Origin of the sequence: Plastoroseomonas arctica (assembly GCF_018128965.1) — a bacterium.
Taxonomy (GTDB): Bacteria; Pseudomonadota; Alphaproteobacteria; order Acetobacterales; family Acetobacteraceae; genus Plastoroseomonas; species Plastoroseomonas arctica.
The window spans coordinates 393,691-451,361 of record NZ_JAAEDH010000001.1; the positions used below are offsets into that span (position 1 = coordinate 393,691).

General features: G+C 69.2%; 49 protein-coding genes (2 of these 49 only partly in view). 28 read left to right on the forward strand and 21 right to left on the reverse strand.

Features of this window, described 5'->3' with window-relative positions; translation table 11 throughout:
- A protein-coding gene (gene cydD, locus GXW79_RS01885; RefSeq protein WP_211872501.1) for a thiol reductant ABC exporter subunit CydD crosses the window boundary here: on the reverse strand, window positions 1-370 show its 5' portion. Its footprint begins 1,247 nt before the window's first position; the window shows 370 of its 1,617 coding nt (coding positions 1-370); the start codon lies at window positions 368-370; its stop codon lies beyond the left edge, outside the window.
- Window positions 371-495: 125 nt separating this feature from the next.
- Here cydD and GXW79_RS01890 point away from each other — a divergent pair, with 125 nt between their 5' ends.
- Window positions 496-1,386 carry a polysaccharide deacetylase family protein gene (locus GXW79_RS01890; protein WP_211872502.1) on the forward strand — a complete coding sequence of 297 codons (891 nt, stop codon included), beginning with the start codon at window positions 496-498 and terminating at the stop codon, window positions 1,384-1,386.
- 111 nt (window positions 1,387-1,497) lie between these two features.
- Complete coding sequence (locus GXW79_RS01895; RefSeq protein WP_211872503.1) at window positions 1,498-2,439, forward strand: aspartate carbamoyltransferase catalytic subunit; 942 nt, start codon at window positions 1,498-1,500, stop codon at window positions 2,437-2,439.
- An 11-nt stretch (window positions 2,440-2,450) separates the two neighbouring features.
- Here the strand turns inward: GXW79_RS01895 and GXW79_RS01900 are convergent, their stop codons facing one another.
- Window positions 2,451-3,911, reverse strand: coding sequence for a hypothetical protein (locus GXW79_RS01900; protein WP_211872504.1), 1,461 nt, complete (start codon window positions 3,909-3,911; stop codon window positions 2,451-2,453).
- A 271-nt stretch (window positions 3,912-4,182) separates the two neighbouring features.
- On the opposite strand from GXW79_RS01900, the gene GXW79_RS01905 reads away from it, so the two are divergent.
- From GXW79_RS01905 to rpmG, 7 genes are all read left to right on the forward strand, one after another.
- The gene (locus tag GXW79_RS01905; RefSeq protein ID WP_211872505.1) at window positions 4,183-5,457 is read left to right on the forward strand and encodes a dihydroorotase; all 1,275 of its coding nucleotides are present in this window, start codon (window positions 4,183-4,185) and stop codon (window positions 5,455-5,457) included.
- Complete coding sequence (plsY, locus tag GXW79_RS01910; protein WP_211872506.1) at window positions 5,457-6,047, forward strand: glycerol-3-phosphate 1-O-acyltransferase PlsY; 591 nt, start codon at window positions 5,457-5,459, stop codon at window positions 6,045-6,047. Before GXW79_RS01905 ends, plsY begins: the two co-directional genes overlap by 1 nt.
- Window positions 6,044-7,132, forward strand: a complete 1,089-nt coding sequence (gene dprA / locus GXW79_RS01915) for a DNA-processing protein DprA (RefSeq protein ID WP_211872507.1) — start codon at window positions 6,044-6,046, stop codon at window positions 7,130-7,132. The genes plsY and dprA overlap by 4 nt, the downstream gene beginning before the upstream one ends.
- A 28-nt stretch (window positions 7,133-7,160) precedes the next feature.
- Entirely contained in the window at window positions 7,161-9,908 is a 2,748-nt protein-coding gene (topA, locus tag GXW79_RS01920; protein WP_211872508.1) for a type I DNA topoisomerase, read from the forward strand.
- A 96-nt stretch (window positions 9,909-10,004) separates the two neighbouring features.
- Window positions 10,005-12,176 carry a ribonuclease R family protein gene (locus GXW79_RS01925; protein ID WP_211872509.1) on the forward strand — a complete coding sequence of 724 codons (2,172 nt, stop codon included), beginning with the start codon at window positions 10,005-10,007 and terminating at the stop codon, window positions 12,174-12,176.
- Between the two features lie 95 nt (window positions 12,177-12,271).
- Window positions 12,272-13,675 (forward strand): S41 family peptidase, encoded by a 1,404-nt coding sequence (locus GXW79_RS01930; protein WP_211872510.1) that lies wholly within the window; start codon window positions 12,272-12,274, stop codon window positions 13,673-13,675.
- An 88-nt stretch (window positions 13,676-13,763) separates the two neighbouring features.
- Window positions 13,764-13,931, forward strand: a complete 168-nt coding sequence (gene rpmG / locus GXW79_RS01935; protein ID WP_211872511.1) for a 50S ribosomal protein L33 — start codon at window positions 13,764-13,766, stop codon at window positions 13,929-13,931.
- A gap of 29 nt (window positions 13,932-13,960) precedes the next feature.
- Here the strand turns inward: rpmG and GXW79_RS01940 are convergent, their stop codons facing one another.
- Together GXW79_RS01940 and GXW79_RS01945 are read right to left on the reverse strand one after the other, a co-directional pair.
- On the reverse strand, window positions 13,961-15,352 hold the full coding sequence (locus GXW79_RS01940) for a PleD family two-component system response regulator (protein WP_211872512.1): 1,392 nt from the start codon (window positions 15,350-15,352) through the stop codon (window positions 13,961-13,963).
- Between the two features lie 326 nt (window positions 15,353-15,678).
- Complete coding sequence (locus tag GXW79_RS01945) at window positions 15,679-16,863, reverse strand: pyridoxal-phosphate-dependent aminotransferase family protein (RefSeq protein WP_211872513.1); 1,185 nt, start codon at window positions 16,861-16,863, stop codon at window positions 15,679-15,681.
- Between the two features lie 73 nt (window positions 16,864-16,936).
- Here GXW79_RS01945 and GXW79_RS01950 point away from each other — a divergent pair, with 73 nt between their 5' ends.
- The 5 genes from GXW79_RS01950 to GXW79_RS01970 all read left to right on the forward strand — a co-directional run bounded on the left by GXW79_RS01950 (window position 16,937) and on the right by GXW79_RS01970 (window position 22,817).
- The gene (locus GXW79_RS01950; protein ID WP_246503607.1) at window positions 16,937-19,819 is read left to right on the forward strand and encodes an FAD-binding and (Fe-S)-binding domain-containing protein; all 2,883 of its coding nucleotides are present in this window, start codon (window positions 16,937-16,939) and stop codon (window positions 19,817-19,819) included.
- Window positions 19,816-20,385 carry a DUF924 family protein gene (locus tag GXW79_RS01955; RefSeq protein ID WP_211872515.1) on the forward strand — a complete coding sequence of 190 codons (570 nt, stop codon included), beginning with the start codon at window positions 19,816-19,818 and terminating at the stop codon, window positions 20,383-20,385. Before GXW79_RS01950 ends, GXW79_RS01955 begins: the two co-directional genes overlap by 4 nt.
- Window positions 20,386-20,510: 125 nt before the next feature.
- On the forward strand, window positions 20,511-21,215 hold the full coding sequence (locus tag GXW79_RS01960; RefSeq protein ID WP_211872516.1) for a hypothetical protein: 705 nt from the start codon (window positions 20,511-20,513) through the stop codon (window positions 21,213-21,215).
- A 65-nt stretch (window positions 21,216-21,280) separates the two neighbouring features.
- Window positions 21,281-21,886, forward strand: coding sequence for a glutathione S-transferase N-terminal domain-containing protein (locus tag GXW79_RS01965; protein WP_211872517.1), 606 nt, complete (start codon window positions 21,281-21,283; stop codon window positions 21,884-21,886).
- Between the two features lie 151 nt (window positions 21,887-22,037).
- A complete protein-coding gene (locus tag GXW79_RS01970) occupies window positions 22,038-22,817 on the forward strand; it encodes a DUF1194 domain-containing protein (RefSeq protein WP_246503608.1) in 780 nt (259 codons plus the stop codon).
- 30 nt (window positions 22,818-22,847) lie between these two features.
- On the opposite strand, the gene GXW79_RS01975 is transcribed toward GXW79_RS01970, so the two are convergent.
- Entirely contained in the window at window positions 22,848-23,540 is a 693-nt protein-coding gene (locus GXW79_RS01975; protein WP_211872518.1) for a class I SAM-dependent methyltransferase, read from the reverse strand.
- Between the two features lie 152 nt (window positions 23,541-23,692).
- Here GXW79_RS01975 and GXW79_RS01980 point away from each other — a divergent pair, with 152 nt between their 5' ends.
- The 7 genes from GXW79_RS01980 (at window position 23,693) to GXW79_RS02010 (ending at window position 37,793) form a co-directional block, all read left to right on the forward strand.
- Window positions 23,693-24,280 (forward strand): class I SAM-dependent methyltransferase, encoded by a 588-nt coding sequence (locus tag GXW79_RS01980; protein WP_211872519.1) that lies wholly within the window; start codon window positions 23,693-23,695, stop codon window positions 24,278-24,280.
- A gap of 41 nt (window positions 24,281-24,321) precedes the next feature.
- A complete protein-coding gene (locus tag GXW79_RS01985) occupies window positions 24,322-26,310 on the forward strand; it encodes an O-linked N-acetylglucosamine transferase, SPINDLY family protein (protein ID WP_211872520.1) in 1,989 nt (662 codons plus the stop codon).
- Window positions 26,310-28,166: an O-linked N-acetylglucosamine transferase, SPINDLY family protein gene (locus tag GXW79_RS01990; protein WP_211872521.1), complete on the forward strand. Its 1,857-nt coding sequence runs from the start codon at window positions 26,310-26,312 to the stop codon at window positions 28,164-28,166. Before GXW79_RS01985 ends, GXW79_RS01990 begins: the two co-directional genes overlap by 1 nt.
- A 162-nt stretch (window positions 28,167-28,328) precedes the next feature.
- A complete protein-coding gene (locus GXW79_RS01995; RefSeq protein WP_211872522.1) occupies window positions 28,329-32,774 on the forward strand; it encodes a beta strand repeat-containing protein in 4,446 nt (1,481 codons plus the stop codon).
- A gap of 291 nt (window positions 32,775-33,065) precedes the next feature.
- Window positions 33,066-35,177, forward strand: coding sequence for a peptidase domain-containing ABC transporter (locus tag GXW79_RS02000; protein ID WP_246503609.1), 2,112 nt, complete (start codon window positions 33,066-33,068; stop codon window positions 35,175-35,177).
- A complete protein-coding gene (locus GXW79_RS02005) occupies window positions 35,174-36,568 on the forward strand; it encodes an HlyD family type I secretion periplasmic adaptor subunit (protein ID WP_211872524.1) in 1,395 nt (464 codons plus the stop codon). Before GXW79_RS02000 ends, GXW79_RS02005 begins: the two co-directional genes overlap by 4 nt.
- A gap of 46 nt (window positions 36,569-36,614) precedes the next feature.
- Complete coding sequence (locus GXW79_RS02010; protein ID WP_211872525.1) at window positions 36,615-37,793, forward strand: MFS transporter; 1,179 nt, start codon at window positions 36,615-36,617, stop codon at window positions 37,791-37,793.
- Between the two features lie 66 nt (window positions 37,794-37,859).
- On the opposite strand, the gene GXW79_RS02015 is transcribed toward GXW79_RS02010, so the two are convergent.
- Together GXW79_RS02015 and hutH are read right to left on the reverse strand one after the other, a co-directional pair.
- Window positions 37,860-39,197, reverse strand: a complete 1,338-nt coding sequence (locus GXW79_RS02015; RefSeq protein ID WP_211872526.1) for a TIGR02594 family protein — start codon at window positions 39,195-39,197, stop codon at window positions 37,860-37,862.
- A 247-nt stretch (window positions 39,198-39,444) separates the two neighbouring features.
- A complete protein-coding gene (gene hutH / locus GXW79_RS02020) occupies window positions 39,445-40,911 on the reverse strand; it encodes a histidine ammonia-lyase (RefSeq protein WP_211872527.1) in 1,467 nt (488 codons plus the stop codon).
- Between the two features lie 92 nt (window positions 40,912-41,003).
- On the opposite strand from hutH, the gene GXW79_RS02025 reads away from it, so the two are divergent.
- Window positions 41,004-41,666: a hypothetical protein gene (locus GXW79_RS02025; RefSeq protein WP_211872528.1), complete on the forward strand. Its 663-nt coding sequence runs from the start codon at window positions 41,004-41,006 to the stop codon at window positions 41,664-41,666.
- Window positions 41,667-41,673: 7 nt separating this feature from the next.
- On the opposite strand, the gene GXW79_RS02030 is transcribed toward GXW79_RS02025, so the two are convergent.
- The 4 genes from GXW79_RS02030 to GXW79_RS02045 form a co-directional block, all read right to left on the reverse strand.
- On the reverse strand, window positions 41,674-42,024 hold the full coding sequence (locus GXW79_RS02030) for a hypothetical protein (protein WP_211872529.1): 351 nt from the start codon (window positions 42,022-42,024) through the stop codon (window positions 41,674-41,676).
- Window positions 42,025-42,085: 61 nt separating this feature from the next.
- Window positions 42,086-43,747: a urocanate hydratase gene (hutU, locus tag GXW79_RS02035; RefSeq protein WP_211872530.1), complete on the reverse strand. Its 1,662-nt coding sequence runs from the start codon at window positions 43,745-43,747 to the stop codon at window positions 42,086-42,088.
- A 60-nt stretch (window positions 43,748-43,807) separates the two neighbouring features.
- A complete protein-coding gene (locus tag GXW79_RS02040) occupies window positions 43,808-44,083 on the reverse strand; it encodes a hypothetical protein (RefSeq protein WP_211872531.1) in 276 nt (91 codons plus the stop codon).
- A 218-nt stretch (window positions 44,084-44,301) separates the two neighbouring features.
- A complete protein-coding gene (locus GXW79_RS02045) occupies window positions 44,302-44,526 on the reverse strand; it encodes a hypothetical protein (RefSeq protein ID WP_211872532.1) in 225 nt (74 codons plus the stop codon).
- A gap of 148 nt (window positions 44,527-44,674) precedes the next feature.
- Between GXW79_RS02045 and GXW79_RS02050 the strand changes: the two genes are divergently transcribed.
- A complete protein-coding gene (locus tag GXW79_RS02050; RefSeq protein WP_211872533.1) occupies window positions 44,675-45,085 on the forward strand; it encodes a PaaI family thioesterase in 411 nt (136 codons plus the stop codon).
- Here the strand turns inward: GXW79_RS02050 and cysQ are convergent.
- The 4 genes from cysQ to GXW79_RS02070 form a co-directional block, all read right to left on the reverse strand.
- Complete coding sequence (gene cysQ, locus GXW79_RS02055) at window positions 45,045-45,818, reverse strand: 3'(2'),5'-bisphosphate nucleotidase CysQ (RefSeq protein WP_246503610.1); 774 nt, start codon at window positions 45,816-45,818, stop codon at window positions 45,045-45,047. The genes GXW79_RS02050 and cysQ overlap by 41 nt on opposite strands.
- A gap of 16 nt (window positions 45,819-45,834) precedes the next feature.
- Entirely contained in the window at window positions 45,835-46,701 is an 867-nt protein-coding gene (locus GXW79_RS02060; RefSeq protein WP_211872534.1) for a DMT family transporter, read from the reverse strand.
- 81 nt (window positions 46,702-46,782) lie between these two features.
- Window positions 46,783-47,322 carry a hypothetical protein gene (locus tag GXW79_RS02065; RefSeq protein WP_211872535.1) on the reverse strand — a complete coding sequence of 180 codons (540 nt, stop codon included), beginning with the start codon at window positions 47,320-47,322 and terminating at the stop codon, window positions 46,783-46,785.
- Window positions 47,323-47,329: 7 nt separating this feature from the next.
- A complete protein-coding gene (locus GXW79_RS02070) occupies window positions 47,330-48,307 on the reverse strand; it encodes a Bug family tripartite tricarboxylate transporter substrate binding protein (protein ID WP_211872536.1) in 978 nt (325 codons plus the stop codon).
- Between the two features lie 57 nt (window positions 48,308-48,364).
- Here GXW79_RS02070 and GXW79_RS02075 point away from each other — a divergent pair, with 57 nt between their 5' ends.
- Window positions 48,365-49,096, forward strand: coding sequence for an aspartate/glutamate racemase family protein (locus GXW79_RS02075; RefSeq protein ID WP_211872537.1), 732 nt, complete (start codon window positions 48,365-48,367; stop codon window positions 49,094-49,096).
- 54 nt (window positions 49,097-49,150) lie between these two features.
- Here the strand turns inward: GXW79_RS02075 and GXW79_RS02080 are convergent, their stop codons facing one another.
- The 5 genes from GXW79_RS02080 to GXW79_RS02100 form a co-directional block, all read right to left on the reverse strand.
- Window positions 49,151-49,960: a cold-shock protein gene (locus tag GXW79_RS02080; RefSeq protein WP_211872538.1), complete on the reverse strand. Its 810-nt coding sequence runs from the start codon at window positions 49,958-49,960 to the stop codon at window positions 49,151-49,153.
- 139 nt (window positions 49,961-50,099) lie between these two features.
- Window positions 50,100-51,359, reverse strand: coding sequence for an NAD(P)/FAD-dependent oxidoreductase (locus tag GXW79_RS02085; RefSeq protein ID WP_367614777.1), 1,260 nt, complete (start codon window positions 51,357-51,359; stop codon window positions 50,100-50,102).
- On the reverse strand, window positions 51,356-52,009 hold the full coding sequence (locus GXW79_RS02090) for a 2-hydroxychromene-2-carboxylate isomerase (RefSeq protein WP_211872539.1): 654 nt from the start codon (window positions 52,007-52,009) through the stop codon (window positions 51,356-51,358). Before GXW79_RS02090 ends, GXW79_RS02085 begins: the two co-directional genes overlap by 4 nt.
- Window positions 52,010-52,033: 24 nt before the next feature.
- Window positions 52,034-52,438: an AtzH-like domain-containing protein gene (locus GXW79_RS02095; protein WP_211872540.1), complete on the reverse strand. Its 405-nt coding sequence runs from the start codon at window positions 52,436-52,438 to the stop codon at window positions 52,034-52,036.
- Entirely contained in the window at window positions 52,425-53,018 is a 594-nt protein-coding gene (locus tag GXW79_RS02100; protein WP_211872541.1) for a nucleoside 2-deoxyribosyltransferase, read from the reverse strand. Before GXW79_RS02100 ends, GXW79_RS02095 begins: the two co-directional genes overlap by 14 nt.
- 139 nt (window positions 53,019-53,157) lie before the next feature.
- Between GXW79_RS02100 and GXW79_RS02105 the strand changes: the two genes are divergently transcribed.
- Both GXW79_RS02105 and GXW79_RS02110 read left to right on the forward strand, forming a co-directional pair.
- Window positions 53,158-54,123, forward strand: a complete 966-nt coding sequence (locus GXW79_RS02105; protein ID WP_211872542.1) for a Bug family tripartite tricarboxylate transporter substrate binding protein — start codon at window positions 53,158-53,160, stop codon at window positions 54,121-54,123.
- Between the two features lie 6 nt (window positions 54,124-54,129).
- Complete coding sequence (locus GXW79_RS02110) at window positions 54,130-55,401, forward strand: M20 family metallopeptidase (protein WP_211872543.1); 1,272 nt, start codon at window positions 54,130-54,132, stop codon at window positions 55,399-55,401.
- On the opposite strand, the gene GXW79_RS02115 is transcribed toward GXW79_RS02110, so the two are convergent.
- Window positions 55,388-56,359 carry a Bug family tripartite tricarboxylate transporter substrate binding protein gene (locus tag GXW79_RS02115; protein ID WP_211872544.1) on the reverse strand — a complete coding sequence of 324 codons (972 nt, stop codon included), beginning with the start codon at window positions 56,357-56,359 and terminating at the stop codon, window positions 55,388-55,390. The genes GXW79_RS02110 and GXW79_RS02115 overlap by 14 nt on opposite strands.
- A gap of 144 nt (window positions 56,360-56,503) precedes the next feature.
- On the opposite strand from GXW79_RS02115, the gene GXW79_RS02120 reads away from it, so the two are divergent.
- Together GXW79_RS02120 and GXW79_RS02125 are read left to right on the forward strand one after the other, a co-directional pair.
- Window positions 56,504-57,475, forward strand: coding sequence for a Bug family tripartite tricarboxylate transporter substrate binding protein (locus GXW79_RS02120; protein WP_211872545.1), 972 nt, complete (start codon window positions 56,504-56,506; stop codon window positions 57,473-57,475).
- A gap of 159 nt (window positions 57,476-57,634) precedes the next feature.
- On the forward strand, window positions 57,635-57,671 hold the beginning of the coding sequence (locus GXW79_RS02125) for an amino acid ABC transporter substrate-binding protein (protein WP_211872546.1). It continues 980 nt past the right edge of the window; 37 of the gene's 1,017 nt are visible here — the first part of the coding sequence; it begins with the start codon at window positions 57,635-57,637; the stop codon falls past the right edge of the window.

Genomic DNA, 57,671 nt, shown 5'->3' on the forward strand with positions numbered 1-57,671 from the left:
CGAGCATCGCGGCCGGTACCCAGCGGGCGAAATAGCCTTCCATGGCATCGACCCGGTCGACCACCAGCGCGGTCCGTGCGCCGACCGGGCGGAGGTCCTGCACGCCCTTGTCCAACAGGCGCGAAAACGCCTGGGCACGAAGCCTGGCCTTGGCCGCCTCGCCCGCCGCCACCTGGGCCCGTTCCTGCGCGATGCCGAGGCCGGCGGCGATCAGCGCGAGCCCGCCGGCCAGCACCAGCGCCGGCCAGCCGGCATCACCGAAGCCCAGCAGCCGCGCGAGAAGGCCGGCGATCAGCCAGGCTTCCGCGATGCCCACCGCCACCAGCGCTACGCCGATTCCGACCGAGCGGATGACGAGGGGGCGCGCCATGCGCCGCTCCCGCGCCAACAGCGCCGCAGCTTCCCCCCGCTTTTCTCTCAACGCGTTGCTCTCGCCATGCCGAACCGTTTAACCAACCCTCACGCGCCCGTCACCTGTCCGAAGGTCCGCCAACGATGCTGCCCAGCCATGCCCGCTATGACGACCACCCACTGCCCGACCGGCCCCGCTACACTTGGCCGAACGGGGCGCGGCTCGCGGTCTATATCGGGCTCAATTTAGAGCAGTTCGCGTTCGGGGAAGGACTCGGTGCCGAACTTGCGCCGGGAGGGCCGCACCCCGACGTGCTGAACTACGCCTGGCGCGACTATGGCAACCGTATCGGCGCCTGGCGGCTGCTGACCCAGCTCGACCAGCTGGCGCTGCCAGCGACGCTGCTGGTCAACACCGCGATGTATGACGCGGCACCCTCCCTGCTCGCCGCCCACCGGTCGCGCGGGGATGAATTCGCCGGCCACGGCCGCACCAATTCCGAGCGCCAGTCCATACTGCCTCGCGACGAGGAACGCGCGCTGATCGCCCAATGCACCGCGCGCATGACGGCCGAGGAAGGCGTCGCACCCCGCGGTTGGCTCTCGCCCTGGATCGCGGAGAGCGTGGCCACGCCCGACATGCTGGTCGAGGCCGGCTACCGATACACGCTCAACTGGTGCAACGACGACCAGCCGATCTGGCACCGCACCGCGCATGGGCCGCTGCTCGCAATCCCCTACCCGCAGGAGGTGAACGACATCCCCTCGATCGCGGCGCGCAAGGATGGCGCGGCACAGTTCGCGGACATGATCATCGATGATTTCGACGAACGCCTGGAGCAATGCGCGGATGGAATTTCTCAGGTCATGGGCATCGCGTTGCACCCGTACATCATCGGACAGCCCTACAGGATGCGGCAGCTGCGGCGGGCGCTGACGCACATCCATGCCCGGCGCGAGGAGATCTGGATCACGACAGCGGGCGGAATCTTCGATCACGTTGCCGGTTTCCTGCCCGGGACCATCCCGGGGTGAAGCAAGGCCAGGAGGCGCTGCCTCCTGGACCTCCGCCGGGGACAGAGCCTGTCGCCGGACGCCGGCTCGAGATGGCTTCCACAGGGCGCGGGCAGACCCTACCCTGGGGGTATGCCCACTCCTCCTCGCCACCTGCTCGCCATCGAAGGGCTGGAGCCGCCCCATATCGCTGACATGCTGGACCTGGCGGAGAACTACGCCCTGCTCAACCGGTCCGGCAAAACCCAGCGCGACCTGCTCAAGGGACGCACGCTGATCAACCTGTTCTTCGAGGATTCCACCCGCACCCGCACCAGCTTCGAACTCGCGGGAAAACGCCTGGGCGCGGATGTCATCAACATGGCGGTGAGCACTTCTTCCGTGAACAAGGGCGAGACGCTGCTCGACACGGCCTCCACCCTCAACGCCATGCAATGCGACCTGCTGGTGATCCGCCACGCGCAATCCGGCGCGCCCGCGCTGCTCTCGCAGAAGGTGGAGGCCGCCGTCATCAACGCCGGCGACGGCACCCATGAGCACCCTACCCAGGCCCTGCTGGATGCGCTCACCATCCGCCGCCACAAGGGGCACCTGGACAATCTGGTCATCGCGATCTGCGGCGACGTGCTGCACTCCCGCGTGGCGCGATCCAACATCCACCTGCTGCTGACCATGGGTGCCCGTGTGCGGATCGTCGGACCGCCCACGCTGATCCCGGCGGAGGCGGCGCGACTCGGCGTCGAGATCTTTCACACGATGCGCGAAGGCTTGGCGGGCGCGGACGTGGTGATGATGCTGCGGCTGCAGAAGGAACGCATGGCGGGCGGGCTGGTCCCCTCCTCGCGTGAGTTCTTCCGATTCTTCGGGCTGGACGCAGAAAAGCTCGCCTATGCGAAGTCGGACGCCATCGTCATGCACCCGGGCCCGATGAACCGCGGCGTCGAGATCGACAGCGCCATCGCGGATGATCCGGTGCGTAGCGTGATCGGCGAGCAGGTAGAGATGGGGGTCGCCTGCCGGATGGCGGTGCTTGATTTGCTCGCGCGGAACCTGCGGCGGAACACACGAATATAACCTTCAACTCGCTACCTGGTCACAACTAGATTGCTGACCGGATATTGTATCATTATATCCCGCTGCTCACGAGTATTTTTCCAATGGCCACTTTCAATATATGTTGCAGCGCAATCCTCTACTAAATGAACGCGTACGTTATTTTCAAAAAACTCTGGGAAAAGTTCACGCCGAAAAAAATAAATATCCGTTAAATTCTGTCCCATAGCAGCCAGCAGCGGTGCAAACGTACCGAACCCGCAGATAAGGCGTTGAGAAGATTGAATTTCGCGAGCATCACTTTCCAAATCACTACTCAAAAACTTACTTTTAATTCCAATGCTATCAACCCAATCTTTGAATGTATTGACGCACGGGTTGTTAATATCTTCATAAACAATAATTATCTCGTCCACACCAAAATTAACAGCATGTTCGACGCATAACTTATAGTAAGCAAGAGGTGGCTGGACATAGCTGCTTGGTATTTTTCCAGCAGATGCAAATACGTCGCCTGAACGAAAGTGCACCGTTATTGATTTTGACGAACGGCCTTCGCTAGGCTGAAAAAAAACGACAGGAGGCATCAGATGCTTAAATATAAATGAATAACTTGCGTCTCGCAGTAATCTAAGGCCCATATTTTTATCGTCTTTTTTCGTTAGAAGATGGGGGAAAATTCGCAGCCGCCAAAATGAATATGAAAATACACACTCATTCTTCGGAAAATTTCGATCTGTTGTGTACAGTGCTACGCCAGCTTTCTGTTCGATTACTGTTGGGTAATATTTTTCGGTAAAAGAGCGATCTTGATCGATATAAACCTTTGGTATATTAAAAAATTGAGCGACCGCTACAGCGTTTGCTACACAGATAAGGAAATTTCCTAATCTTTGGCTTGTATTGACGTGCAACGCGTCAATTACAACTGAATCGGATGATCCTTGGTAGGTTTTTATGTTGTCATTCTTAATCAACTCCTTGTCAAATTTTGAAATTTGAAAGAATTTGGCGGCATTCCGTAAATTAAAATCTTGCTGCTCAACCAATATTTTAATATGGCGCAGGTGCAATGTAGTCTCTGAGCTTTCAATTCTGATCTTTTTGAAAGACCCGCCTCTTACTGGAACAATGACTTGCGATCCATCGCGATCATTCCCAAAAGGAAAATCAATGATACCAATTTTTGTAAATGTAAATTCTGCATCACTAGAACTTCCACAAATTACAAGGGGCAAACACCGATCTTCAAAGTTCGATCTATTGTAGATTACAATGTATTTTACTTCATAATCTTTACCGAGATCGATCTCCCAGAAAGGACGTTTCTCTGGCAAAGTATGTATCGCATATTCGACATCTAAGCCTTCATCAACTAAACTTGACGCTGAATATCGCCGTCCCCACTTTGGGTGTGATGAACTTACCCTGCATTGCTTGCCGGGAGCGATATTGACGAAATCCTCAGTCCGAAAATTATTCAAGCCTATCATGAAAATATTCCGAATCGGTCTACGAGGAAGCGGACCAAGCCTTGTAGGCAGTTCGCGGCAATTCATCATCCATTTCGCAAACTGGTCTCCAAAGCCTCGTCGCGCTGAACGTCACTAAAGCCCTTTTGACTGAAGGTAAACGCTGCTCATAACGCCATGTCGCCTTGAGGAAGCTCTCCGATCAACGAGCCCGACTACGCAACGCGTTTAGCCTCAACCATTAGTCGGAACGATGGCGGATTTCGCACACCTCCCCTATAAGCGCCAGCAGATGGCCGCCCTCCTCATCACCAACGCACGACTCATGGATGCAGGCGCCGGTCTAGATATCCTCGGTAGTCTCCTCATCAAATCCGGCCGTATCGCCGCGCACGGCCCGTCCCTCACCGCCCCCGAGTTGACTCCGACACTGGACGCCCAGGGCGCCATCCTCGCCCCCGGCTTGATCGACATGCGCGCCTCCCTCGGCGAGCCTGGATTCGAGCATCGCGAGACCATCGCCTCCGCCGCCCGCGCCGCGGCCGCCGGCGGCATTACCACCCTCTGCGCCCTGCCTGATACCGAGCCCGCACTCGACGACCCGGCCCTGCTGCAATTCCTTATCCGCCGCGGCGAGGCGACAGGCAGCCTCACCATCCTCCCCTACGGTGCGGCGACCATCGACTGCGCCGGCAAGGACATGGCCGAGTTCGGCCTGCTGCGCGAAGCGGGTGCCATCGCCTTCACCGACGGCCGGCGTGCCATCGCCAGCGCGCGGGCCATGCGCCTGGCCCTCTCCTACGCCCGTGGCTTCGGGTGCTTCATCGTCCAGCACCCCGAGGACCCCTCGCTGGCCGCCGGCGGTGCAGCAACGGAGGGCGAGCTCGCCACCCGCCTGGGCCTGCCGGGCATTCCGGCAGCGGCGGAGTCCATCCTGGTCGCGCGGGACATCGCGCTCGCCCGCCTGACCGGCGGGCATGTGCATTTTGCCCATGTCTCGACCGGTGCCGCGCTCGACCTCATCCGCGGTGCGAAGGCCGAGGGGCTGCACGTCACCTGCGACACCGCCCCCCCCTATTTCGACCTGAACGAGACCGCCATTGGAGACTACCGCACCTACGCCAAGCTCTCCCCGCCGTTGCGCGCCGATGCCGACCGGCTGGCCGTGGTCGCCGCGCTCGCGGACGGCACGATCGACGCCATCGCCTCCGACCACCAACCCCGCGACGCCGATGACAAGCGCCTGCCCTTCGCCCAGGCCGAGGCCGGAGGCGCCGGCCTCGCCACCCTGCTCGGCATCACACTCGCCCGCGTTCACGGCGGAGACCTCACCATGCTCCAGGCGCTGGCCCTCCTGACATCCAACCCAGCCAAACTGCTGAACCTCGAAACCGGCACGCTGGCCCCCGGCGCCCCGGCCGACCTGGTCCTGTTTGACCCCGAGCGGGGCTGGAAGGTCGAGGCCGGCAAACTTCCCGGGAAGGCCCAGAACTCCCCCTTCGACGGGCGGGCGCTGGAGGGCCGGGTGATCGCCACCTTCAAGGCTGGCCGCCGCGTCTTCGGTTGATGAATCCCTCACTCTACTTCCTCGCCGCGCTGGTCGTCGGCTACCTGCTGGGCTCGATCCCCTTTGGCTTCCTGCTGACCCGCGCGGCGGGGTTGGGCGATATCCGCACCATCGGGTCGGGAAATATCGGGGCGACCAATGTGCTGCGCACCGGCAACAAGAAGGTCGCCGCGGCAACGCTGTTTTGCGATGCCCTGAAGGGAGCGGTCGCGGTGTGGCTGTTTCCGGCCGATCCTCTGGCGGCCGGCACGGCCGTGGTACTGGGTCACATGTTCCCGGTCTGGCTGCGCTTTCGCGGCGGCAAGGGCGTGGCCACCGGCATCGGCGTGTACCTGGCCGCCATGTGGCCTGTCGGCGTCTTCATCTGCGCCACGTGGCTCGTGGGCGCGCTGCTGACGCGCATTTCTTCGGCCGGTGCGCTGTTGGCCTTTGCCCTCGCGCCGATCACCGCCTGGGCGCTGGTGGATGCCGAGCACGCGCTGCTGGCGCTGCTGGTGGGCGTGCTGATCTTCTGGCGGCATGAGGACAATATACGCCGCCTGATCGCCGGCACTGAGCCGCGTATCGGCAAGGCAGCCCGCAGCCCGTGACCCCGGGTGAGGCCATCGCCCGGCTGCGCCTGGCCCGCACCGATGGCATCGGGCCTGCGCAATTCGCCACGCTCCTCACCCGCTACGGCAGCGCGGAGGAGGCTTTGCCCCGCATCGCCGGACGCTTCGCCGTGCCTTCCCCCGGTATCATCGCGCGCGAGATGGACGAAACCCAGCGTCTCGGCGCCCGGTTCCTGCACCTCGGAACGCCAGACTACCCTGAGCTACTCGGCCATATCCCCGATGCGCCGCCGGTCCTCGCCTGTCTCGGCAACCCAGAGACATTGACCATCCGCGCGATCGCCATCGTCGGCGCGCGCAACGCCTCCGCCGCCGGCCGCCGCATCGCCGAGACAATCGCCGAGGCCGCAACCGAGGCCGGCTTGCTCGTCATCTCCGGACTAGCCCGCGGCATCGATGCCGCCGCGCATGCCGGCGCGCTCCGCCACGGCCCCACCGCGGCCGCCATCGCTGGTGGCCTCGACAAGCCCTACCCGCCCGAACACGCGGCGCTGCAGAACCAGATCGCGGAAACGGGCTGCATCCTCGCAGAAGCCCCGCTCGGCACCGCTCCCATCGCGAAGCACTTCCCCCGCCGCAATCGCATCGTCGCCGGCCTCGCTCTGGGCACCATCGTCATCGAGGCCGCCGCCCGCTCCGGCAGCCTCATCACCGCCCGGCTCACGCTCGAATACGGCCGCGAGCTCTTCGCGGTCCCCGGCTCGCCGCTCGATCTGCGCAACCAGGGGTCCAACGACCTCATCCGCCAGGGCGCGCACCTGACCGAGACCATCGCCGACATCCTCGCCAACCTCCCAGCAGAGCCTACGCCGGTCCTGCGACGGCGGACCCTGATACCGCTGGAAACTGCTCCCCAGTCGACCCTTTCCCTCGACGAAGACTCCCCCGAAGCCGCACAAGTGCTTGCTTTATTGGGTAATTCACCGGTGGCGGTTGACGATCTGCTTCGCCGCTGCCACCTCTCGCCCTCCGTCGTCCAGGCGATCCTGCTCGATCTTGAGCTCGCCGGACGGGTCGAGACCTCCCCCGGACAGAGGGTGGCGCTCCGCCCGCCCGGCCCCTGAGGCGGCAGCGGAGAGACCAGCGTCAATCATGACCGATGTCCTCGTCGTCGAATCGCCGGCCAAGGCCAAGACCATCGAGAAGTACCTCGGCGGCGGGACGGTCGTGCTCGCTTCCTTCGGCCATGTCCGCGACCTGATCGAGAAGGATGGCGCCGTCCTCCCCGACGAAAATTTTGCCATGGTCTGGGGCAAGGACCCGCGCGGCGAGGCCCAGGTCGCCAAGATTGCCACCGCCCTGAAATCCGCCACGCGCTTGTTCCTGGCCACCGACCCGGACCGCGAGGGCGAGGCCATCTCCTGGCACGTCAAGGACATGCTGGCCGAGCGCGGTGCGCTCAAGGGCAAGCAGGTGAGCCGCATCACCTTCAACGAGATCACCAAGCGCGCCGTGCAATACGCCGTGGCGCATCCGCGCGAGCTCGATGTCCCGCTGATCGACGCCTACCTGGCCCGCCGCGCGCTCGATTACCTGGTCGGCTACACCCTCTCCCCGGTCCTGTGGCGCAAGCTGCCGGGGTCCAAATCCGCCGGCCGCGTCCAATCCGTGGCCCTCCGCCTGGTGTGCGAGCGCGAAGCCGAGATCGAGGCCTTCAAGCCGCGCGAATACTGGTCGGTCGAGGCCAAGTTCACCACGCCCGCCGGCGCGCCCTTCACCGCCCGCCTCACCCATCTCGACGGCAAGCGCCTGGACCAATTCGACCTGGCGAAAGAAGCCGACGCGAAGCGCGCCGTCGCCGCCATCGAGGCCGAGCAATACGCCGTCGCCTCCGTCGACAAGAAGCGCACCAAGCGCAACCCGCCCCCGCCCTTCATGACCTCCACGCTGCAGATGGAGGCGTCGCGCAAGCTCGGCATGGGCGCCCAGGCGGCGATGCGCACGGCTCAGCAACTCTACGAGGCCGGCCACATCACCTATATGCGGACCGACGGCATCACCATGGCGCGCGAGGCGATCTCCGCCATCCGCGACCACGTGAAGTCCAGCTTCGGCGCCGACTACCTTCCCGCCGCGCCGCGCGAATACACCTCCAAGGCGAAGAACGCCCAGGAAGCGCATGAGGCGATCCGCCCCACCGACGCCACCCGCACGCCGGAAAGCCTTAGCCGCGAGCTGGAAGGCGCCCAGGCCCGCCTCTATGAGCTCATCTGGAAGCGCGCCATCGCCTCCCAGATGCAAGCCGCCGAGATCGACCAGACCGCGGTCGACATCGCCGGCCCCTCGGGCAAGACGCGCCTGCGCGCCAACGGCTCCGTCATCGCCTTCGACGGCTTCCTGAAGCTGTACCGCGAAGATGAGGATGACCGCGCCGCCGACGCCCGCGCCGGCATCGGCACCGCCCCGGCGGCGGAGGAGGAAGACACCCGCATTCTGCCGCCGATGCAGGCGAAGGACGCGCTCAAGCGCGGCGCCGTCACCCCTGCCCAGCACTTCACCCAGCCGCCGCCGCGCTATTCGGAGGCAACACTCGTAAAACGGCTGGAAGAACTCGGCATCGGCCGACCCTCAACCTATGCCTCCATCCTGCAGCGCTTGCAGGACCTGAACTACGTCACGCTGGATAAGCGTCGCTTCGTCGCCCAGGACCTCGGGCGGATGGTGACCACCTTCCTGGTCCGCTTCTTCGAGCGCTATGTGAACACCGGCTTCACCTCCTCCATGGAGGAAGAACTCGACAAGATCTCCGAAGGCAATGCCGATTGGCGCGCGGTCATGCACGCCTTCTGGGTGGAATTCTCCAAGGCCGTCGCGGCGACCAAGGACCTCATGATCCGCGACGTCATCGACGCGCTGGACGAAGACCTCGGCCCCCACATCTTCGCGGACCGTGGCGACGGCACCGACCCGCGCCTGTGCCCCAAATGCCATGAGGGGCGGCTCGGCCTGCGCCTTGGCAAGGGCGGCGCCTTCATCGGCTGTTCCAACTACCCCGAATGCCGCTACACCCGCCCCTTCGGCGTGGGCGGCGAGGGCGAGGAACGCGGCGCTGCCGACCGTGACCTGGGTCTCGACCCCGTCACTAACCAGCCCATCACCATGCGCCGCGGGCCCTATGGACTGTATGTGCAGCTCGGCGAGCCAGGCACCGACGCCAAGGGAAAACCGACCAAGCCGCGGCGCACCAGCCTGCCCAACGGGATGAGCCCCGAAACCGTGACCCTGGAAGGCGCGCTCGGCCTGCTGAGCCTGCCGCGCCCGATCGGGATCGACCCCGAGACCGGGGAGGAAATCACCGCCGGGCTCGGCCGCTTCGGCCCCTATGTGAAGTGCGGGACGATCTTCAAATCGCTCGACAAGGATGATGACGTCCTGACCATCGGCATCAACCGCGCGGTGGTCCTCCTCGCCGACGCTCGCGCCCGCGTGCGCGGCCTGGGCGCCCACCCCAAGGACCAGGCCCCCGTCGAGGTGAAAAAGGGTCGCTTCGGGCCCTACGCGCAGCACGGCAAGACGGTCGCCAACCTGCCGCGCGGAGTGGAGATGGAGACCATCACGCTCGATGAGGCCGTCACCTTACTGGCTGAGAAGGGCAAGGTGCTGGCGCCGAAGGGCGGCAAGGGTGCCAAGGGCAAGAAGGTGCCGGCCAAGACCGTGACGGCTCCGGCAGCTGCGCCCTCCGCGCCACGCAGGGCCGCCGCTCCCGCATCAAAGGCCAAGCCGAAGGCAAAGCCACGAGCCGCGAGCAAGGCTGCGGCACGACCCAAGGCGGCGGCCAGCAAGGCGACCGCAGCGACAAAAAAACCGGCGGCGAAAGCCAAAGCGAAGGCCAAGAAGTGACAAAGGTCGGGGAAAAGAATTTCCCCGAACCCCATTCTTTTATTTTTGACCCATGGTCCCGTGCCCCGCGTCAGCGACGGATTGGCTGATCCACCCATGCCCCGCTTCGGCCCGCCACCCAAAGGTCACCGCGCCCGCGCGAAACCCGCCCCTCTTCCCACCGCAACCGGCACCCCGGGCGAGCTTCCCACGCTGGACGCCCTCCGCGTCTTCCTCTCCAAGGCCAAGGGCAAGGTCGGCAAGTCCGACATCTCCCGCGCCTTCGGCCTCACCACCGAGCAGCGCCCCGCCCTTCGCGCGCTGCTCTCTGAGATCAAGGCAAACACCCCCGCCGACGTCGCCCAAGCCGTCATCCAACACGGCCACCTGCCGGACACCGCCGTCGTCGAGGTCACCGGCACCGACCCCGATGGTGACCCCATCGCCAAACCTCTCGCCTGGTCGGGAGAAGGCCGCCCTCCCATCATCTACATGCGCGCCGAGGCCCGCGGCCAACCGGCCCTCGCCCCCGGCGAACGCGTCCTCGCGCGCTTAAAACCCATCGGCGCCGGCAAGTATGAAGGCCGCACCGTCCAGCGCATTCCCGCCAAATCCCCCGCCCGCATCCTGGGCGTCTTCACCGACGGCAAGATCGAGCCCACCGACCGCCGCCACCGCGCAGACTGGATCGTCCCCCCCGGCGAATCCCTCGGCGCCGAGAACGGCGAAATCATCCTCGCCGAACCCCTCCCCGGCGCCCATTTCGGCCCTCGCCCCGCCCGCATCATCGAGCGCCTGGGCCAGATGGGCGCCCCCCGCTCCGTCTCCCTCATCTGCATCCACACCCACGGCATTCCCGACACCTTCCCCGCCGCCGCCCTCGAAGAGGCTGCCCGCGCCACCGCCACCCCGCTGGCCACCCGAGAAGACCTCCGCCCAACCCCGCTGATCACCATCGACGGCGAAGACGCGCGGGACTTCGACGACGCCATCTGGGCCGCCCCCGACGGCACCGGCTGGCGCATCCTCGTCGCCATCGCCGACGTCGCCCACTACGTCCCCCCCGGCTCCGCGCTCGACCGCGAAGCCCAGCTCCGCGGCAACAGCGTCTACTTCCCCGACCGCGTCGTCCCCATGCTCCCCGAGGCCCTCTCCAACCACTGGTGCTCCCTGGTCCCCAACGAGGACCGCGGCTGCCTCTTCGCCGACATGCGCTTCGACGCCTCCGGCAAAAAGCTCTCCCACCGCTTCGGCCGCGGCCTGATGCGCTCCGCCGCCCGCCTCACCTACGAACAGGCCCAATCCCACCACGACCAGGGCACCGACCCCGAGGGCGTCCCCCCCGGCCACATCGCCACCCTCTACGCCGCCTTCCGCGCCCTGCTCACCGCCCGCGAGGCCCGCGGCACGCTGGAGCTCGACCTCCCCGAGCGTCGCGTCACGCTCGACGCCGCCGGCAACGTCACCGCCATCACCCCCCGCGCGCGCCTGGACAGCCACCGACTCATCGAGGAGTTCATGATCGCCGCCAACGTCGCCGCCGCCGAAGCACTCGACCAAAAGCCCTGCCTCTACCGCATCCACGACCGCCCCTCGGACGCCAAGCTCGAAGGCCTCCGCCAATTTCTCGAATCACTCGGCATGGCACTGCCGGCGGTGGACCGCATGCTGCCCCGCGACTTCCAGCGCCTGCTCGACCAGGTCCAGGACAAGCCCGAGCAGCGCCTGGTCCACGAGACCATCCTCCGCGCCCAATCCCAGGCCGCCTACGACCCCGACAACATCGGCCATTTCGGCCTGGCCCTGCCGCGCTACGCGCACTTCACCTCGCCGATTCGCCGCTACGCAGATCTCTTCGTCCATCGCGCCCTTCTCGACGCCCTTCCGGCCGAGGAATCGGCCCGCGCGAAAGAGATCGGCGAACACATCACCGGCACCGAACGCCGCGCCGCCGCGGCCGAACGCGAGGCCGTTGAACGCTATCTCGCCGCGCACATGGCCACGCGCGTCGGAAGCATGTTCGATGCGCGTATTTCCGGCGTGACTCGCTTCGGCCTCTTCGTCACTTTGGTCGAGAATGGTGCGACGGGAATCATCCCCCTCGCCTCCCTACCGGACGACCGATGGCAGCACGACGAGGCCCGGCAAGCGCTCACCGGCCGCCACACGCATTTGACGTTTTCGCTGCGTGCCGCGGTCGAGGTGCGGCTGGTCGAAGCCAATGCCCGCACGGGCGGCATGGTCTTCCACATCATGCAGGGCGTGCCGGCGCGCAAACCTTCGCGCTAGCCCGGCTGGCGCAAGCCTGCGTCGTCGCGATCCTGCTGAGCATCACCGCACACGCGAGCGAGGCCGACCGCTTCCCCCGCGCCCAGGCCGAAGCCGTGCTCGCCGAGGCGTTCGGCGCGGTCATCGAGCGGCACCTGACGCCGGTCGCGCCGAACGACCTGCTGCTGTGGAGCCTGCGCGGCCTCACCGCGCTGGATGAGGGTATCACCGCCGACATCAGCGAGGGCCGCCTCACGCTGCGCAGCGCCGGTGCGCCCATCGCCGGCCAGGTGCTGCCCCGCGGTCCGCCCGCGCCTCCGGCGCTTGCCCGCAGCCTCGCGGCACTGCTCGGCGCCGGATGGACCGCTTCGGCCGCCATCCGCGAGGCCGGATTCGAGCGCGTGCTGCAATCGAGCTTCGAGGAGCTGTTCAACCATCTCGACCCCTATAGCCGCTACGTCACCGCGGAGGAGGCGGTAGCCGCGCGCGAACGCCGCATCGGCCAGCGCGGCCTGGGATTGCGCCTGGCCATCGGACCGCGGCGAAGCGTGGTGCTGGCCACCGTCGCCCCCGGCGGCCCGGCGGCGCTGTCCCGGCTCCGTCCTGGCGACCGGCTGTTGGACATCGATGGCGTGCCCGTCTCCGCCGACGACCTGCCCGACGCCGCCGCCCGGCTGGAAGGCCCGACTGGAGGCGCGGTGACCCTCACCCTCGCGCGCGGCGGCCAGCGGCTGCGGGTGAGCCTGCTGCGCGCCCCGGTGCCGCCCGAGACGGTCACCGCCGAACGGATCGACGGCATCCTCTATCTCCGCCTCTCGGCCTTCTCCCAGGGCTCGGCCTCGCAGCTGGTGGGCCAGATCACCGATGCCGGGATCGCGGGCGCACCGCGCGGCTACGTGCTCGACCTGCGCGGCAATCGCGGCGGGCTGCTGCCCCAGGCCGCGGCCGTGGCCGACGTCTTCCTCCAGTCTGGCGAGATCATGCGCACCGAGGGCCGCCACCCCGAAAGTGGGCGCAGCTGGATCGCCTCGGGCGGTGACCTCACCCATGGGCGCCCGCTGGTCGTGCTGGTCGACGGGCGCACCGCCTCCTCGGCGGAGGCGGTGGCCGCCACGCTCGGCGACCGTGGCCGTGCCGTGCTGGTCGGCAGCGGCACCACCGGCAAGGGGCTGGTGCAGATCGTCATCCCGCTGCCCAACGCGGCGGAGCTGCTGGTCTCCTGGTCGCGCCTGGTGGCCCCCCAGGGCTGGCCGATCCAGTCGCTCGGCGTGATGCCCAACCTGTGCACCAGCCTGGGCGAGGAGGCGACGGCCGCTGCGCTGCTCATGCTGTCAGAGGGCGAGACGCCGATGGCCGTCCCGGTCGCACGCGTCCGCGCCGCCCGCGCCCCGGTCGATCCCGATGATGCCCAGCGCCTGCGCGGTCCCTGCCCGCCGGCCGAGGGCCGCGAGGCCGATCTCTCGGTCGCGCGCGCCCTGATCGAGCGACCCGAGCTGTACCGCACCGCGCTTCAGCCTTGATTTCCGCCCCAAACCCTGTAGATACCGGCCCCTCTTGCAGTCTTGCCCGCGCTGGCCGCCATCGGTCCCGGGTTCCGGAGTAGGTCCCATGGCCAAGTCGAATACCATCCTTATCAAACTCGTCAGCAGTGCCGAGACCGGGTATTTCTACGTGACGAAGAAGAACACGCGGAACATGACCGGCAAGATGGAACAGCGGAAGTACGACCCGGTCGTGCGGAAGCACGTCGTCTTCAAGGAATCCAAGATCAAGTAATCGCCTGCGGGGCTCCGGCCCCGCAAGGTTCAGAATGCGGCCGCGGCCGAGGATGTGGGGCCCATCCGGTCCGTATCCTGTGCGACCTCGACACGGTCGCGCCCGGCTCGCTTGGCCCGGTACAGGGCGGTGTCGGCCGCCGAGATCACCACATCCGAAGCCATCCCCGGCAGCGCAATCGCCACGCCGGTGCTGATCGTGACCGAAATCCGCTGGTCGCCCAGCCGGAACGGCATGTCGGCCACGGCGCGTTGCAGGCGGCCGGCGATCGCCATCACCTCCTCGTCGGCATCGGTATCGAGCACGACCAGGAACTCCTCGCCGCCATAGCGGCCGATGACATCGGAGGCGCGCAGCTGGTCCTGCATCCGCAGCGCGATCTCCTGCAGCACGTGGTCGCCCGAGGCGTGGCCGAATCCGTCATTGATGCGCTTGAAATGGTCGACATCGACGAGCAGCGCCGTCGCACCCTTGCCGCCGCGGAGCAGGGCGTCGAGGTGGCGGCGCACATAGCGGCGGTTGCGCAGCCCGGTCAGCGGGTCCGTCACCGCCATCTCGAGCGAGCGGTCGAGGTCGTTCTGCAGGCTCTCCTGAAAGCGGCGGCGGCGGATCTGGTTGCGCACCCGCGCGCGCAGCTCGTTGGGGTCGACCGGGCGCAGCACGTGGTCGTTGGCGCCGAGGTCGAAGCCGCGCAGGATCGGCGCCTGCTGGTCCGGGTCGCCCACCAGCAGCAGCGGCAGATCGCGCGTGGCCGCCGAGGCGCGCAGGCTCGAGGCGAAGCGCAGCGCCTCAACCTCAGGCGCCCGCAGCGAGAGCAGCACCAAGTCGAAGCCACCACCTGCCAGCAGCAAGCGCGCCTCCGCCTCGTCACACCCGTTGAGCAGGGAGATGCCGTCGGCGGCGAGTATGCCGCCCAACAGGGCCGCCTCCGCCGCGTCGGCGCGGAGCAACAGGGCACGCGTCCCCTCGAGCGCGAGTGGCAGCGGCGGACGCGCTTCGAGGCCGAGCTCGCGCGCCGTGTTCTGGCGCAGCCGCCAGGCATCGGTCACCTGTTTCACGCGCAGCAGCGCCCGCAGCCGTGACAGCAGCGTCGCCTCGCTCACTGGCTTGGAGAGGAAATCATCGGCACCGGCCTCGAGCCCGCGGACCCGCTCATCGGTGTCGACGAGTGCCGTCACGATCACGACCGGGATGTGCTGCGTTTCGGCATCGGCCTTCAGCAGCCGGCAGCATTCGAAGCCGTCCATCACCGGCATCATCACGTCGAGCAGGATGATGTCTGGCGACCAAGCATGCGCCGCCGCGATGGCTTCGGCACCCGAGCCAGCCTGCGACACCTCGAAAAATTCGGCACGAAGGCGCGCCTCCAGCAACCGGCGGTTGGCGGCCACGTCGTCGACAACCAGAATGCGTGCAGTCATCCAGTCGGTTCCAACCGACCCATCGCGCGCCGCGCCGAGGGCTTCGCCAAAGGTGACCGTACGAGCAAACGCTGTTCCTTCAACACCAACCCGGGTCCGGCACAGGGACCGGTTTAATAGGCACGGGTTATCATAGCGTAAAACCAAAGGCTTTTCGACCGTTCATCCCGATACCGCATCGACCTTGACGCGCTGCCGGACGGTTGTGGACCTCTGCGTATAATCGCGCGGTCGCGAGGTTGCGAGGGCCGCGCGCGTCAAGCGCAACCAGCGCACGGCAAAGTGAGTCTTGTAACGCGAGCGCGCCCACCGGCGCGCCGCTGCGATCACTGATTGCCGGTGAGAAACTCCATCGCCGCCTGGGCACCCCCGGCGGCATGCGGCACCGCTGCGACGCGCAGCCCCATCTCCACGCCCGAGAGCGTGGCCATCAGGGTGAGGTCGTTCATGTCGCCCAGATGGCCGATGCGGAAGGCGCGGTCGTTCAACTGGCCCAGGCCATTGCCGAGGCTCATGTTGAATTTTTCCAGGATGGCGGCGCGCAGCGCGTTTGCCGAGTGGCCCTCGGGCAGCCGCACGCAGGTGAGCACCGGGGAGTAGTGGCGGGCATCCTCGACCTGCACCTCCAGCCCCCAGTGGCGTACGGCGCGGCGCGTCGCCTCGGCATGGCGCTCGTGGCGCGCGAAGACGTTTTCGAGCCCTTCCTCGAAGATCATGTCGCAGGCGGTGTCCAAGCCGTAGAGCAGGTTCGTCGCCGGCGTGTAGGGGAAGTAGCCGGTCGCGTTGGAGGCGATCATCGGGCCCCAATCCCAGTAGCTGCGCGGCAGCTTGGCGGTTTTGCTAGCCTCCAACGCCTTCTTCGAGAGGGCGTTGAAGGAGAGACCCGGGGGCAGCATCAGCCCCTTCTGGGAGCCCGACACGGTCACATCCACGCCCCAGGCGTCATGGCGGTACTCGGCCGAGGCCAGCCCACTGATCGTGTCCACCAGCAGCAGCGCCGGATGCCCGGCCGCATCGATCGCGGCGCGCACCTCGGCGATGCGCGAGGTTGCCCCCGTCGAGGTCTCGTTGTGCACCACCGCCACGGCCTTGATCGCGTGGCCCTTGTCGGCGGCCAGGCGCTCGGCGATCTGCGCCACATCCGCCCCGCGCCGCCAATCGGTCTTGATCAGGTCGGTGACGATGCCGAGCTTGCCCGCCATCTCCTGCCACAGATGCGCGAACCAGCCGGTCTCGCACATCAGCACCCGGTCACCGGGCGAGAGCGTGTTTGCCAGGGCCGCCTCCCAGGCACCGGTGCCCGAGGCGGGGAAGATCACCACCGGCTGCGTGGTCTGGAAGATGCGCTGCACCTTCTCCAGCACCTGCTTGCCGAGCAGTCCGAAATCCGGGCCGCGATGGTCCATGGTGGCGTTGTCGATCGCGCGCAGGATGCGGTCCGGCACTGTGGAGGGGCCGGGAATCTGGAGGAAATGCCGCCCCGACTGACGCTTCGATTCGAAATAGGGCATGCGCGATCCTTCGCTCTGAGCCCCCTGTCTAACCGCCTCCCCGCCCCGCCGCCAATGCGGTATGCAAACCCCCATGACCGTCATGCGCCTGGGCGACAGCCGCCTCGCCAACCGCCTCCGCGCCGAAACCGAGGGCGAGGTGCTGTTCTCCGCCGCCGATCGCGGCCGCTACGCCACCGATGCGAGCATCTACCAGATCGAACCGCTGGGCGTGCTGGTGCCGCGCACCACCGCCGATGTGGAAGCCGCCATGGCCATCTGCCGCGAGGGGGGCATCGCGGTGCTGCCGCGGGGCGGCGGCACCTCCCAATGCGGCCAAACCGTCAACCAGGCGCTGGTGATCGACTGCACCAAGTACCTGCGCAACGTGCTGAGCGTGGAAGGCGACACCGCGCGGGTGCAGCCCGGCATCACGCTGGGCGCGCTGAACGAGGCGCTGAAGGCATCTGGGCAGTTCTTCCCGGTGGATCCCTCCACCTGGCAGCGCTGCACGATCGGCGGCATGGCGGCGAATAATTCCTGCGGCAGCAAATCCATCCGCTACGGGCTGATGGCCGACAATGTGCGCGCCATTGACGCCATCCTGGCCGATGGATCGCGCTTCGATTTCGCCGATCTGGCGGAAAATTTGGGTGAGACTATCCCGGCGCCCATCGCCGACCTTGTGAACCGCTTGCGCGCACTGGGCGCGCGGGAGGCCGAGGAAATCACGGCCCGCTTCCCGCACCAGCTTCGTCGCGTCGGCGGCTATAACCTCGATGCGCTGACACCTGCCGCACGCGCCGCCGGGCGTGGCAACCTCGCGCGGCTGCTGGTCGGGAGCGAGGGGACGCTAGCCTTTTCGGCGGCGCTCGATCTCAAGCTGTGGCCGATCAAGCCGCGCAAGGTGCTGGGCATCTGCCAGTTCCCGACCTTCCGCGCCGCGATGGAGGCGTCGCGGCACCTGGTGGCGCTTCACCCCGAGGCGGTCGAGCTGGTGGACCGCACCATGATCGACCTGGGGCGTTCGATCCCGATCTATCGCCGCACCATCGCCGCCATGCTGATCGGCGAGCCGGACTCCATCCTCATCGTGGAGTTCCACGGCAGCGAGGACGGCCCGCTGCTGCAATCCCTCGACCGCCTGGATGAGGCGATGGCAGATCTCGGCCATCCCGGCGCCATCGTGCGCGCGACCGACGCCCCCTTCCAGGCGGCGATCGCCGAGGTGCGCGAGGCCGGGCTGAACATCATGATGTCCATGAAGGGCGACGGAAAACCCGTCTCCTTCATCGAGGATTGCGCCGTCGGCCTCGACGACCTCGCCGACTATACCGAACGCCTGAACGACGTCTTCGCGAAGCACGGCACCAAGGGCACCTGGTACGCCCACGCCTCGGTCGGCTGCCTGCACGTCCGCCCCGTGCTGAACATGAAATCCGGCGAGGACGTCACCAAGATGCGCGCCATCGCGGAGGAATGCTTCGCGCTCGTCCGCGAATACAAGGGCAGCCACTCCGGCGAGCATGGCGACGGCATCGTCCGCTCCGAATTCAACGAGCCGATGTTCGGCTCGCGCATCGCCCGCGCCTTTGAGGTCGTGAAGGACGCCTTCGACCCGGCCGCGATGCTCAACCCCGGCCGCATCACCCGCGCACCGAAGATGGATAACCGGTCGCTGTTCCGTTACGCGCCGGGCTACGCACCGGCGCCGATCACGCCCGTGCTCGACTGGAGCGAACATCCCGGCGCGCTGCTCGGCGCGGTCGAGATGTGCAACAACAACGGCACCTGCCGGAAATTCGACGCCGGCACCATGTGCCCCAGCTATCGGGTCACCCGCGACGAGACGCATCTGACCCGCGGCCGCGCCAATACCCTCCGCCTGGCCCTCACCGGCCAGCTCGAAGGCGGCCTCGCCTCGGACGCCGTGCAGGAGGCGCTGTCGCTCTGCGTCTCGTGCAAGGGCTGCCGGCGGGAATGCCCCACGGGCGTCGACATGGCGCGGATGAAGATCGAGGCGCTGGCTGCACGCCAGGCGACGCATGGCGTGGCGCTGAAGGACCGCGTCATCGCGACCTTGGCGCATTGGGCGCCCTTTGCCGCTATGTTTCCGCCGCTCGCTAATGCGCGGGAATGGATCCCCGGCGCTCGCTGGCTGGGCGAAAGACTGCTCGGCTTCGCGCGAGAGCGCCCCCTTCCCCGCTTCGCCTGGCGCGCCTTCCACGATGCCGAACTGCCCGAGCCCTCCGGCGCGCCGGGCGAGGTCATCCTGCTGCCCGACCTGTTCAACCGCTATTTCGAGCCGGAAAACCTCCGCGCCGCCATCCGTGTGCTCACCGCCGCCGGCCACCGCGTCACCCTTGCCCGGCCCGCGCGCGGCGCGCGGCCGCTCGATGACGGTCGTACTCTTCTCGCCGCTGGGCTGGTCACGAAAGCCCGTGCCGAGGCCGCGCGCACGCTGGCAGCACTGAGCACCTTCCCCGACAAGCCGGTCATCGGCATAGAGCCCTCCGCGCTGCTGACCCTGCGCGACGAATTCCCCGCCATGCTGCCCGGTCCCGCCACCGAGGCGCTGGCAGCCCGGGCCCACTTGCTTTCGGAGTTCTTGATCGCGACCAAGGCGCAGCTCCCCTTCAAACGCATCGAGGCCACCGCGCACGTGCACGGTCATTGCCACCAGAAGGCGTTCGGCGCCTTCCCCGCCGCCATCGCGCTCCTCTCCGCCATCCCCGGCCTGAAGGTGCTGCCCATCACCTCCTCCTGCTGCGGCATGGCCGGCGCCTTCGGCTACGAGGCAAAGAATCTCGCGACCTCGAAGGCGATGGCGGAGCTCGCTCTGCTCCCGGCCATCCGCCGCGCCAATGCAGACCACCTCGTCATCGCCGACGGCACCTCCTGCCGCCACCAGATCGACGACCTTGCGGGGCGCGAGGCGATCCACGCGGTGCGGCTGCTGGACCGGGCACTGGCATGACAGACGACGTCCTCGCCTTCTGGTTCGCCGAGGGTCGCGACACCCCGCGCAAGGCCTGGTTCCTGCGCGATGACGCCTTCGACGCCGCGATCCGTTCGCAGTTCGGCGCCCTGATCCTCCCCGCCCGCGAGGGCGCTCTCGATGGTTGGGCCGCGACCCCGAACGGTGCACTCGCGCTGCTGCTCGTGCTGGACCAATTCCCGCGCAATCTCGAGCGCGGTTCGCCCGGAGCCTTCGCGTCCGACTCGCACGCTCGCACCGTGGCGCGCGACGCGGTGCTCGCAAAGCGCCTCGACTTGCGGCTCACGCCCACCGAGCGCGTCTTCCTCTACCTGCCCTTCGAACATGCCGAGGCGAACGCCGACCAGGATCTCTCGGTCGCCCTCTTCGAAGGGCTGCGCGACAGTGTCTTCCACCGCGCGCCGGGCGGCAGCATCGACTATGCGTGGCGCCACCGCGCCGTCATCCGCCGCTTCGGCCGCTTCCCGCATCGCAACGCCGTGCTCGGCCGGGAGAACACGCCCGACGAGGCCGCATACCTGGCGGCACCTGGCGCCGGCTTCTGAGGCGCTCGCCGCGGGTTCGTGATGGCTAGCGCGGGAATGTCACTGCCCTGCAACGGAATTGCGCGTGACATTCCACATATGCAACAATACGGTCCCGGTCGTCATCATCGCGCCGGGAGCCGTCAATGCCCATCACCTACCTCGAATACGCCGCGATCGCCGCGGCCGCGTATTACCCGACGCGCGCCGATACCGGCCGCGGCTTCGCACGCTTCTCTCCGATGCGGCGTGAGATGTCGGGCTTCCAGGGCGCCATCTACCGGCGCGCCGGCGGCGGCACCAATGCCTGGGTCGTGGGCATCGCCGGCACCCAGCCAACCGATGGCGGCGGCGCCGATGTCGTAGCCGATGCGGGCTTCGGAGGCGCCGCGGGCGCTGTCTTCGGCATCCCCGGCGCGATCCTGTCGCTGGCCGGCGCCGTGCTGCTTTCGCGGCAATGCGCCTCGGCCGAGCAGCTCGTGACCGAAGCCCGAGCGGCGATGGCGCGGGGCGACTCGCTCTCCATCACCGGCCACTCGCTGGGCGGCGGCATCGCGCAGATCGTCGCGGCCCGCACGGGCGTGACGGCCATGGCCTTCAACCCGCCCGCGGTGACCGCGGTGGGAGGGGTGGCCGCCGCCTATGGCCGCACCAAGCCGAAGATCACCAACCTCAAGGTCAAGAACGATCCGATCAACTACTCCGGCGCGGTCGGCGGCTGGCTCGGCAAGGTGGTGATCCTGAACTCGCCCCGCTCCGGCGGCGATGCCCATTCGATCGACCGCACCATTGCCGAGCTGTCGCCGGCCGGCGCCTTCAGCGCGCTCGGCGGCAGCGACCCCTTCGCCTGAGCCAGGGCCTGCCCGGGCGGCCGCTTCGCAGCTAGAGAGGATCCAACCCGAGGGAAGGATCCTCCATGCAGCTCATCGGCCGCAATCTCAGCCCCTTCGTCCGCCGCGTGGCGGCGACGCTGAACCTCTACGCGATCCCGTTCGAGCACCTGGCCTTCAGCACGGTGGACGATGCGGCCGATATCGCGCGCTACAACCCACTGGTGCGCGTGCCGGCCCTGGTGCTCGATGATGGCGAGACGCTGATCGACTCCGCCGCCATCCTCGATCATGTCGAGACGCTGGCACCGGCCGGCCAGGCGCTGCTTCCGCCCCCGGGCCCTGCCCGCCGGGCCGCGCTGCGCGCCGAGTCGCTGGCACTGGGCGCCTGCGACAAGGGCGTTGCCGCGTTGATCGAGCTCAAGCGTCGGGCGCCGGAGCATCGCTCGGAAGCTGTGGCGGCGGGCCAGCTGCGCCAGGTGCAGGGTGGACTCGCTGCACTGGAGGCGATAGCGCCCGAACCCTACCTGCTTGGGGCGCTGATGACCCAGGCGGACGTCACGACCGCTGTCCTGATGGACTTCCTCGACGTTGTGCATCCCGGGATTACCGCCGACTATCCCGCGCTGAGCGCGCTGCGGCATCGTTTGAACAAGATTGAGGCAATCGGCAGCACACGCTGGATCGCTTGAGGATTTCTTCAAACTGTCGCGGTGAGACTCTTGTTGCACCGCGATATGCCGTTGGCCTACTAAGGAGTCTAAGACGGCTGTCCTAGCCTTGCTCAACGGCAGCCGTATCGGGAGATAGCCATCGCGCACGCGCTCCAACCTGGAGAGCAAGATGCGTATGTGGTCGCCCCGGAGCCCGGCTCCCGAATTCTCCCTCTCCCGCAGGTCGCTGCTCAGTGCGACGCTGGCTGCCCCGGCACTGCTCCGATCCCGCGCCGCCCTGGCGCATGAACCGGTCGATGTGGAGCTCGTGCTCGCGGTCGACGTATCGCGTTCGGTCGATGCGGTGGAACAGGCGCTGCAATTCGCCGGCTACGCCGCGGCGTTCCGCGATGCGCGTCTGGCGGAAGGGATTTCCGGCGGGCCGCTGGGGGCGATCGCCGTATGCCTGTTCACCTGGTCCGACTGGGACATCCAGAATCTGCTGGTGCCCTGGACGAAGGTCGACGGTCCGGCGACAGCGGCGGACTTTGCCGCCGCGGTGGATGCCGCGCCGCGCGAAACCTATCTCTACACCTCCATCTCGGGCGCCATCGACTATGCCGGGCGCCTGTTCGGGCAGCGCTACGAGGGGACGCGCCAGGTGGTCGACATCTCCGGCGACGGGGTGAACAACTCGGGGCGCCCGCTGGCGGAATCGCGCGCCGCGGCGCTGGATCGCGGCATCATCCTCAACGGGCTCGCGGTCCTGGACCGTGACCCGTCGCCGGCGGCCGCGCTCGCCGGGCTGCCGCCGCTCGATGACTACTACCGCGACGAGGTGATCGGCGGCCCCGGCGCCTTCCTGATGGTCGCCGAGGGCTTCGAAGCGTTCGAGACGGCGGTGCGCCGCAAGATCATCCGCGAGATCGCGACCGGTCCGGGCCCGGTGGTGGAGCGCGCCTACGCATGACGAAGGGCCGGGAGCGCCGGCTCCCGACCTTCAGCGCTTTGCGAGCACGCCGATGAAGTAGCCATTGTGCCAGTCGCTCTCCTTGAAGCCCGGCACGCCGTTGCTGCCGTCGAGCGTGGTGCGGACCTCGGCGGCGTAGAGAAGGTCGACGTCGCTCTCGGCGATGGCCCGGTGGGTCCCGGCGCGCACCCGTTCCCAGTTCCAGTCGTCGCAGATGAAGACGAAGCGCTCGGCGAGCGCGGGCAGCGCGCGCACCAGGCCGTCATACTGGTCGGCCTCCTCATGCGGCCCGTCGAACAGGTAGATGTTGAACGGCTCGACCTGCTCCGCGATGGCGGCGAAGGGGACCGAGCGGAAATCGCCCTCGAAGAAACCCACCGTCGCGGATTCGCCCCGGTAGCGTCCGACATTGGCCAAGAACTGCTCCTTGGGTCCGCCGAACTCGCTCCAGTTGTCGATCGCCAGCGCGCGCACCGCATTGCCGGCGATGGCGGCGCACAGCGTGGATCCCTGCCAGCTGCCGACTTCGAGATAGCCGGGCTTCGGCATGCGCCGCACCAGCGTGTTGATGAACCACCGGTAGCGATACCCGGACATACCATCGATTGTGTAGAAGCCCTGGCTGCGGTCGATGGACGCGGCCATCGCCTCGGTCAGCACCGATTTTACAAGCCGTACCATGCCTTCGCCGGGCTCGATCTCGATCGCGGACAGATAGGCCAAGGGTTTGCTCCATTCTGGGGACACGCCTTGGATACCGCCGCGCGCATTGCCAAGCCGTAAAGGCTGGCGGCAACCGTGCGTTAATGCCTCCCCGCTACGCTCGGGCCTCTCACGGCGCGCTGTCCCCGCGCCTTCGCCCAAGGAGGTCCAAAATGAACGCTCCACATTCCCATCCGCGCCGCGTGCTGCATGTCGGCTGCGGCGCCGCGGATCCGCGCAAGCTGCCCGCCGAATGGTTCCCAGCGGATCAGTGGCTGGAGGTGCGCCTGGACATCGACGCGGGCGTCTTGCCCGACATCATCGCCTCCATCACCGACATGGCGCCGGTCGAGACCGGCTCGATGGATGCGGTGTGGTCGTCGCACAATGTCGAGCACCTGTACCCGCACGAGGTGCCGCTCGCCCTCGCCGAATTCCGCCGCGTGCTGGCGCCCGACGGCTTCCTGCTGCTCACCCTGCCCGACCTGCAGCAGGTGGCGGAGCTGGTGGCGCAGGATCGCCTGACCGAGGCCGCCTATGTCTCGCCGATGGGCCCGATCACGCCACTCGACATGTTGTACGGCCATCGCGGGGCGCTGGCGCAGGGCAATGCCTTCATGGGCCATCGCGGCGGATTCACGGCGCGCAGCCTTCAGCAGGCGCTGGTCGAGGCCGGCTTCCCGCATGCGCGCGTGATGCGCGACGGGAAGTTCGCGCTCTGGGCGGCCGCGCACATGGCTGCGCCGCAGATCGCCGCCTGAATTTTCTGGGCCCGCCGGCCACCCCGCAAGGATTGTCGCGCATGGACACCACCATCATCGCCGAGCTGTTCGGCACCGCGCAAAGCCACGCCCAGGCGGGCCGCCCGGACGCCGCCGCGGCGCTCTACCGCGACTGGCTCGCCGCCCATGCGGAGAGCCCGTACCGCCATGCCGTGCTGTTCAACCACGCCGTGGTGCTGTCCAGCCTCGGCGCGGTGCAGGAGGCGGCGGTCGCGCTGCAGGAGGCGGTGGCCGCGCGGCCGAATTTCCTTCCAGCGCACGTCAACTTGGGCGTGTTGCTTGAACGCCTTGGCGCGGCCGACCAGGCCTTCGCGCATTGGACGCAGGTGACCACCGCGCTGGCACAAGTGACCGGCGAGTCCGTGGGCCACAAGGCCGCCGCGTTGAAGCTGAGCGCGAGCCTGCTGGAGGGGCGCAAGATGCTCGCCCAGGCGGAGGCCGCGCTGCGCCAGATGATCGAGCTCGGGCAGCACCCGGCCGATGTGGTGCAGCACTGGATCGCGCTGCGCCAGCGGCAATGCACCTGGCCCTTGCTCGAACCCGTGGGACCGTTCGACCGAAGCGCGCTTCTCCGCCGGATGGCGCCGCTGAGCCTCGCCAGCTATGCCGACGACCCGCTGCTGCAACTCGCGGGGGCCGCGGCCTGTGCGCGCGAGGAGATCGGCCGTCCCGCACCGGGCAGCGTGGCGCGCCACGCGGTGCCGCGCGCGCGGCCAGGGCGATTGCGCATCGGCTATCTCTCCTCAGACCTGCGCGACCACGCCATCGGCTACCTGACTGCCGACATGTTCCACCGCCATGACCGCGACCAGTTCGAGGTGTTCCTCTACTACTGCGGCATCCCCGCCGAGGACGCGACCAAGGCGCGCATCCGCGACGGCGCGGAGCATTGGGTGGACATCACCCCGCTCGACGATGACGCGGCGCTGGCGCTGATGCTGCGCGACGCCATCGACATCCTGGTCGACATCAACGGTCACACCCGCAGCGCGCGATCCAAGTTGCTGGCCCGCCGCCCGGCCCCGGTGATCGTCAACTGGCTGGGCTTCGCGGGCACCATGGGCACGCCATACCACCACTACATCATCGCCGACCCGACCATCATCCCCGAGGGCCACGAGATCTACTACACGGAGCGCGTGCTGCGCCTGCCTTGCTACCAGCCCAACGACCGCGCGCGCGTGGTGGCGCCAACCCCAACCCGCGCCGAGTGCGGCCTGCCCGAGAACGCCACGGTGTTCTGCAGCTTCAACGGTGCGCAGAAGATCACGCCCTTCCTCTTCGCGCGCTGGATGGACATCCTGCGTGCGGTGCCCGACAGCTTGCTCTGGCTGCTCAAGGGCGCGGAGGCCGTGGACACGCGCCAGCGCGCGCTGGCCGAAGCCGCCGGCATCGACCCCGCACGGCTGATCTTCGTGCCCTTCGCGCCCAATGCGCAGCACATCGCGCGCTATGCGCTGGCCGATCTGTTCCTCGACACCACCCCCTACGGTGCCCACACCACGGCGTCGGACGCGCTGTGGATGGGCGTGCCGATTCTCACCATGCCGGGGCGCGGCTTCGCCTCGCGCGTCTGCGCGTCGCTGGTGCGCGCGGCCGGCATCCCGGGCCTCGTCTGCGCCACGCCGGCGGAATACACCGCGCGCGCCATTGCCCTCGGCCACGACCGGCTGCGGCTCGCCACCTACCGCGACCAGTTGCTCGCCGGCCGGCACAGCTCGCTGCTGTTCGACACGGCACCCTTCACGCGCGAGATGGAGGCGCTGTTCCGCCGCATCTGGGCCGAGGCCTGCGCGGGACGGCTGCCGGTGCCGGAGATGACCAACCTCGACACCTATCTCGAGATCGGCGCGTCGCTCGACCATGACGGCGTGGAGTTCTCGCAGATCGCCGACTACCAGGGCCTCTATCGCGCGGCCCTTGCGGAGCGCCACGATTTCGTGCGGCTGCCTTGGGACAGCCGGGTGTGGCACGCGCCCGACGCCACCGCGCTCGAGGCCGCGGCCTGATGGCACCGGACATGCTCGCGCCCGGCCTCGCGCCATCGGAGCGCGCCTGGTTTGCCGCGCTGTTCGACGGCGCTCCCTGGCCCGAGGATGCCGAGCGTCTGCGCGCGCTTTGCGCCTCGCTTCCGCTCGAGGCGCTGCTGCCACTGGCGGAACAGGCTTCTCGCCAGGGGCGGCGCGTGACGACGATCGCCGCATACCGCGCCTGGATCGCGGCCAATCCCGGCAGCCCGCAGCTTTTCGCCGCCTGGTTCAACCTCGGCGTGGAGCTCGCGCAGACCCGTGCCCATGCCGCCGCCGCCCGGGCCTATGCGCAGGCGCTGGCGCTGCAGCCGAAGCTCGACCAGGCCGCGGTCAATCTCGGCTTGGCGCTGGAAGCCCAGGGGCAGCCCGATGCCGCGCTCGCGGTCTGGGATCAGGCGTTGCAATCCACGGCCATGCGCGTCGCGCTGCTCAACCATCGTGGCCGCCTGCTCGACGAGAAGAAGCGCTTCACCGAGGCCGAGGCGGCGCTGCGCGCCTCCCTCCTGCTCGACCGCGAACAGCCCGACGTGGTGCAGCATTGGGGTCATGCGCGGCAGAAGGCCTGCATATGGCCGCTCTATGCGGGCGAGATCCCCGGCCTCTCGCCTGAGGAATTTTCCCTCCAGATCGGTCCGCTCGGTACGCTGGCGCTGACCGACGATGTCGCCCTGCAACGCCGCAGCGTCGCCGGCTGGCTCGAACGCAAGGTGGCCCCCGCGCCGCACCGCCTGGCCCCCGAGCGCGGCTACCGGCATGAGCGCATCCGGGTGGGCTATCTGTCTTCGGATTTCTGCGCTCATGCGATGAGCTTCCTTATCGTCGAGACGCTGGAACGCCATGACCGGACCGCCTTCGAGGTGTTCGGCTACTGCTCCAGCCCCGAGGATGGCAGCACCATCCGCGCCCGCGTTATCGCCGCGCTCGACCACCACATCCCCATCGGGAACCTCGACGACGCGGCCGCCGCGCACCGCATCCGCGCCGACGAGATCGACATCCTCATCGACCTCAACGGCCTGACCAAGGGCGCGCGGATGCACACGCTGCGGCACAAGCCCGCGCCCGTGCAGGCGACCTATCTGGGCTATATCGGCCCGCTGCCGCTGCCCGAGCTCGACTACGTCATCTGCGACGACTGGGTCATTCCGGCCGACCAGGCCACGCACTACGCGCCCGCGCCCTTGCCGCTGGCCGGCCTCTACCAGGCCAATGACAGCCGCATGCCCGAGCTGCCCACGTTGTCGCGCGCCAGCGAAGGGCTGCCGGTGGACCGCTTCGTCTTCTGCTGCTTCTCCCACCACTACAAGATCACGGAGGCAATGTTCGAGAGCTGGTGCGTCATCCTGCGCGCGGCACCCGAGAGCGTGCTCTGGATCGTCGAGGACACCACGGACAGTCGCGCGAACCTGCTCGCGCGCGCGGCCTCCCTCGGCGTGGCGGGCGACCGTTTCCTCTTCGCCCCGCGCGTGGGACCGGCGCACTACATGGCGCGCTTCGCGCTGGCCGATCTGTTCCTCGACACCGCGCCCTACAATGCCGGCACGGTGGCCTCGGACGCGTTGCGCATGGGCCTGCCGATCCTGACGCTGTCGGGGCGCGCCTTTGCCTCGCGCATGGCCGGCGCGCTGCTGCATGCGGTGGGCCTCGATGATTTCGTGACGACCAGCCAAGCGGATTACGTCGCGCGCGCGGTCGCAGTGGCGACCGATCCGGCGGCGGCCGCGGCACTGCGCCAGCGCCTCGCCGGCGATGCCTGGCGCCGAACCATAGGCGACAGCGCCGGCTTCACCGCGCGGCTCGAATCCGCCTATCGCGCGATCCGCCTGGTGCCCTGAGCGCGACGCACGGCGCATTAACCTCAGGGCAATACCATCGCCTTATTCTCCACCTCTGCGAAGGGCCGGCAAAAGCTGGACCCCGGACCTGCTTGCCCCGTCGGTCAACAAGGCCGGGGGCCTTGTCTCTCGCGGAACCCTGTCGGGAATGGAGTGAGACAAATGCCGGCCATTTCGCTGCTGAACACGACCCAGATCGCTGCGCTGACGACCACCACGATCGCGAGCCTCTCGACCTCCGAGATCGCCGCCATGGCCACCACCCAGATCGCGGCGCTGACCACCATCCAGGTCGCCGTTCTCAGCAGCACGCAGATGCGCGCGCTAACCACCACCGAGATCAGCGGGCTCGAAACCACGGACCTTGTCGTGCTGGCCTCGACGCAGCTGAATGCGCTCGGCTCCTCCCAGCTGGGGTCGCTGAGCACGACGCAGGTGGCGGCACTCACCACCACCCAGGTCGCGAACCTGTCCACCACGGGCGTGCGCGGCTTCGACACAGCCGATATAGCGTCGCTGACCACCACCCAGGCGGGCGTGCTGACGACGGCGCAGCTGGCCGCCCTCGCCTCGACCCAGGTCGCGGCGATCGAGACGACGGATCTGGTGACACTCTCCACCGCCCAGCTGGCGGGCTTCGGCAGCACGCAGATCGCCGGCATCACCACCGCGCAGATCGCGTCGCTGACCACGACACAGGCATCGGGGCTGACGACCACGGCGCTGCAGTTGCTGACGGCGACGAAGATGGGGGCGCTGACGACCACGCAGGTGGCGGCGCTGACCTCCACCCAGGTGGGGAGCCTGGGCACCACCCAGGTGAAGGGGATCGAGACCTCCGACATCGTCGCGCTGACGACCACGCAGATGGCGGGGATCACGTCGACCCAGGTCGCGGCGCTGGCCTCCACCCAGGTGGGCGCGCTCGAGACCTCCGACCTCGCGGCGATGACCACCACGCAGCTGCTCGGCCTCGGCGCCACCCAGGTGATCGGGCTGACGTCGACGCAGGTGGCGGCACTCACCACGACCCAGGTGTCCAACCTCGGCACGGCCGCCCTGGTCGCACTCAACGCCACCCAGATCGGTGCCATCGAGACCACCGACCTGGTGACGCTGACGACCACGCAGATGCGCGCACTCACCTCCGCGCAGATGGCGGCACTCACCACCACCCAGGCCGCGGCCCTGACCACCACCCAGGTCGCCAACCTCGGCACCACACAGGTGCGGGGACTTGAGACCACCGACATCGCCGCACTCACCACCACTCAGGTGGGGGTGCTGACCACCACGCAGCTCAGCGCGCTGGCCTCCACCCAGGTGCCGGGCTTCGAGACCACTGACTTCGCCACGCTCACAACCACGCAGCTCGCGGGTCTCGGCAGCACCCAGGTGGGCGGCATCACCACCACGCAGATCGCGGCATTGACCACCACCCAGGCGGTGGGCCTGAGCAGCACCGTTCTGCGCGCGCTGTCCTCCACTCAGGTAGGCGCCCTGACCACCACGCAGGTAGCGGCGCTGACCTCGACCCAGGTGGGGAGCCTGGGCACCACTCAGGTGAAGGGGATCGAGACCTCCGACATCGTCGCACTCACCACCACGCAGATGGCGGGCATCACCTCGACCCAGGTCGCGGCCCTGGCTTCCACCCAGGTGGGCGCGCTGGAGACTACCGATCTCGCGGTGATGACGACCACGCAGTTGCTCGGCCTCACCCCCGCTCAGGTGGCTGGGCTGACCTCGACACAGGTCGCGGCGCTGACCACGACGCAGGTCTCCAACCTCTCCTCCACGGCGCTGGTGGCGCTGAATTCCGCCCAGATCGGCGCCATCGAGACGACCGACCTGGTCACACTCACGACCACCCAGATGCGAGCTTTGACCTCTGCGCAGATGGCAGCACTCACCACGACGCAGGCGGCGGCCCTGACCACCACCCAGGTCGCCAATCTCGGTACCACCCAGGTGCGGGGGCTCGAGACCTCCGACATCGCGGCATTCACCACCACGCAGGTCGGCGCGCTCACCACCACGCAGATTAGCGCGCTTGCCTCGACCCAGATGCCGGGCTTCGAGACCACCGACTTCCTGACTCTGAGCACCACCCAGTTGGGCGGCCTCACCAGCACGCAGGTGGCGGGCATCACCACCACGCAGGTCGCGTCCATGACCACGACGCAGATGGCGGGCCTGTCCTCCACCGTGCTGCGCGCGCTTACGGCCACGCAGATGGGCGCCTTCACCACGACGCAGGTCATCGCCCTCAGCTCCACCCAGATCGGCACGCTCGGCACCGCCCAGGTGAAGGGGGTCGAGACCTCTGATATCGTCGCGCTGACGACCACGCAGATGGCGGGGATCACGTCGACCCAGGTCGCGGCGCTGGCCTCCACGCAGGTCGCAGCGCTGGAGACCACCGACCTTGCCGTGATGACGACAACGCAATTGGTCGGCCTCGGCGTGACCCAGGTGATCGGGCTGACATCAACGCAGGTCGCGGCGATGACCACGACCCAGGTGTCCAACCTCACCACCACCGCGCTGGTGGCGCTGAACTCCACCCAGATCAGTGCGATCGAGACCACCGACCTGGTGACGCTGACGACAACTCAGATGCGCGCACTTACCTCCGCGCAGATGGCGGCACTCACCACCACCCAGGCCGCAACCCTGACCACCACTCAGGTCGCCAACCTCGGCACCACACAGGTGCGGGGACTTGAGACCACCGACATCGCCGCATTCACCACCACCCAGGTGGGGGTGCTGACCACCACGCAGCTCAGCGCGCTGGCCTCCACCCAGGTGCCGGGCTTCGAGACCACTGACTTCGCCACGCTCACAACCACGCAGCTCACGGGTCTCGGCAGCACCCAGGTGGGCGGCATCACCACCACGCAGATCGCGGCATTGACCACTACCCAGGCGGTGGGCCTGAGCAGCACCGTTCTGCGCGCGCTGTCCTCCACTCAGGTAGGCGCCCTGACAACGTCCCAGGTGGCGGTACTCACCTCCACCCAGGTGGGGAGCCTGGGCACCACCCAGGTGAAGGGCATTGAGACCTCGGATATCGTCGCACTCACCACCACGCAGATGGCGGGCATCACCTCGACCCACGTCGCGGCCCTGGCCTCCACCCAGGTGGGCGCGCTGGAGACCTCCGACCTCGCGGTGATGACCACCACGCAGTTGCTCGGCCTCACCCCCGCTCAGGTGGCTGGGCTGACCTCGACACAGGTCGCCGCGCTGACCACGACGCAGGTCTCCAACCTCAGCACCACGGCACTGGTGGCACTGAACTCTACCCAGATCGGCGCCATCGAGACCACCGACCTGGTGACGCTCACCACGACCCAGATGCGGGCGCTGACCTCCTCGCAGATGGCGGCACTCACCACCACCCAGGCCGCGGCCCTGACCACCACGCAGGTCGCCAATCTCGGCACCAGCCAGGTCCGCGGCCTCGAGACCACCGATATCGCGGCACTCACCACCACCCAGGTCGGTGTGCTCACCACCACGCAGATCAGCGCCCTGGCCTCCACCCAGGTGCCGGGCTTCGAGACCACCGACTTCGCCACGCTCTCCACCACGCAACTCGTGGGCATCACGGCAAACCAGGCGCTGGGCCTCACCACCACCCAGATTGCTGCGCTGACGACCACCCAGGCCTCCGGCCTGACCACCACCACGTTGCGCCTGTTCAGCGCCGGTCAGATCGGGGCCTTCACGACGACGCAGATAGCGGCCCTGACCAGCACGCAGGTCGGTGGCCTCGGCACCACCCAGGTGAAGGGGGTCGAGACCTCGGACATCGTCGCACTCACCACCACGCAAATGGCCGGGATCACCTCGACCCAGGTGGGCGCGCTCGCCTCCACCCAGGTCGCGGCACTCGAGACGACGGACCTGGTCGTGCTCACCACCACGCAGCTGGCCGGCCTCACCGCCAGCCAGGTCGTGGGCCTCACCACCAGCCAGGTGGCCGCGCTGACCACCACCCAGGCGGTGGGGCTGAGCGGGCTGGCGGTCGCCTCGCTCACCACCACGCAGATCGCGGCGATCGAAACCACTGACCTCGCCTCGCTCACCACCACCCAGATGCGGGCGCTCACCTCGGCGCAGGTCGGCGCACTCACCACCACCCAGGTGCCCACGATCACCACCACACAGATCCTTGGCCTGGGCACCACCCAGATCGTGGGTCTGGAGACATCGGATATCGCCGCGCTCACCACCACCCAGGTGCAGACCTTGACCACGACGCAACTCGCGGCCCTGACCTCGGCACAGGTCACCGGCTTCGAGACGACCGACATCGCCGCGTTGACCACGACCCAGGTCGTGGGCCTCAGCACGACGCAGATCGGGGCGCTGTCCACCGCGCAGCTCGTGGCACTCACCTCCACCAACGTCACAGCACTCACCACGAACCAGATGGCGGGCCTCACCACCTCTCAGATCTGCGCCTTCTCCACGACGCAGATCACCGGGCTCGAGACGTCCGACATCGCCGCACTCACCGACACGCAGACCACCGGGTTCACCTCGACCCAGATCGGCGCGATGACCACGGCCCAGGTGAACGCTCTCTTCGCCTGAGCGCCGCAGCGGCCGCGAACCCCTTCGGGCCACAAGCCCGGGGGGGTTTCGCGTTCGGACCTGTTCCGAAGGGGCTGCGGCGATGACTCGGGGGGGATTTTTCGCACCGGCCAGAAGGGCAGCACAGCGATACCGGTTGTATCGGCAAGCTGCCCGACGCCGCCGGCGCGGAAAAGTACCGCTGGATCGCGCCGCTATCCCTCCGGAACAGGCCCGGAGCCTTCACCTGATCGCAACCCCTGCGCGCCTAGTCTGCACGCCATGGTTCCTGAACTGACAGCCTTGCGGTGCATGTTCCTGCTGGCCACCCATCACGGCCTGCACCTGGCACCCGAAGAACTGCCCGCGATCGAGAGCGCGGACATGGTGCCCTCCGTCCTGCGCACCATGGGCCAGCTGGGACTGCGCGGGCGCGTGCTGCGTCGCTGCGGCTGGGACAAGGCCGCCGCATTGGGCCGCGCCTACCCCGCCATGGCGGTTCGCCGCGACGGCAGCTGGGTGATCCTCGTCCACGTCATCCCCGGCGAGGACGGCGCCCAGCACGCCGCCATCCTCGACCCCACCGCGGAAGCAGAGGGCGTGCAGCTCGTCTCCCGCGAGGCCTTCACCGCCGAATGGTCCGGCACGCTTATCCTGTGCAAGCGCGTCCATACATTGAGCGAAGACAACCAGCCCTTCGGCCTGCGCTGGTTCCTGCCCGAAATCATCCGCCAGCGGCGCCATTTCCGCGGCGTCGCCATCGCCGCCATCCTCGCGAGCCTGATCGGCTTCGCCACGCCTTTGCTGTTCCAGGTGCTGATCGACAAGGTGATCACGCACCAGAGCTACCAGACGCTGTACGTGGTCGCCGGCGTCTTCGTGCTGCTGACCGTCTTCGATGCCGGCTTCGGCTATATCCGCCAGCGCCTGATGCTGCTCGCCACCAACAAGATCGACGCGCAGCTCGGCGCCCGCACCTTCCGCCACCTCCTCGGCCTGCCGCTGCATTTCTTCGAAAGCCAGGCGGCGGGCGTGCTGACGCGGCACATGCAGCAGACGGAAAAGCTGCGCCATTTTCTTACCGGCAGGCTGTTCCAGACCATGCTGGACGCGGTGTTCCTGCCGGTGCTGATCATCGTCCTCGCACTCTACAGCCCGCTACTGACCGCGATCGTGCTGGGCTTCTCTGCCGCAATCGCCGGCGTGATCGCGGCGATGGTCCCCGCCTTTCGCCGCCGGCTCGACCGGCTCTACCAGACCGAGGGCGCGCGCCAGGCCTATCTAGTCGAGACGCTGCACAACATGCGCGCGGTCAAATCCCTGGTGCTGGAGCCAGTGCGCCAGTCCAACTGGGAACGCCGCGTGGTCCAGGCCGTGCGCCAGCAGGCGGAGGTCGGGCGCGTCGGCATCGCCGGCACCGTGATCACCACGGCCCTCGAAAAGCTGATGCAGATCACGCTGCTCTCGGCCGGCGCGATCGCCGTCTTCGAGGGCCATCTCAGCCTCGGCGCGCTGATCGCCTTCTCCATGCTGTCGGGCCGCGTCACCGGCCCCTTGGTGCAGATCGTCGCCCTCATCAACGAATACCAGGAAGCCGCCCTCTCGGTCCGCATGCTTGGCCACGTCATGAACACCGCCCCCGAGGCCAATGCCCAGGCGCGCCTCGCCCGCCCCCCCATCACCGGCGCGCTGCACTTCGAGGGCGTCACCTTCCAATACCCCGGCGCCGGCGCCCCCGCCCTTGAAGACGTCTCCTTCGCCGTCGAGCCAGGCCAGGTCATCGGCATCGTCGGCCGCTCAGGCTCCGGCAAGACCACCGTCACCCGCCTCATCCAGGCCATCCACCGCCCTCAGGAGGGCATCATCCGCGCCGGCGGCGTCGATCTCCGCCACATCGACCTCACCCATCTCCGGCGCGGGATCGGCGTCGTGCTCCAGGAAAACCTACTCTTCTCCGGCACCATCCGCGACAACATCGCCGCCGCCCGCCTCGACGCGCCGCTCGACCAGATCCTCGCAGCCGCCCGCCTCGCCGGCGCGGATGAGTTCATCGAACGCCTGCCCCACGGCTACGACACGCTGGTCGAGGAAGGGGCGTCGAACTTCTCCGGCGGCCAGCGCCAGCGCCTGGCCATTGCCCGCGCACTGTTGCCGCGCCCCTCGCTGCTCATCTTCGACGAGGCAACCAGCGCCCTCGACCCCGAGAGCGAAGCCATTATCCAGCGCAACCTCGACGCCATTGCCGAGGGCCGCACCATGATCATCGTCTCCCACCGCCTCGCCTCGCTGGCACGCGCGGACGCCATCCTGGTGCTCGAACGCGGCCGGGTGCTGGACATCGCCCCCCACGCCACCCTGCTGCAACGCTGCGAGGTGTATCGCCACCTCTGGCACCAGCAGACGCAGCATCTACAACCGGCATGAGTGCAAGCGCCCTCACGACGGCACCGGCGATCCTCGCCCGGCTGCGCGGGACCCCGCGCCCACGCCCGCGCCCCATCGCGCCCGAGGCGATCGGCTTCCAGGGCGAACTCGATGACCTGCTCGCCGAAGGGCCGCCGCCCTTGCTCCGCGGCGCGCACCACTTGGTCGCGCTGCTGTTCCTGCTGCTGCTCGCCGTCGCCGCCATCGTCGAGGTGGATGTCGTCGTCACCGGCCAAGGGCGCCTGACCCCCGACGCGCCGCCCATCGTGCTGCAACCGATGGAGCGCGCCGTCATCCGCGAGATCCGGGTGCGCGCCGGCGACGTGGTGCGCGGCGGCCAAGTGCTCGCCTTGCTTGACACCACCTTCGCCGATGCCGACACCGCCACCCTCACCGCCCAGCACCGCCTGCTGACCGCGCAGGCGACACGCATTGACGCCGAGCTCGGCGGCTCGCCCATGCATGCGACGCTCGAGCCCGACCTGCTGCTGCAAGCCGCGCTGCAATCCCAGCGCGAAATCGTGCGCACCACGCGGCTTCGCTTCTTCGACGAGGATATCGCCGGCATCACCGCCTCCATCCGCAGCCTGGAGGAATCCGCCTTCCTCCGCGCCCAGCAGGCCGATCTCGCGCGCGATGTGGAGACCATGCGGTCCGACCTCGCTGAGCGGCAGGTCGGCTCGCGGCTCAACCTGCTCGCCGCGCGTTCGCAGCGCATCCAGGCCGAGCACGACCTCGCGCAGGCGCGCAATCGCGTCGCCGAGCTGCGCCACGCCCTGCTCGCGAAGCAGGCCGAGCGGCAGAGTTTCGTCGAGGACTGGCGCCGCCTGCTGATGGAGGACGCCATCCGCATCCGCGCCGAGCTCGCCCGCATTGAGGAGCAGCTGGGCAAGGCGCGGCGCCTGGGCGACCTCACCGCCATGATCGCGCCACAGGACGGCGTGGTGCTGGAGGTCGCGCGCCGCTCGGTAGGCTCGGTGCTGCGCGAGGCGGAGCCGCTGATCACCCTGGTCCCGCTCAACGTGCCGCTGATCGCGGAGATCGCGCTGCGCTCGGCCGATATCGGCCATGCCCGCCCCGGCGACCCGGTCGTGGTGAAGATCGACGCCTTCCCCTTCCAGCGCCACGGCGCCCTGCCCGGCCGGCTGCGCGCGGTCGCCCCGGAATCCGGCCAGCGCACCGAGACCGGCGAGGCACGGCCCGGCAGCGCCGGGCTGCATGCCGGCCAGGTGGAACTCACCGCACAGGCGCTCCCTGGCCTTCCGGAGGGCAGCCGCATCACGCCGGGGATGACGCTCACCGCCGAGATCAAGGTCGGCACCCGCAACCTACTCTCCTATTTCCTCAACCCGCTGACGCGCGGCCTGCAGGAAGCCATCCGCGAGCCCTAGGCATGCCCCCCTGACGGCGCGGGCACGGCCGGGCTAGCGTCACCCCATGCCCGAACCTTCGCTGCGCCCACCCGAAGCCCCGATGCCCTGGGCGCTGCTCGCCGCATGTTGCCTCGCGATGTTCGCGGCCTCCTGCTCCGGCACCACGCGCGCGCCCTTCCTGATCGAGATGGCGCGCGACCTGTCGAGCACCCTCCCGCTGGTCGCGAACCTGATGGCGCTGACGTCGATCGCCTGGGGGGCGGCCTCGCTCATCGCCGGCGCCGGGTCGGACCGCTGGGGCCGCCGGCCCTTTCTGATCGGCGGGCCGGTGCTGCTCGCCCTGTGCCTGGTCGGCATGTCGAGCGGGACGAGCTACGTCGCCGTCGCCGTGTGGGCCATGCTCGCCGGGGCCTGCGCGGGCGCCTTCACCGGCACCATCATGGCGGAAGCCTCGACCCGCGTTCAGCCCGGCCAGCGCGGCCGCGCGCTGGGGTGGATCATGGCCGGGCAGTCCCTCGCCCTGCTGCTCGGCGTGCCGCTCGCGGCCTGGATCGGGGAGGCGCTGGGCTGGCGCGGCGTCACCCGCACGGTCGCGGCCATCGCGATGCTGGCCGCCCTCGCGCTGCTCGCCACCACGCTGCGCCCGGCCGGCAGCGCGCCGCACGCGCGCGGTGCCGGCGTCAGCTACCGCAAGGCGATGTCGGGCCCGGTGCTGCGCCTGCTCGCGATGGGGGTGGCCGAGCGCGTCTGCTACGGGCTGATGGCGGTGTATTTCGCCTCCTTCCTGCAGACCAGCTACGCGCTCACCCTCGGCACGCTCGCCCTGCCGCTGGCGCTGTTCGCGCTGGGCAACATCGCCGGCACCATCGTCGGCGGACAGATGGCCGACCGGCTGCCGAACCGCCTGCTCATCTTCGCCGCGGCCATGGCCGGCGCGGCGCTGCTCGCCCTGCCCCTGTTCGGCTGGACCCCGAGCCTGGCGGTCTCCGTGGGACTGGGGTTCGCCTATGTGCTGGTCAATGCGCTGGCGCGGCCGAGCCTGATGGCGAGCCTCGCGAGCGTGCCCGAGGAGGTGCGCGGCACGGTGCTGGGCCTCAACGTCACCTCGGCGAGCTTCGGCTGGCTGGGCGCGGCCGCGCTCGGCGGGTGGATGCTCGCGCGGCAGGGGTTCTGGGGGTTCGGGCCGCTCGCCTGCGGCATCGGGCTGCTCGGCGCGGCCCTGGCCATCCTGCGCCGGAAGTGACCGCCCGACCCGAGCTGCGGGCGGCAAGGCCGGATGGCCGTCGGGGCGGTGCCCGGCGACCGAGGGCTATGCGTCGAGCGGCCATCGATAGCCGAACTTCCGCACGTCACGCAGCGCGAAAGCGTTCACGCCGACCTTGCCGCCCTGGTTGCCGCCGAGCAGAAAAATCCGCTCGCCATCGGTATGGTCCCAGAAGGCGACATGGCCGGACGAGCCCGGCGCCTGCGGCTCCAGCACCACCACGCATCCCTTCCTGGGACCCTCAAGCGGCTTGCCGAAATCCATCCAGTTCGCGGCCCGCGCCGAGCCGGTGCCCTTGCGCAGGAACCCCGCATTGCCCAGGCAGAAGGAGACGAAGGCGCCGCACCAGGCGACGCTGTCGGGGCTCTCGCCCAGGCTGGTCCAGCCGAAATATTCGACGATGCGGGCATTGTCCGCGGGGCCGGGCAGCTGGGCCTGGTTGACCTCCCTGAACGCGATCTCGAACCAGGCGGGCACGTCGCGCATGACCGGCTGGGGAGAGGGCGATTCGTCGCCGGGCGAGCCCGTCGTGCTGCGACCCTCGTGGGCTTCCACCGGCGCAGGCACGGCGAAGACGGCGGGCCTGGGCGCCTTCGCCTCCGCCGCCAGCAGTTCCAGCGCATCGTCGCACTCATCGACGAAGCGCTTCGCCACGCTCTCCTGCACCGGTTTCGAGTTGCCGGAGAAATGCACCAGCACCCCGTCATCGTCGCGCCGCCCGCGCTCGGCGTAGATCGCGCGGATCAGCGCAGCATCGTCCCGCGGATCCGTCGCGCCCGCGGCGCGGAAAATCCCGAGCGCACCGAAGGCGCCATGCTGCACGGTGGCCGACCACAGCACCTCATGAAGCGTGCGCACCCGTGCGGCGGCGTCGATCCCGCTCGCGATAATGCGCTTCAGCGCCACGTCGTAATGGGTGCGCAGCACATAGGCGTGCTGCTCACGCTCGAACCCCGCGGCATCGCGCGCCGCGACCGCCCGCCACGCCGCATCGAAGCCGTCGCTGCCAGGCGGCAGGCCGGCGAAATCACCCGCGAAGGGAAAGCCATCCTCCATGACGAAGCGCGTCACCGTGCCGCCCGCCGGCTGGCTCGTCATCTGCCAACACCCGTAGGATTTGCCGCCGCGATCGCCCTTGCCGGTGGAGATGACCTCCGGCCCGCGATGGCCCACCTCGTAGCGGCGCGACAAGCCGCCCAGGGTCTCGCTCGCCTGCATGGCGACCTTCGGCACCACGAAAAAATTGAGGTCGACCGTGCCGTCCACATTGTCGCTGGCGTCGAATCGGAGCGTCTCGCCGGCCGCCTTCGCCTGGACAACAAGGCCTTCCTGGGTGGATTGCACCTCCGGGATCGGGATGCCGGCGAGCATGCCGTCCTTCATCGCATCTCTCCTTCGCTGTGCGTCAGGGAAGCGGGCGCGGGAGGCACGGCATCGGCACCTCGCGCCGCGTGATCTCGGGGGTGCCGTCCTCGCTGGCGACGCGCGATATGGCGCGGAGCGGACCCAGCGAACGCGCATGCCGGCGTGCCATCGCCTGAACTCCCCGCTCGATCGGCGTCTTGCCGTGCGAAGTATCAACCGGCCGAATGTTTAGCAGGGCGCCGAACGCCAAGGCGTTAGTTCAGCGTTATAAAGCCGCCAGAGCGGCAAATCGTCCCGCGCGGACCAGCGCCGCCACCGCCGCGATATCCGGCGCCATGACCCGATCCTCGCCCCAATGCGCCGCGCCGCCGCGGACCAGCGCATGCGCGGCCTCGATGGGTGCGGCGGAGGTGAGCGGCCGGTGGAAATCCAGTGCCTGCGCGCCGCACAGCAGCTCGATCGCCAGGATGTTGGCGAGGTTCTCCGCCATCGGTGCGAGGCGCAGCGCGGCGCCGGTCGCCATGCTCACATGGTCTTCCTGGTTGGCCGAGGTGGGCAGGCTGTCCACGCTGCGCGGGGCGGCGAGCGCACGGTTCTCGGCCACGAGCGCGGCCGCCGTCACCTGCGCGATCATGAAGCCGGAATTCAGCCCGCCATCGCGCACCAGGAATGCCGGCAGGCCGGAGAGCACGGGGTCCATGAGCAGCGCGATGCGTCGCTCGCCGATGGCGCCCAGCTCGGCCATGGCGAGGGCCAGGATATCGGCGGCGAAGGCCACCGGCTCGGCATGGAAATTCCCACCCGAAAGGATCTCGCCCCCCTCGACCACCAGCGGGTTGTCGGTGACCGCATCGGCCTCGCGTCCGAGCATGGCAGCGGCTTGATCGATCAGGTCGAGGCAGGCGCCGGCGACCTGCGGCTGGCAGCGCAGCGAATAGGGGTCCTGCACGCGCGGATCGCCGACGCGGTGGCTCTCGCGCAGCGCGCTGCCGGACATCAGCGCACGCAGCGCCGCGGCTGCGCGGATCTGCCCCGGCTGGCCGCGCAGCGCATGGATGCGCGCATCGAAGGGCGTATCGCTGCCCTTCGCCCCTTCGGTGGAGAGCGCGCCGGCGACGAGCGCGGTGCGCAGAGCATCCTCCGCCGCGAACAGCCCCGTCAGCGCGAGCGCGGTGCTCACCTGCGTGCCGTTGAGCAGCGCAAGCCCTTCCTTCGGGCCGAGCACGATCGGCGCCGGGCGTGGCCCCGCCGCCTCGCCCTCCCCCACCAGCACCAAAGCTAGATGCGCGAGCGGCGCGAGGTCGCCCGAGGCGCCGACCGAGCCCTGCGCCGGGATCACCGGGCGCGTGTCCAACGCCAGCATCTCCAGCAGCGCTTCGACCACCTCGACCCGCACGCCCGACGCCCCGCGGGCCAGCGACAGCGCTTTCAACACCATCACCAGCCGCACCACGTCGGCGGGCAGCGGCGCGCCCACCCCGGCCGCATGGCTGCGCAGGAGGTTGAGCTGCAATTGCGCCAGCCCCTCGGCCGGGATGCGCGTCGACGCCAGCTTCCCGAAACCGGTGTTGACACCGTAGAGCGGCACGCCCTCTTCCAGCCGCACCGCCAAGGCCTGCGCCGAGGCGGCGACCGGCGCCTGCCAGCCCGGTGCGAGTGCGACCGGCGCACCGGCGAACACCGCGCGAAGCTGGGTCAGCGTCACCGATCCCGGGGTGAGCCGTTCGCTCATCGCTCTCTCTCCGCAATGTCATCCATGTGCGCTTGATCCGTCCACGCAACAATGCTGATCTGGCCGCCAATCAGCGCGGGATCGAAGGCAGCATGGCAACCACATGGCCGGCCCCATTGCAGCACCAGATCAAGGTCCTGCTCGACAATTTCCTGATCGACCCGCCGGCGCTGATCGGCACCGCCTCGGTCGACGATCTCAGGCGCGCCCACCTGATGCGTCCGGCGCGGATCGAGCCGCTGTCGGGCTATAGCGAAAGCCGCGCCTTCGTGCTCGTGACGAGTTCGAACAACGAGCCGCAGCTCTGGGTCGACCCGGACGACAACAGCTACCGCGACATCTACCGGCTGTTCGCGCGCACGCGGCTGAACGTGTCCGCGGCCCTCGACGGCGACACCTACAACTTCGACCACATGTTCCCGCGCACCGCCGGCGCGCTCGACGGGCTGAGCCATGTGCGGATGATCGCCATCGCACCCAAGCCCAACCAGTCGGCTGGGCGCACGCTGGAAAAGCGCATGGCGCAGCGGGCGCGCACGGTGGCGGGCGGCAAGGTGCTGCGGAGCGCGACCTGGATGACGATCGGCAAGGCAGCCGGGTTCGAGGGGTGGGAGTCGCTGCCCGGCGAGGATGCGGTGGCGAACCAGGCGGTGGTGGCGGCGCTGTTCGCGCATCTCGCCTCGATCGGGATCACGCCGCCGGCGGGCGCGATGGAACATGGCCTGACGGCGGGGACGCTGGGGAAGATCAGGTAGCGGCCCGCTACTTCGACGTGCGGGACTGAACCGTCCCCGTGGTCGGGTCGCGCCAGGTCTGGCCGGTGACGCGGCCATTGGCATCGCGGTTCGTCACCGTGCCGGTCGTCGGGTCACGCCAGGACTGGCCCGAATAGCGGCCACTGGAATCCCGCCGCGTCACGGTGCCGGAGGTCGGATCGCGCGACGCGGTCCCGGTGCGGTTGCCGCCGAGGTCGTAGTAATGGACCGTTCCGCTTGTGGGGTCGCGCCAGCGGCGGCCGACCACCCGGCCGCTGGGGTCACGAACCTCTTCGCTTTGCGCGAGCGCGGGCGCCGCTGCCAGCGACATCAGCCCGGCGAGGAAGGATCTGCGCATCGGCCGGCTTCCGTGTTGTTGCCGTACGAGCATGACGGCATCGCCATGTGGCGCGCAAGACTCACCCCAGCATCGGCAGATCCAGCCCGAACTCCCGCGCGCAGTCGATGGCGATGTCGTAGCCCGCATCCGCGTGCCGCATCACGCCGGTGGCGGGGTCGTTCCACAACACCCGCTTCAATCGCCGCGCCGCATCCGCGCTGCCGTCGCACAGGATCACCATGCCCGAATGCTGCGAATACCCCATCCCCACCCCGCCGCCATGGTGCAGGCTGACCCAGGTGGCCCCGCTCGCGGTGTTGAGCAGCGCGTTGAGCAGCGGCCAGTCGGACACGGCGTCCGAGCCGTCGCGCATCGCCTCCGTCTCGCGGTTCGGAGAGGCGACGGAGCCTGAATCGAGATGGTCGCGCCCGATCACCAGAGGGCCGATCTCGCCGCGCGCGACCATCTCGTTGAAGGCAAGTCCAAGCCGGTGCCGCGTGCCCAGCCCCACCCAGCAGATCCGTGCCGGCAGGCCCTGGAACTGGATGCGCGCCCGCGCCATGTCGAGCCAATGATGCAGATGCGGGTCATCCGGGATCAGCTCCCGCACCTTCGCATCGGTGCGGTAGATGTCTTCGGGGTCGCCGCTCAGCGCCGCCCAGCGGAACGGTCCCACGCCGCGGCAGAACAGCGGCCGGATATAGGCCGGCACGAAGCCGGGGAAGCCGAAGGCGCCCGCCAGGCCCTCATCCTTGGCCATCTGGCGGATGTTGTTGCCGTAGTCCATCACCACGGACCCGGCCGCCTTGAAGTCCAGCATCGCCTGGACGTGCGGCACCATCGACCGCCGCGCCGCGGCCGCCACGCCCTTCGGGTCGCTCTCGCGCCGCGCCTCCCACTCCGCGACGGTCCACCCGGCCGGCAGGTAGCCATTGCCGGGATCGTGCGCGCTGGTCTGGTCGGTGACGATGTCGGGCACCACGCCGCGGCGGACCAGTTCCGGGAACACCTCCGCCGCATTGCCGAGCAGGCCCACGCTGATCGGCGCCGTCGCACCCCGCACCATGGCGAGCGCGGCGTCGAGGTCCGGCGCCCACTGGTCGAGGTAGCCGGTCTCCAGCCGTTTCTCGATCCGCGACGCCTGGCATTCGACCGCGAGGACCGATGCGCCCGCGAACACGCCCGCGAGCGGCTGCGCGCCGCCCATGCCGCCCAGGCCCGCCGTGAGTATCCAGCGCCCCGCGAGACTACCGGAAAAATGCTGCCGCCCGGCCTCGACGAAGGTCTCGTAGGTGCCCTGCACGATCCCCTGGCTGCCGATATAGATCCAGGACCCGGCGGTCATCTGCCCGTACATCATCAGGCCCAGGCGATCGAGCGCGTTGAAATGCTCCCAGTTCGCCCAGGCCGGCACCAGGTTGGAATTGGCGATCAGCACGCGCGGAGCATCCGCATGGGTCTCGAACACGCCCACCGGCTTGCCCGACTGGATGAGCAGCGTCTGGTCGTCGCGCAGCCGCCGCAGGGTCGTGAGGATCCTGTCGTAGCTGTTCCAATCCCGCGCGGCGCGGCCGATGCCGCCATAGACCACCAGCTCGCCCGGGCGCTCGGCGACCTCGTCGTCGAGGTTGTTCATCAGCATGCGCAGCGGCGCCTCGGTCTGCCACGACAGGCAGGAGCGTTCGAGGCCGCGCGGACTGCGGATGGCGGGGGCGTTGCGGAAGCGGGCGCTGTCGGACATGGGCGCAAGCCTAGAGGCCGCGCCCCTCCCCGTCATCCGCGCATGCGCTAGCCGGCACGCTCACGGCGGGCACGATGCCGCAGTGGAGCATGACGCCGCCCGTGCCAGCGCTGGCATCCAGGTGTGGCTGCAGAACTGCCAGGTGCCGCCGACATTCTTGCCGAAGTTGGTGGCCTGCCGGGTGAAGGCGGCGCCCCCGGTCGTCGCCTGGTAGAAATCGGGCGCGATCACGCTGAAGGCGTTCGCCCCGAACACGCCCTGGAGCTGGCCGAGTTGCTCGCCGACCTGTTTGGCGCGCCCGCCGCGGCCCCCTGACGCCTTGTTCGCAGGGCTCACCAGGAAGGTCCCATCCCCGATAAATTCCTGCGCGGTCGAGGCTGGCAATGGCCCGCGCCGGCGATCGTCGAGGCACAACGGCCGTTGCCCGATAACCGGGAACGCCCGCGTGAGGTTCCACCCCTTCGTCAAATGTGGCGGCAGGCGACGATCAACAGCACGCCACCATCGGCGTTGCCTATTTCGACGCGCATCTCCGCGCCACCGCACGTCCGGCGTTATTGCGCGATACCGCGCACACGCTCCTGCCGCTGGCCTTCCATGCGCTGCAGCATGGCACGGAAATCCTGCGCCGGCGCGCCGCTGGCCTGTGTTCCCTGCGCGCCAGGCTGCTGGCCCGCATGCTCCGCGCGCGGCGTCCGCGGCAGCGCGCGCGCCTGGGATTTCTGCACCAGCGCCTGGACATTCGCGCCCCGCGTCGTCGTCACCTGTGTCGGCATCATCCTGATCCTTCCTGCACGCGCAGGGCACCGCAACCGCCATGCCAGCCCGGGCACCCCCATCCGCGCCCATCCGGCGCCAGCGCCAGGCAAACCGCGCCGCCGATGGGCAGGATTTGCCGCCGCGCGCCCTCGCGGGCGAGACTGGCGCATGACCCTCGATGACCTCACCGCCCGCCTGCGCGGCGGCGTGCCCCTCGCGCAGCTCCTGCAGATCGAGGCCATCGCGCTGGACCCTCTCACCATCCGCATGCCCGCGGCCGCCCTCGCGCTGCGCCCGGGCGGCACCACCTCCGGCCCGGCCATGATGGCGCTGGCCGACGTCGCGATGTGGGCGGCGCTGCTGATCGCCAACGAAGGCCAGGACCTCTCGCGCACGACGCAGCTCGCCATCCAGTTCCTGCGCGCCGCCGCCCCCGGCCCGGTGATCGCGGAGCCGCGCATCCTCAAGCCCGGCCGCACGCTGATCTATGGCGAGGTCTGGATCCGCGGCGAGGGCGACGATCGCCCCGCCGCCCACGTCACGACGCAATGGGCGGTGACGCCGCTCCCCACGCGATGAAGCATCCGTTGCGCCAGCCCTGCCCCGCCTGGTAGCGGAACGGCGCGCCCTCTGGCGTCAGCACCACGCCACCGGCGGCCTCCAGCACCGCCTGCCCCGCCGCCGTGTCCCAGGCCATGGTGGGGCCGAAGCGCGGATACACATCCGCCTCGCCCTCCGCGATCGTGCAGAATTTAACGGACGATCCGACGATCACCGTCTCCGTCACGCCCCGCGCAGCGACCCAGCCATCCGTCGCCGCCTCGCGGTGCGAGCGGGAGATCAGGGCCACCGGCGGAACCCGCACCGGGCGCGCCCGAATGGCCTCGCCGTTGCGCGTGGCTCCCGCGCCCTTGGCCCCACACCACAGCCGGCCATCGGCCGAGGTCAGCACCACGCCGGCTACCGGCACGCCATGCTCCACGAGTGCGATGTTCACCGTGTAGTCCGGCCGCCCGGCCACGAATTCGCGCGTGCCGTCCAGCGGATCGACCAGGAAGAAGACCGCGCCGGGGTCGGAGGGACGCGCGCAATCCTCCTCCGACACCACGGGGATGGCCGGAAAGGCGGCGGCGAGGCCAGCACGAATGATGGTGTCGGCGGCAAGGTCCGCGGCGGTGACCGGGCTGCCGTCATCCTTGGCGACCGTGTGCCAGTCCGTGCCGGCGCGGATGCGCTCGATGGCAGCACCCGCCTCCATGGCGAGGGAGGCGAGCGGGGGCAGGAATGCGCCCCAGGCATCGCGTTCGACCAAGTCTTTTCCTCCCCGTTCAGCCCTGCCGGCGGCCGGTGAACAGCACCGCCGCGGCCATCCCGCCCACCGCCAGCGCCGCGCCAAGCAATTGCAGGGCGCCGATCGGCTCCATCAGCACGAAGGCCGCGAGAATCAGCGCGACCACCGGCACGATGACCGACAGGGTGGAGGCGCGCGTCGCGCCAAGCAACTCCACCGCGCGCGCATAGAGGAACATCGCCGCCGCACCAAGGAACAGCCCCTGCGCGATCAGGTGCGGCAGCACCACGCCAGCCGGCATCGCCATCACCGCCGCGCCGCGCCAGGGCAGCCAGAACGGCAGCACCAGCAGAGCCGAGATCGCCGTTACCGCCGCCGTGCTCGCCATCGCCGGCACCTGCCAGCGGCGCAGCAGCACCGTGAAAGCCCCCCAGCTGGCACCCGCACCGAGCAGCATCAGGTCGCCGCGCCAGGCCCCGGCCGCGACACCTGCGATGCCGTCCCAGCCGATCAGCAGCACGCCGGCCGCCATCGCCGCGAGCGCAGCCCAGCGACCCGGCGTCGGCACCTCCCGCAGCAGCGGCACCGCGAGCAGCGCGCCCACCACAGGCACTGTCATCGGCGCGATGGTGCCGCCATGCGTCGCCGGCGCATAGACGAGCGCGCCCACGAACAGCAGCAGGTTCGGCGCGCCGCCGAGCGCGGTCAGCACGAGCATCCGCCACGCCCCGACCCGCGCCAGCGCCTGCCGCCCACGCCACAGCAGGGGCAGAAGCACGACCGCGGCGATGGAATAGCGGAAGGCCGCCAGGTCGAGCGGCACCAGCCCCTGCCCGGCCAGCGCCGCGCGCGCCACCACCGCATGCCCGCCCCAGATCACCGAGGAGCCCAGGCCGAGGATCAAACCCAGTAACAGCTTCGGTGCCAATCGCCCGCCCTTGCCTCACATGCCTCGCGCCAGAACCGCCGAGGCAATCGCGCCTTCCTACCGGCCCAGGGCACGCAGACGCGCCCGCACGCGCGCCAGCGTCAAGACCGGAAGCCGTTGCTCGACCTGGTCCGCCAGGTCGTCCTCGGTGTTCCACGATCCCGCGGCACCGTCGCGGCGCAGGATCACCAGCGCGCGTCCCTCGGCGTTGGGCGAGGACGCTTCATAGATCAGCCCCAGCCGTGCCGTCCCGGCTGGTGAGGGCAGGATCCCGGCTTCCCGCAACCGATGACAATGCGGCACCTCGGTGCGGCCCTCGCCGATCGTCACCATCGCCTGCGGCGGGCGTCGGCGGGCCTCCAGCACCACGCCGCAGGAGAGCACGGCGCGTGGCCGCCCGTCCGGCAGCAGCTGGCGGAAGCGGATGCTGCGCAAGGTGAGCCCGGGCTGCCCGGCTAGCCGCACCGCCGGCGCGGCGACGAAGGGGCCGTCTGGCGCAACCGGAAACGCCGCGCGCAGGCCGGCATCGTCCCGGGCCAGCGCCGCGGCTGCGCCACCCAGGATCACCGCCGCGACGCATAGACCGGCAAGGCGCATCGCCCGCTCAGTCCACGCTCGCCCCCGAGCGCCGCACGATTTCGGCCCAGGCCGTGATGTCGCGCTGCTGGATGATCCCGAACTCCGCGGCACTGGTGGGGCCGGGCGGCGTGATGCCCTGGTCGTCGACCAGCCAGCGGCGGAACTCGGGCTCGGCAAGGATGCGCTGGATCTCGGTGTTCATCCGGTCGCGGATCGCCTCGGGCAGGTTCGGCGGCCCGAAGACGCCGTACCAGGTGGTCGAGGTGAAGCCCGCGAGGCCGCAGGCCTCGGCCGCCGTCGGGACGTCGGGAAGGGCCGGAATGCGCGCCGGCGTCATCATCGCGAGGCCGCGCACCTGGCCCTGCCGGATCATCCCGATGGCCGGCCCGGTCTGGTTGAAGAACAGGTCCACGTCGCCGGCGAGCAGCGCGGTGGCCGCGCCCGGCTGGCCGCGATAGGGCACGTGCAGCATCTCGATCCCCGCCGCCGTCGCAAAGGCCGCGCCCGCGAGGTGGGTCGAGGCGCCGTTGCCGGTGGAGGCGTAGGACAGCCCGCCGGGCCGGGCGCGGGCAGCGGCCACCACCGCCTGGCAACTGTCGAGCGCCGGGCGCCGCTCCGCGCTCGCGATCAGCACGTTGGGCACGTCGCCCAGGATCGCCACCGGGGTGAAGTCGCGCACCACGTCGAACGGCAGGCGTCGGTAGAGCGAGGCGTTGATCGCATGTGTGCCAGCGGTGCCGAACAGGAACAGGTATCCGTCGGGCCGCGCCTTCGCGACGTAGTCGGAGGCGATGTTTCCCCCCGCGCCGGTGCGGTTGTCCACGATCACCGGCTGGCCGAGCGCGCGGCTGAGCGGTTCGGCCAGGCGCCGCTGGTAGATGTCGGTGCCCGCGCCATTGGGGAAGCCGCCCATGAGGGTGATGGGCCGGTTTGGCCAGGGGGCCTCCTGCGCGGCCAGCGGCAGTGCCGCCAGCACCAGCAGCATCGATAGCAGCATGCGCATGTCGTCGAGATCCCCCCGGCCTGTTCAGGGGCGAGGCTAGCGGGGTAGCCTGCGCAGATGAACAGCCAAACCATCGCCCGGGGAGGAAAGTCTCTCTACGGAGCGCCGCTCGGGATCCTGATGCTGGAGGCGCGCTTTCCGCGCATTCCCGGCGATATGGGCAACGCCACCACCTGGGATTTCCCGGTGTTGTACCGGGTTGTGAGGGGCGCCTCGCCGGCGCGGGTGGTGCTGGATGGGGCGAAGGGGCTGCTCGACGCCTTCATCGAGGCCGGGCGCGACTTGGTGGACCTCGGCGCCGAGGCGATCACGACGAACTGCGGTTTCCTCGCCATCTACCAGCGCGAACTGGCCGCCGCACTGGACGTGCCGGTCGCCACCTCCTCGCTGATGCAGGTGCCCTGGGTGCAGGCGACGCTGCCGCCCGGCAAGCGGGTGGGCGTGCTGACGGTCAGTGGTGGCTCGCTCACGCCCGCGCATATGGACGGCGCCGGCATCCCGCGCGACACGCCCTTCATCGGCACCGAGCACGGCCGCGAATTCTTCCGCGTGCTGATCCAGGCGGATGCCATGGACATGGATGTCGCCGCCGCCGAGCGGGACATCCTCGACGCCGGCCGCGCCCTGGTCGCGCGCCACCCCGATATCGGCGCCATCGTTCTGGAGTGCACCAACATGCCGCCCTATGCGGCTGCGCTGCGCGATGCGCTTGGGCTGCCGGTGTTCGACATCTACTCGATGATCAACTGGTTCCAGCTCGGCTTGCGCCCGCGATCCTTCGCCCGCTGAACGAAAAAGGGCCCCGCGAGGGGCCCTTCATCGTCAACACCTTGCGGCGAAGACCTAATCCTTCATGCTCACGGCCTGGCGGCCGCGCTGGCCGTCGCGGACGTCGAGTGCGACCTTCTCGCCCTGCTGCACTTCCTGCTTGCCCGCGCGCTGGAGGACGGAGGAGTGCAGGAACACATCTTGCCCGCCATCATCAGGCGTGACGAAGCCGAAGCCGCGCACCTGGTCGAACCACTTCACCGTGCCGTTGACGGCATAGGTCGGCCCACCCTCGTCGCGGCTGTCGCGGCGCGGGCCACGATCGGCACCACCGAAGCCGCCACTCGGCGGACCGCCGAAGTCGCGGCGCGGCGGACGGTCGCCGAAGCCACCACCCGGCGGGGCGCCGAAATCGCGCCGCGGCGGACGATCGCCGAAGCCGCCACCCGGAGGGGCCCCGAAATCACGACGCGGCGGACGGTCCCCGAAGCCGCCACTCGGCGGCCCGCCGAAGCTGGGGCGCGGCGGACGGTCCCCGAAATCGCGGCGCGGCGGCCGATCGCCGAAGCCACCCGGGCGGTCGCCCCCCGGCCTGTCACCAAAGCGCGGGCGATCGCCACCCGGTGCGGCAGCGCCGCCCGGCCCGAGCTTCCGCTCGATGATGCGCGTCACGAGGCGCCGCCCCTGGCGGTCGGACCCGATTTCGCACACGAGCTTGTCGCCGGTTTCCGGCGGCTCGATGCCCGCCTCGGTCAGCGCCGAGGCGTGGAAAAACACATCCTGGCCGTCCGGCCCCAGGACGAACCCGAAGCCCTTGCGGCCATTGTACCACTTGACTTCCGCTTCGACGGCCGCTCCGCCGCCTTGATCATTCTCGGGAAACACGTCTTATCAATCCGTATTCAAATGCGTCGCCCGACGGGATGCTGGGCCGCTATCGCGGAAGATAGACGTTGAGTTCCTGAAAAGGCGAGCGGAAAACAGCGGGACTCTACGGTTTTCACGTCAATCCGGATGCATCGGATCAGCGAAATCGCGTTGCGGTGAACGGCGCTATTGCAACCTCCGGCCGCAACCCGGCCAGCAACTGCCCAACGATCCGCCCGGTCCGGGCACCCGCCACCAACCCGACATGGCCATGGCCGAAGGCGTGGATCACATCCGCGCAGCCGCTGGCGGGCCCGAGGACCGGCATGCCATCGGGCATGGACGGGCGATGGCCCATCCAGAATTTCACCCGCTCCGTGGGGATATGGCGGGGAAGGCCGGGAAAGGTCGCGAGCAGATGGTCGCGCAGGATTTCGGCGCGGCGCCAGTTCGGTGCGGCGTCCAGGCCCGCGATCTCAACCTGGCCGGCGACGCGCAGGCCGTGCCGCGTCGCCATGATCGACATCTTGCCATCTGAGGGCATCAGCCCGTGGCGGGGCGCGACCTCGGGGTCCGCGATCAGCGCGTGGTAGCCGCGCTCGGTCTCGAGCGGCACGTCGTCGCCGGCGAGTTTTGCCAGCGCCTTGGACCGTGCGCCGGCGCAGATCACCGCGCGGTCGGCCAGCACCTCTCCTTCGGTGTGAACAACCGCCTTTAAGCGATTGTCTTGTATGCGAAACCCGGTCGCACCCACTGCCAGGCGCTTGGCTCCGCGCGCTTCCGCCAACGACACCAGAGCGGCCACATAGCCGCCAGGGTCGCGGCAATCGCCGCCCTCCTCGACCATCACCCCGAAGGTGTAGCGGCGGTCCAACGTCGGCTCGCGCTGGAACAGCTCCTCGCCCTTCAGCTCCAGCCACTTCACGCCGACGGCGCCACGGATGCGCCAGGCCTCGCGCTCCGCCTCGAATTCGGCGCGGGAGGGGTAGACATAGATCAGCCCGGTCTGCCCGATCAGGTCGCCCACGCCGGCCTCCTCGGCCAGCGCCCGGTGCAGCGCGGGCGCGCCGTCGAGCAGCGGCCGGAGCGCGCGCGCCGCCTTCTCCACCCGCCCCCAGGTCCAGCCCGCCGCCAGATACTTCACCAGCCAGGGCGCGACCCAGGGGAAATAGGACCAGCGGATCGCCAGTGGCCCAAGTGGGTCGGACAGGAACTTGGGCAGCTTCTTCCAGGTGCCGGGTGTCGCCGGCGGGATCACCGACATGGGGCTCAGCCAGCAGCCATTGCCGTAGCTCGCGGCCTGTTCGCCGCCGGGCGGGCCGGGGTCCAGGATTGTCACGTCGAACCCCGCGCGCAGAGCCTCGATCGCGGCGCAGGCACCCACGATGCCGGCGCCGATCACCACGACATGGGTCACGAAGCGCGGGTCTTGGCGATCTTCGCGGAGGGGCCGGACTGCACCGGCGTGCCGTCCAGGTGCCGGTCGAGGAAGATCAGCCGGTCCTGGCCCCACAGGAACAGGTCCTCGCAGATGAAGGTCGGCGCGCCGAACACCCCCTTGGCGATGGCCTCCTTGTTGTTGCGCTCCCACTCGGCCTCGACCGAGGCGGAATCCTCCGCCGCCTGCAGGTGCTGGCCTGGCAGGCCGAGCTCGTCGGCGATCTTCACCCGCTCATGCGGGTCGGCGATGTCGCGATCCTCGGCCCAGAGGGCGCGCAGGATGGCGTGGGACAGCGCCATCGCGTCCATGCCGCGTTGCTGCGCCGCCATCACCATCCGCCCCGCCGGGCGCTGGTCGGTCGGCGGGTAATGCTCCGGCTTGAGCTTCAGCGGCAGGCCGAGATAGGCGGCCCAGCGGTCCAGCTCCAGCGCGTGGTAATCCTGGCGCGGCTCGGGGCGGGTGCGCAGCGGGATGCCGCCGGTGTGGCTCACGACCAGGCGGAAATCATAGGGGCGCAGCACCAGGGACGCCTTGTGCCTGGCGATGATCTCGATGAGCTGCGGGCCGCCGAGATACATCCAGGGCGATGACAGGGTGTAGAAGCACTCCACAAGCCGCCCGGCCATCATCGCCATCCTTTTTGCCGGGCCTCAGCCCTTCTGTTGTCGCCCCGGGTCCAGCCCGGCGAGCAGGGAAACATGCGCCGAGACCACGCGCCAGCCCAGACCGGGCAGCCGCGCCATGATCTTGGTCTCGCGCCCGACGAGGCCGCTGTCGAGGCGCTGATACTCCAGATGCGTCGCCACCACGTCCTGGCCGAAGGCGACCAGGTGGATCTTGCGCGCCGCGCGCGGGGCGTACTTCGCGACCGTCGCGCGGAAGGCGCGAATGGCGGCATGGCCGTAGAGGATCTCGGTGACGCCGAAGCGCACTGTGCGCGCATCCTCCCAGAAGATCGCGTCGAGCGTGTCGGTGTCGTTGGCCGCGATCGCCGCCTCGTAGCGGTCGAAGACCGCGCGCGCCTCTGCGAGCACGGCCGGGTCATCCAGCTGCATCGGGTTTTTCCTCTGTGGTGCCGGCAAGGGCGGCAAGGGCCGCGACGCAGCGCGTGAAGGCCGCGAGGTCGCGCCAGCGATCGGCCGGCGCTACCTCCTCGCGTTCCACGAAAAACCCTGCTTCGAGCACGCCGCCATCGAGCATGAGGTTGTCGGCCAGGCCGAAGGCCTCGATCCCCATGCCCTCCTCATCCTCCCAGGTCTCCGCACCGCGGCGGCGGACATGCGGGGTAAGGTGGGCGAGCGTGCGGCCGGCGAAGTCGCGCCGCGTGTTGGTGTAGGCCAGCACCGGGCGACCCAGCGCACGCATGAAGCCGAGCTCATACGCGGTGCCGCTGTCGGCGGAGGGGCCGCGGAACGGGGTGAGATTCGCGATCAGCGCGTCGCAGTCGCGGATATGCGCCTCGTTCAGGCGGTAGATGCGGCGGTGTTCCTCGACCGGTGCGCCATCGGCGTCGGGGCGGTGGTCGGTCGGGAAGACGCCCGCGAGGCCATGCGCCGCGCAGATCGCCTTCTTCGCCGCGGCGATCGCCTCGGCATCCGCCAGGAAGACTTCGGGACCGGCGAGGTAGACGCGCATTGCGCCATCCTGCCTCACGGGGCGAGGCAAGGCCAACATCGCCTGTCGCCCCCGCCCCGCGCCATGCAATCCTGCCCTTCCGGCGCTGGCATGCTTCTTGGAACCCCGCCCTTCGCACCGCCTGGAGCGCCACTCGCCGATGATCCACCGCCGCGCCCTCGCCGGCCTCGTCGCCTCGCTCGCTACGCCAGCGCTCGCGCAGCCCGCCTGGCCAAATCGGCCCATCCGCCTGGTCGTGCCCTACCCGCCCGGCGGGGCCAGCGACATCGCCGGGCGCATGCAGGCGGAGGTGCTGCAGGCGGGCCTTGGCGTGCCGGTGGTGGTGGACAACCGCGCCGGCGCTGGAGGGACCATCGGCACCGCCTTCGTCGCCGCCGCCCCGCCCGATGGCTACACCATCATGATGGCGAGCCCGTCCTCGCATCTCGGCGCGCCGCTGCTGTTCCGCACGCCCGGCTTCGAGGGCGTGGACGACTTCACCGCCATCGCGACCTTCTCGACTGGAACGGGCGTCGTATGCGTGAACCCCTCGCTGCCGATCCGCTCCATACCCGAGCTGATCGCCCATGCCCGCGCCCATCCCGGCGCGCTGAATTTCGGCTCGGCCGGCGCCGGTGGGGCCAACCACATGCTCGGCGTGCTGTTCATGCTCCGCACCGGCGTGGAGCTGACCCATGTGCCCTATCGCGGCGCCGCGCCGGCCCTGGCGGACCTCATCGGCGGTTCCATCCAGCTGGTTTTCGACGGGTTTGCCGGGGTCATCGGCGCCATTCGCGGCGGGCAGATCCGCGCGCTTGGGATCACGCATCCCACGCGCTGGCCACTCGCACCCGAGATGCCCACGGTGCAGGAACAGGGCGTGCCGGATTACGACCTGCCCTCCTTCTCCGCCGTGATGGGTCCGGCCGGCATCCCTCGGCCGATCGTCGCGCGCATGAACGCCGTCATCAACGCGGCCCTCGCAGAACCCGCGCTGGTGCAGCGGCTGGCGAGTTCGGGCAACATCCCCTTCGCGTCCATGCCCGAGGCGTTTGCCGCGCTGATGCGCAGCCAGCGCACCACCTGGCGCGCCCTGGTGCAAAGCGCCGGCCTGCAACCCGATTGAGACCCGATGACCGACACTGACCTCGCTTTCCTGCAAGACCTGATCCACCTCCAGCCGCAGGGCGAGGAGGCCGTGCAGGCGCATGTCGCCGCGGAATTCACTGCGCTCGGCTGCACGGTGGAGACGCTGCGCTACCAACCCGCCGAGGTGCCGATGCGCGACGAGTTCGCCGACTCCGACGCCATCGCGACGGAGGAGCGCGCCGCCATCATCGCGCGCTTCGCAGGCACCGGCGGCGGCCGCAGCCTGATCTTCTTCGCCCACCCCGATGGCGAGCCGGTACGCGGTCTGGAGCGCTGGACGCAGCCACCCTTCGAGGGTGCGATCGCCAACGGCCGCCTCTATGGCTGGGGCGTGTCGGACGACCTCGCGGGGGTCGCCATCATGGTCGATGCGATGCGCGCCGTCGCGGCATCCGGGCAGCGCCCGCGCGGCGACGTGATCTTCGCCAGCACGCCGTCCAAGCGCCACGCGCGCGGCGTCGCTGCCGTGCTGCATCACGGCCACCTGGCCGATGCCGCGGTCTACCTCCACCCCGCGGAATCGGGCGTGGGCATGCGCGAGGTGAAGGCCATCTGCGGCGGCCAGCTCTACTTCACCATCGAGATCACCGGGCGGATGCCGGACACCACCGAGCCCGGCCACGCGGCCTTCGCGCATCTCGCGGCGAACCCGCTCGACAAGGTGCCCGTGGTGCAGGCCGCGCTGCTGGCGCTGGGCGAGGCGCGCGCCGCGCGGGTGCGCCACCCGCGCATCGAGGCCGCGATCGGGCGCGCCGGCAACGTGCTGGTCTCCTATGCGCGCTGCGGCGAGTTCGGCCGTTTCGGGCGGGTGAGTCCCACCTGCACCATCGGCGGCACCATCTCCTTCCCGCCCGGCGAGCGCCTGGCCGATGTTCAGGCGGAACTCGCGGCCGCGCTGGACGCGGCGGCGGCGAGCGATCCCTGGCTGCGCGACCATCCCCCGGCGCTGACCTGGGTCTCGGGCGTGACCGGGGCGGAGGTGGCCGAGGACCACCCGCTCTTCGCCGTGGTCAGCGCGGCGGTCAGCGCCACGATGGGCGCAGCACCTTTCGTCAATGCGCTGCACACGGCCTCCGACATCCGCGTGCCCAACGTGCAGCGGGGCATCCCGACCGTGGGTCTCGGCCCGCTCGGCGGTGACCTCAGCCAGAACGGCGCCGTCGATGAATGGGTCGACGTCGCCGACTACCGCCGCGCCGTGGACGTCGCGGCCGCCGTCATCCTGGGCTGGTGCGGCCCCCCTACTCCGCCCTGATGCCGAGTTGGCGCAGCACCGGCTCGAACACGGCGCGCTGTTCGGCCAGCATGGTCCGGAACGCCGCCGGCCCGCGCGGCGAGGGCTCCACGCCGATGAGTGCCAGGCGCGCGCGCATCTCCGGCTGGGCGGAGGCGGCCTCCAGCTCGCGCGCCAACCGCTCCAGGATCGGCGCGGGCGTGGCGGCCGGCGCCATCATGCCGATCCAGCCGGTATAGTCGTAGTTCTCGACGCCGGCGGCCGCGCCGAGCGGCGGGAGATCCGGGGCCAGCGTCGTCCCGCGCGCCGTGGTCACGCCCAGCCCGCGCAGCCTGCCCTCGCGCATGAGCCCACCACAGGCGGCCAGCGTTTCGACCGCAAAATCCACCTGTCCGCCGAGCAGTGCCGCCAGCGCAGGCCCGCTGCCCTGGAAGGGGATGTGCAGCGCCTCATACCCGGCCCGCGCCGCGAACAACGCCGCCAGCACGTGCTGCGCGCCGCCGACGCCGGAGGATGCGTAAGTGAACCGCCCCGGACTGGCTTTCACCAGGGCCACGAAATCCCGCGCATTGGCCGCGGCAAAATCCGGCTTCGTGATCAGCACATACGGCGAACCCGAGAAGGTCGCGATCGGCGCGAAATCGCGCTCCACATCATAGGGCGCGCGGTTGATCAGCGGGCCCAGGCTGATCGGCCCGATCGAGGCCGCGAGCAGCGTGTAGCCATCGGGCGCCGCCTTTGCCACCGTGTCGGTGCCGATGCTGCCGCCCGCGCCGGCCTTGTTCTCCGGTACGACCGGCTGGCCGAGACGCTCGGTCAGCACCTGCGCCATGGTGCGCCCGACCAGATCCGTCGCCTGGCCCGGCGGCCAGGGCACGATCAGCCGGATTGGCCGCGCGGGCCAGGCCGACTGGGCGAAAGCGGGGCGCGCCAGCAGCGGCAGCGCGGCGAGCGCCAGTGCGCGACGTTTGATCATCATCCCTGTCCGTCTCCCGTTTTTTGTCATCCTGGCCGATCGCGGCGCACTCAAAAAGCCCTCGCCTTCCGCGCCGCTCCCTCCCTAGGCTCGGGGCACCACAAAAACCGCCGGCGTGGCCAACGCGCCGGCATCGGAGGATCGCCCATGTTCTCGCGCCGCTCGCTCGCGCCGCTTCTGGCCGCCTTCCCCTCAGCCCTCGCCGCGCAGACCGCGCCGCGGTGGAACCCCGACCGCCCGATCCGCTTCCTGGTCGGCTTCGCCGCCGGGGGCAGCACGGACACCACCGCCCGCGTCGTCGCCCAGGCGATCAGCCCCGGGATGGGCCAGCAAGTCCTCGTCGAGAACCGCACCGGTGCGGCGGGCAACATCGCCTCCGAACACGTCGCCCGCAGCGCGCCGGATGGCTACACGCTGGTCGTGGCGTCGATGGGCACGCACGCGACCAACGCGGCGCTCTACCGCAACATGAGCTTCGACGTGGTGCGCGATTTCGCCGCTGTCTCGCTCGTCGCGCTGAGTTCGCAACTCGTCGCGCTGCATCCCGCGCAACCCTTCCGCCGCGTCTCCGAGCTTATCGCCTTCGCCCGCGCCAATCCCGGCAAGCTCAACTGCGGCATCGCGGGTGCGGGCAGCTCCCAGCATTTCGCGGCGGCGATGTTCGAGCATGCGGCCGGGGTGCGCTTCACCCAGGTCTCCTTCCGCGGCGGCGCGCCGGCGATGGCGGAGCTCGCCTCCGGGCGCATCGACCTGGTCTTCTCCCCGGTGGTGGAGGCGATCGAGCTGGTCCGCGGCGGCCAGGTGCGCGCCATCGCCATCACCCGGGCCGAGCGTTCCTCCCAGCTGCCCGACATCCCCACCGTGGCCGAGGATCTGCCCGGCTACACCTTCGCCTCCTGGCTCGGAATCTTCGCCCCGGCCGGCACGCCGACGCCCATCATCAACCGCTTCTCGACCGAGATCGCCGCCGCGATGCGCCGGCCGGAGGTGCGCACGCGCATGGAACAGCTGGGCTATGAGCCGGTCGGCAGCACGGCGGAGGAATTCGCGACCTTCCAGCGCGCGGAGATGCCGCGCGTGGCGGAGATGGTGCGGATCAGCGGCGCGACCGTGGAATGAGCGCGCCTTCGGCGCGACGGAACGAGCGCGCCTTCGGCGCGACGGAACGAGCGCGCCTTCGGCGCGACGGAACGAGCGCGCCTCCGGGCGCGACGGAATGAGTGGCTTGGCGGCGCGCCCCGCGCGCGCCACCATCCGGCTTCACCGCCGGAGATCGCCATGATGACGCCTCGCTTGCTGCTGGTGGCCCTGGCCA

Coding starts and splice junctions, on each gene's coding strand:
- hutH (WP_211872527.1), bottom strand. CDS start 40,911: ATGAGCGAACGGCTCACCCCGGGATCGGTGACGCTGACCCAGCTTCGC.
- GXW79_RS02030 (WP_211872529.1), bottom strand. CDS start 42,024: ATGCGCAGATCCTTCCTCGCCGGGCTGATGTCGCTGGCAGCGGCGCCC.
- GXW79_RS02095 (WP_211872540.1), bottom strand. CDS start 52,438: ATGCAGCTGGATGACCCGGCCGTGCTCGCAGAGGCGCGCGCGGTCTTC.
- GXW79_RS02050 (WP_211872533.1), top strand. CDS start 44,675: ATGACCCTCGATGACCTCACCGCCCGCCTGCGCGGCGGCGTGCCCCTC.
- topA (WP_211872508.1), top strand. CDS start 7,161: ATGACCGATGTCCTCGTCGTCGAATCGCCGGCCAAGGCCAAGACCATC.
- GXW79_RS01960 (WP_211872516.1), top strand. CDS start 20,511: ATGCCCATCACCTACCTCGAATACGCCGCGATCGCCGCGGCCGCGTAT.
- GXW79_RS02065 (WP_211872535.1), bottom strand. CDS start 47,322: ATGCGCCTTGCCGGTCTATGCGTCGCGGCGGTGATCCTGGGTGGCGCA.
- GXW79_RS02100 (WP_211872541.1), bottom strand. CDS start 53,018: ATGCGCGTCTACCTCGCCGGTCCCGAAGTCTTCCTGGCGGATGCCGAG.
- GXW79_RS01995 (WP_211872522.1), top strand. CDS start 28,329: ATGCCGGCCATTTCGCTGCTGAACACGACCCAGATCGCTGCGCTGACG.
- GXW79_RS02110 (WP_211872543.1), top strand. CDS start 54,130: ATGACCGACACTGACCTCGCTTTCCTGCAAGACCTGATCCACCTCCAG.
- GXW79_RS01970 (WP_246503608.1), top strand. CDS start 22,038: ATGCGTATGTGGTCGCCCCGGAGCCCGGCTCCCGAATTCTCCCTCTCC.
- GXW79_RS01895 (WP_211872503.1), top strand. CDS start 1,498: ATGCCCACTCCTCCTCGCCACCTGCTCGCCATCGAAGGGCTGGAGCCG.
- GXW79_RS02000 (WP_246503609.1), top strand. CDS start 33,066: ATGTTCCTGCTGGCCACCCATCACGGCCTGCACCTGGCACCCGAAGAA.
- GXW79_RS01940 (WP_211872512.1), bottom strand. CDS start 15,352: ATGACTGCACGCATTCTGGTTGTCGACGACGTGGCCGCCAACCGCCGG.
- GXW79_RS02115 (WP_211872544.1), bottom strand. CDS start 56,359: ATGATGATCAAACGTCGCGCACTGGCGCTCGCCGCGCTGCCGCTGCTG.
- GXW79_RS01985 (WP_211872520.1), top strand. CDS start 24,322: ATGGACACCACCATCATCGCCGAGCTGTTCGGCACCGCGCAAAGCCAC.
- GXW79_RS01945 (WP_211872513.1), bottom strand. CDS start 16,863: ATGCCCTATTTCGAATCGAAGCGTCAGTCGGGGCGGCATTTCCTCCAG.
- GXW79_RS02010 (WP_211872525.1), top strand. CDS start 36,615: ATGCCCGAACCTTCGCTGCGCCCACCCGAAGCCCCGATGCCCTGGGCG.
- GXW79_RS01980 (WP_211872519.1), top strand. CDS start 23,693: ATGAACGCTCCACATTCCCATCCGCGCCGCGTGCTGCATGTCGGCTGC.
- hutU (WP_211872530.1), bottom strand. CDS start 43,747: ATGTCCGACAGCGCCCGCTTCCGCAACGCCCCCGCCATCCGCAGTCCG.
- GXW79_RS02005 (WP_211872524.1), top strand. CDS start 35,174: ATGAGTGCAAGCGCCCTCACGACGGCACCGGCGATCCTCGCCCGGCTG.
- GXW79_RS02015 (WP_211872526.1), bottom strand. CDS start 39,197: ATGAAGGACGGCATGCTCGCCGGCATCCCGATCCCGGAGGTGCAATCC.
- GXW79_RS01900 (WP_211872504.1), bottom strand. CDS start 3,911: ATGATAGGCTTGAATAATTTTCGGACTGAGGATTTCGTCAATATCGCT.
- GXW79_RS01955 (WP_211872515.1), top strand. CDS start 19,816: ATGACAGACGACGTCCTCGCCTTCTGGTTCGCCGAGGGTCGCGACACC.
- GXW79_RS02025 (WP_211872528.1), top strand. CDS start 41,004: ATGGCAACCACATGGCCGGCCCCATTGCAGCACCAGATCAAGGTCCTG.
- GXW79_RS01925 (WP_211872509.1), top strand. CDS start 10,005: ATGCCCCGCTTCGGCCCGCCACCCAAAGGTCACCGCGCCCGCGCGAAA.
- GXW79_RS02120 (WP_211872545.1), top strand. CDS start 56,504: ATGTTCTCGCGCCGCTCGCTCGCGCCGCTTCTGGCCGCCTTCCCCTCA.
- GXW79_RS01905 (WP_211872505.1), top strand. CDS start 4,183: ATGGCCGCCCTCCTCATCACCAACGCACGACTCATGGATGCAGGCGCC.
- GXW79_RS02070 (WP_211872536.1), bottom strand. CDS start 48,307: ATGCGCATGCTGCTATCGATGCTGCTGGTGCTGGCGGCACTGCCGCTG.
- GXW79_RS01950 (WP_246503607.1), top strand. CDS start 16,937: ATGACCGTCATGCGCCTGGGCGACAGCCGCCTCGCCAACCGCCTCCGC.
- rpmG (WP_211872511.1), top strand. CDS start 13,764: ATGGCCAAGTCGAATACCATCCTTATCAAACTCGTCAGCAGTGCCGAG.
- GXW79_RS01990 (WP_211872521.1), top strand. CDS start 26,310: ATGGCACCGGACATGCTCGCGCCCGGCCTCGCGCCATCGGAGCGCGCC.
- GXW79_RS01890 (WP_211872502.1), top strand. CDS start 496: ATGCTGCCCAGCCATGCCCGCTATGACGACCACCCACTGCCCGACCGG.
- GXW79_RS01965 (WP_211872517.1), top strand. CDS start 21,281: ATGCAGCTCATCGGCCGCAATCTCAGCCCCTTCGTCCGCCGCGTGGCG.
- GXW79_RS02075 (WP_211872537.1), top strand. CDS start 48,365: ATGAACAGCCAAACCATCGCCCGGGGAGGAAAGTCTCTCTACGGAGCG.
- plsY (WP_211872506.1), top strand. CDS start 5,457: ATGAATCCCTCACTCTACTTCCTCGCCGCGCTGGTCGTCGGCTACCTG.
- GXW79_RS02105 (WP_211872542.1), top strand. CDS start 53,158: ATGATCCACCGCCGCGCCCTCGCCGGCCTCGTCGCCTCGCTCGCTACG.
- GXW79_RS02090 (WP_211872539.1), bottom strand. CDS start 52,009: ATGGCCGGGCGGCTTGTGGAGTGCTTCTACACCCTGTCATCGCCCTGG.
- GXW79_RS02045 (WP_211872532.1), bottom strand. CDS start 44,526: ATGATGCCGACACAGGTGACGACGACGCGGGGCGCGAATGTCCAGGCG.